Consider the following 56676-nt stretch of genomic DNA (forward strand, 5'->3'; position numbering starts at 1 on the left):
TGAACCCGTCGAGACCGGCAGTCACGATCCGATCGAGGATATCGACTTCATCGAGGAGGAGATGGATCTCTGGCTGGCGGGCATCGTCGACCGCAACTGGGAGTCCATCGAACGCAAATCCCGCTCGCCGGGGTTCGATATCGACGAGGCGCTGGCCGACATGCTGACCGGATTCGGTGCGACTGAGGCCGAGGTCGCGGCAAGCCTGCGCGAGGTCGAATACCCCGAGAACCCGGCGGACTGGACCGACGAGCACCGCGAAGCCCTCGCACGAGACGTCCGCAAGCGAACCAAGCCGATCATCGTCGCGGCGAACAAGATCGATATCGCGCCCGAGGAGAACGTCGAGAAGCTACTCGACCTCGACAAGCCGGTGATCCCCACGACGGCGGAGGGCGAACTCGCCCTGCGCAACGCCGCCGACGCGGGCCTCGTCGACTACGACCCCGGCGACGCCGAGTTCGAGATCGGCGAGAGCGTCAGCGAGCAACAACGCGAGGCGCTCGACGGCCTCCGCGGCGCGATGGACCGCTGGGACGGCACCGGAATCCAGGGTGCGCTCGACTACGCGGTCTACGACCTGCTCGACCGGATCACGGCCTATCCCGTGCAGGACGCCAGCAAGTGGACCGACGCGAAGGGGAACGTGCTCCCGGACGCCTTCTTGCTCCGGCGTGGCTCGACACCGGTCGATCTGGCCTACGCCGTCCACTCCGATATCGGCGACGGCTACCTCCACGCCGTCAACGCGAAGACCAGCCGCGAGATCAGCGAGAACTACGAACTGGAGGAGGGCGACGTCATCAAAATCGTCAGCACGGCGTCCTGACCGGCCGGGCGTCTCCCCAATCTCTGTCAGACCAGCGGCTGCCACCACACCGCCGCGACGAGGACGGCGAGAAAGACGTAACTGCCCCTGACGAGCAACATCGTGGCGATTTCGGGGTCGCCGCGCCGGGCGAATCCGGCGACGACGCCGAAGGCGAGGGCGGCCAGCACGGAACTCGGCGGAAACGGGCCGAGCGCGGCCAGCGCAAGCACCAGGAGGAGCGCGACCAGCATCAGCCCGTAGGCGAGCGACATCGCGCGGTCGGGGCCGAGCGACACCGCAACCGTACGTTTCTCGATCGACAGGTCGTACTCGTAGTCCTGCATGTCGTCGATCACCTTGACGCCCGAGAGGAGGACGAGAAAGACGGCGGCGAAGGCGAGCGTGACGGGAGCAACGGTCGTGGCCTGCACGTAGAACCCGCCAAGCAGGGCGAACGCGATTCCGGCGGGATAGCCGGTCGTCGTGGTGAACGGATTGGTATCTAGCTGGGGTGCGTGGTGGTAGCCGATCAGCCAGCACGGCAGGGTCACCAGCGCGGCGGCGGCGTCGACGAGCAGGGCCAGCGCGATTGTGCAGGCGAAAAAGAGGATCGTCGCTCCGGCGAGTGCGGCACGACAGCCACCGACAGTGAGGGGGTGGTCGTCGTCCTCGCCGCGGATGTGGAAGTCCACGTAGCCGTCCTTGACGTGAGCGGTGTAGACGGCGGCAAAGACCGCGACAGCGTGGATCCCCGCAAGGGACGGGTCGAACGACCCGGCGAGGACGCCGCCAAAGAGCGCGGCGGCAATCGGTGGGAGCATGAATACGGGGTGTACCTGGGAGAGCAGGGCGCGTACGGATGCGTCGTGTCCCGCCCCGTGGCGTGCGAGCGACATACACCACGGTATGGACGGTACTTACATATAGTCAGGGTCCGGCGCGACACCGGTTTCAGCCCAACTGTGTCGCGAGACGACGGGCAAGCAGTGTCGTGAGCGCGCCGGCGAAGACTGCGAACGACAGTACTGGATATGACAATGCGATTATCAGCGCGAACACGCCAGCGGTCAACAGAGCGGCGACGAACGGATCTGCAGACGGGGACTGACGTGCGGTGTGAAGCGATGGTGTTTGGCTCATACACGTATTGCTACGGCCTGTACCGCCATAAGTATAATCTGAAATACATTTCTGTAACCGCGTTTACTTAAATCGATTTCAGGAACGAGCGGGGTCGGCAGGCTATGCAGAAATATCCGGGCGCTCGGTATCGATGATTTCGAGGTCCTCGTCGAGTACGACGGTCATCGTGTCGTCGTCGACGATCAGATCGACCGCCACGCGCGGGGGTCGTGCGATCGGACGGTGACGGGGTCGTCGCTGACACACCACTCCAGTCGCCAGTACGGAGTCGCGGCGAGGTCGATTCCGTGCTCGTCGTAGAAGGCGACGACTGGGGACTGATCGAGCAGTCCCAGTCCGAGGGCCGAACACAGCGAGTGCTGGCAGTAGTCACAGACGTGCTCGACCCGGACCGACGCGCTCAGACAGCAATCGCCCTCGCGTTCGATAGTCGTCTGCATTCGACCGTTGCACTCGGGACAGACGCCGTCTTTGGCCAGACAGTGAAGATGGCGGACACGCTGGTCGAACGCTCGCAAGACCTCCTCGTCGGTGCGGTCGATCAGTCCGCCCGGCGGAAAGGAGTACTTGCCGTGTTCGTGTTCACACTCGGGACACCGGATGCGCAGTTGCTCGTCGGCGTAGACTGCCCTGAGTTCCGCTCCACACTGCGTGCACGGATCCACGGTGTCGATGGTCGTCTGCGGGTGTCCGGTGAACGACCCTGCCAGGACCGCCTGGATGACTTTCTCCCCGAGTGGCGGAGTTCGTAGCCGTCGTCGGCGTGGCGAACGAAGTGGTCAGTAAGCTTCTTGAGGTGGTAGTTGAACTGTGCGCTATCGTCGACGCCGACCGCGCCGTAGAGATCCGAGAACGCAACGGGTCCACCGTCTTCCGCCCACATTGCGCGGAGGATATCGATGCGGAGTTCGTTCCCGAGCAGGGCAAAGGCGTCGGACGGATCGATTGCTTCTGGAAGTCCACCGAACTCTCGGTCGGCTATGGCCTCGCTCATACGGCCTTGTTCGTCCGCATACGGTATAATTAGTAGGATCAATCGATTTTTGTAAATACGATTAGAAGTTGGCGGCGTCGGCAAAGAGAGCCGACCGTCTGGTTACTCGACTCGCGCGGTCACGTCCCGAATGATCTCCAGCGCCTCTTTTAGCTCTTCCATGCTCGTCGCATAGGAGAGGCGGGCGTAGCCGTCGCCGTGGACGCCGAACGCATCGCCCGGTACGGCGACGACGCCGCTATCGATCAGTTCGTCGACCCAACCATCGGGCACTTTCGGCATGACGTAGAACGCGCCGCTGGGCTTGGGAACCGCAAGCCCGGCATCGTCAAGCCCGTCAAGCACGACGTCACGGCGCTCCTCGAACGCCGCGACCATCTCCTCGACTGGCTCCCGCGGGCCGTTCAGTGCGGCTTCGGCGGCGTACTGGGCCGGGGCGCTCGCACACGCCTGCATATACTGGTGGACGCGGAGCATCCGTTCGACGCGGCGGTTGGATCCCGTGACCCAGCCGAGTCGCCAGCCAGTCATCGAGTAGGTCTTCGAGCATGCGCCGACGACGACGACGTTGTCGCTCTCCGCGTATTCGATCGGCGAGTGGTGCTCCCCTCGAAGACGATATGCTCGTACACCTCGTCGGAGATACAGAGTACGTCGTGTTCGTCGGCGATCCGGGCGAACTCGCGGATGTCGGCCTCGTCCTGTACTGCGCCAGTCGGGTTCGCGGGGCTGTTGATGACGAAGGCGGCAGTCTCCTCGGTGATGGCCTCCTCGACCGTCGCCGGGTCGAGTGTGAGGTCCTCGCGCAGTGGGACGGGCTTGGGCACGCCGTCGGCCAGTCGCGTCAGGGCATCGTAGGAGACGAAGCCCGGATCGGGGAAGATCACTTCCTCCCCGGATCGACGTGGGCTTCCACCGCGAGATGGAGCGCCTCGCTGCCACCGGCGGTGGCGATGACGTTGCCCGGTTCGACGGTGATCCCGTGATCACGGTCGTACGCGGTGCTGATAGCCTCGCGGAGGCTCTCGGTTCCTTTGTTCGAGGTGTAACCGTCAGCTTTGCCCGATTGGATCGCGTCGACGGCGGCCGACCGGGCGTGCTCCGGCGTCGGGAAGTCCGGCTGGCCGAGACCGAGGTTGATGGCGTCCTCGCCCGCGGCCTCGAACACTTCGCGGATCCCGCTAATCGATATTCCTTCGACCCGTGCTGCGAACTCAGTCATACAAATGTGGGGGCCGATCCGGGTTAACTGTTGATGTTCAGAGTCCGCAACGAGAACGTATCGCGAGCCACGGGAGGATGTCGATATTCTGTGACGAAGCGACGAGGTTACTGTATCGACGCTTCCTCCCGCGGCGGATCCGATTGTATCGATCGATCGATACCTTCGACTAGCAAGCTGATTGCCTGTTTGTGTTCTTCCTTTGATTGATGAATGTGAAACGGGCCTGTCTGTTGTGCATCGTAGGCAGCGAACGCACCAGCAGGTAGCCTCTCCTCGCGTTCTAGATATCCTCGTACCTCAACCAGCAACGCGTGGAGGTGAATTAGCTCTTGGCTTCGCACAACATCAGCTACAATCCCCTCACAAATATACTATTTTACAATATATGATATGTGTTAGATCGCGTTGCATGATGCACCATGTCACCCGGTAAGTATGTGATGGAGATTTTATAATTTATCGCGAGTCACTCACTGGAACATCTTGATCCGCTGGGCCTGTGAGCTCTCCTGTGTGTCGGCCTCTTGCATCCGCTGGGCGAGTTGTTCTTTCTGCTCACGGATCGAGTCCGCCTGCTCGACGAGTCCCTCGACTTCGACATCGATCCCTGCCAGTGGCTCGATTCCGCGCGTGATCAGAATCCGCGCCGCCTCGGGGTCGGGGAACTGCGGATCGCTCTCGACGACCAGCACGGTGGAGGCGAGGCCGGTCTGTGCCGCCCGATTGAGCAGGCCGCCTGCGGGTCCGGCGACTGCACCGTTCTCGTCCGGGAGGTCGATCCCGTGATCGTCCAACCTATCGGCCGCCGCCTCGCCGGTCGCGACGCCGAACAGGCCGGGTGGCTCGTCGTCCTTTTCGGCCGGGAAGCCGCTCAGATAGAGCGGATCGACGTCCTCGGATTCGATCAAGCCCGTGAGACACGTCGCAAACTCCGAAGTCGCATCGGCCGGTATCGGGACGTCGCTCCGGAGCGCCAGCAGGTCGCGCTCCTCGTCCACATACAGGCGAACCGGCGGCCGCACTGTACGGTCTCCTCCTCGTAGACGCCGATCGGTGCGATCCCTTCGCAGTGGATGCTCGCGTAGTAGGACATATCGAACTCCTCGATCAGGTGATCGGTCGCAATCTTCCCGACGAGGCCGATACCCGGCATCCCCTCGACGAGCGTCGGCGCGTCCAGTTCGATTTCCTCGTGCCGTTGGATGTGTCCCATGTGTTGTGTGTTCATGCGCCAAGATAGTAAATCCGGCCCCAGTCGGAGACTCCGGTTCCGTGGCGGGGCGGCACTCCGAAACCGACAAACGCTCCCCGGGCGAAAGCGGCGGTAATGAAACCGCTGGAGCGATATCGGCCGCTGATCGACGACTTCGAGGCGTTTATCGACGCCTGCGAGCGCCCGTTGCCGTCGGCAGTTCGGGTCAACACGATCAAGACGACGCCCGAACAGGTGATGGCCGCGTTCGACGAGGCAGGGATCGGCTACGAACGGGCCGACTGGGCGGAGGGTATCTTCCGCCTGGAGACTACCTCGCCGGGAACCACGTGGCCCTCGGTCCACGGCTGGATCCACGGCCAGGAGGAGGTATCGTCCCTGCCCGCGATGGTACTCGACCCGCAACCCGGCGAGCGCGTCTGGGACGCCGCCGCCGCACCGGGAAGCAAGGCGACGCAACTCTCGGCACTGATGGAGGACCGCGGACTCGTCGTGGCGAACGACAACAACCTGGGTCGGCTTTCGGCGCTCCGATTCAACGCCGAACGACTCGGGGTGACGAACATGGCCGTAACGAATCAGGACGCCAGAAACTTCTCGCTGAAGCCCTTCGGCGAGGGGAGCGAGGACGACCGGCGCGTCGACGCGTTCGACCGCGCGCTCGTCGACGCACCCTGCTCCTGTGAGGGAACGATCCGGAAGAACCCGGATACCTTCGACGAGTGGTCGCTGGGCCACGTCAAAAGCGTCGCCGGCATCCAGCAGGGGATCCTCCGGCGCGCGATTCAGGCGACGACCCCCGGCGGGCGGGTCGTCTACTCGACCTGTACGTTCGCGCCCGAGGAGAACGAGCGCGTCCTCGATCAGGTCCTCGACAAGGAGGACTGTCGGATCGTCGAGCAGGACATCCCGCTGGAGTACGCCCCCGGTGTCACCGAGTTCGAGGGCGAGCAGTTCGATCCGGACGTCGCGAAGGCCGCCCGGATCTACCCGCATCACAACGACACTGGCGGGTTCTTCTGTGCGACGCTGGAGGTGGGCCGATGAGCGAGAACGTCGGCGACCGCTTCGACCGACTCCCGGCGACGGCAGACGAACGGGAGGTCAAGGGACGGGCCACCCGCGAGGAGGTCATCGACTGGTGGCAGACTCGCTTTGACCTTCCAGCCGGGACCTTCGAGGCGTACACCTTCTGGGAGAAAGGGGCCGGAAAGATCTGGATCTTTGCCGACGACATTCCGTCGCCCACCCGCATCGAAGGGCTCGGGATGACGTTTCTACGGACCCGACAGGAACACTGGAAACCGACGACAGACGCCGCACAGCGGTTCGGACGCGCGGCGACCAAGAACGTCATCGAACTCTCGGAGGAGGCGGCACACGCGTTTCTCACCGGCGAGGATCAGGAACTCGACTGGGACGGTGACTGGGGATATCTGATCGCGGCCCACCAGGTCGCGGACGAACGCGAACCGCTCGGTGTGGGCCTGTACGTCCACGACGAGTTCCGCTCGATGATGCCGAAAGGCCGGCAGCGCGAACTCCAGAACAGTCGGTGAATGCGAGGAGTCGGTTTATAATAGTTCGAGCAGTCGGTCGATCTCATCGCGCGTGTTGAACGCGTGGACGGACACCCGAATTGCCTCGGGATAGGGCAGGTCACGAACGCGGATGTCCTTTTCTGCCAGACGCTCGACGTCGTGTTCGGGGTCGTCTGTGGCGACCGTCACGAAGCCGGATTCGAACGCTCGGGGGCTCAGTAAGCGCTCGTCCGGCAGTCCCGTTTTGAGGCGGTCGGTGAGCGTCTCGATGCGTGACTCGATGGCGTCGACCCCTAACTCGTTGTGGAGCGCAATCGCCTCTTCGAGTCCGGCGTACAGCGCGGGACTCGTGGTCCCGACCTCGAAGCGCCCTGCGCCCGTGTGGTATTCGTAATCGTGAGCCGTTGCCTCGGTAACGCTCCGGTAGCCGATCGCTGAGGGGAGCATGTCGCGTTCCGCGCCGGAGCGGACGTAGAGAAAGCCGGCCCCGAAAGGACCGAGCAACCACTTGTGTGCGGCACCGACGACGAAGTCCGCACCCCACCCCTCGACGTCGACCACGGTCTGGCCCGGCGACTGGACGGCGTCGACCAGCACTGCCGCACCGGCGTCGTGAGCGATGTCGACTATCTCTCCGACCGGCAGGCGGGTGCCGTGAGTCCACGTAATCGAACTGAGAACGAACAGCGTCGCGTCTTCTGCGGCGGTTTTGACCGCCTCGATATCCAGTCGGCCGGCCTCGGTTTCGAGCACTCTGACGTCGACACCGTGCCTGCGTTCGAGTTTCCGCCACGGCAGGATGCCCGACGGATGTTCGAGATCGGTCCGGACGACGACGTCGTCTTCGTCCCAGTCGAGCGCGCCCGCGACGCGGTTGATCCCGTCGGTCGTGCTCTGGGTGAGCGCTATCTCTTCGGGGGTCGCGCCAAGCAGGTCGGCGACGGCCGACTTCGTCGACTCGTGTCGCTCGCCCATCGGGCCGTACATCCCCTTCGAGACCGGCGTCTCGTACTCGTGGGATTCCAGTGCCGACTCGACGGCATCGACGACGCGGCGTGGGCTGGGCCCCCGCGCCAGTGTTGAAGTAGATGCCGCGTTCGAGAGCGGGGATGTCCGCCCGGAGTGTGTCGTAGTCCATGGTCCGATAATTCGGGGCCGCCGTCTAATGGTTACCGCTCGGATCTCTCCGACCGTCCGAATCCGTATCGAGCGGGCCGGTCTAATCGTCCGCCTGCACTTCGACTGGCTGGGGGTCGGCCTCTGCGACGGCTTCGCTCTCGAGCCATGTTTCGGCGTCCAGCGCGGCCATACTTCCGGTCCCTGCCGCCGTGATCGCCTGCCGGTACTCGGGGTCCATCACGTCGCCCGCGCCGAAGACGCCCTCGACGCCGGTGTCGGTAGTCATCCCGCCCGTCGTCTCGACGTAGCCGTCCGCATCGAGGTCGACCGGCGTATCCGCGAGGAAGTCGGTGTTCGGGACGTGACCGACGCCGTAGAAGATGCCGCCGACGTCTACGCGCTCGGCCTGGACGTCCCCGAGCGCGTGCAGGGGTTCCCCAGCGGCGGCGCGTTCGCGGACGCCGTCGCCGAGTTTCTCCGTGGGGTGACCGTCGGGGTGGCTCACGAGCGTCGCCGCCGTGACACCATCGTCCTGCGAGCCATGGATCGCCAGTAGTTCGGCGTTCCAGCGGAACTCGATCTTCTCGTTCTCACGGGCGCGCTGGGCCATGATGTCGGAGGCACGTAGCTCCCCGCGCCGGTGGACGACGGTGACGGTGTCGGCGAACTTCGCGAGGAAGAGCGCCTCCTCCATCGCGCTGTCGCCCCCACCGATCACGAGCACGTCGTCGCCCCGGTGGAAGGCACCGTCACAGGTCGCACACGTCGAGAGGCCGTAGCCCATCAGTTCGTCCTCGTTTTCGGCACCGACCCAGCGGGCGCTCGCACCGGTCGCGACGACCAGCGAGCGCGTTCGGAGCACGTCGCCGTTCGAGAGTCCCAGTTCGATCGGTCGGTCCTCGACACTGGCGGTCTCGACGGTGCCGTGCTCGAACTCCGCGCCGAAGCGCTCGGCCTGCTCTTTGCCGTTCTGGATCAGTTCCATCCCGCCGACGCCCTCGGGGAAGCCGAGATAGTTCTCGACGTCAGTCGTGAGCGTCAGTTGGCCGCCCGGCTCTGGCCCTTCCAGGACGAGCGGATCGAGGTCGGCACGAGCGGTGTACACCGCCGCCGAGAGTCCGGCGACACCTGAGCCGACGATAACGACGTCCTGAACCTCGCTCATTCGTCGGTGTAGCCTTCGACCAGATCGAAGAGTCGTTCTTCGGGGATCATTCCGACCTGCTGGTCGACCTGCTCACCGTCTGCGAACAGCACCGACGTCGGAACGCCGCGGACGCCGTAGGCGCTGGCAGCTGCTGCCGGGCGTCGACGTCTACCTTCGCGACCGTCGCGTCGGATTCTGCAGCGAGTTTCTTGATCGACGGCTCCATCATCTGACAGGGGCCACACCAGTCCGCGTAGAAGTCGACGAGAACGACGTCCTGCTCCGCAACGAGCTCGTCGAGGTGGCTCGTTCCCTCGATCTGAACCGGCTCACTCGGTGACGCAGTATCCGTTTCACTTCGTGTGTCTGTTGTCATCAACAATATGTACGGGTCACCGGGACATAAGTGTTTTGCAAATCTTGTACAATACTATAAGCGCCGGCGTGTGAAAAGATACCAGTGTACAGGCGACTCACTCGGTAGAGGCGTACGCCGCGGGCAGACGGCGATACGTCTCGGCCATCGTGGAGAGCGCCTCGACTGTCGTGTACTCGTCACAGCCGTGGACGGAGTCGGTTCCGACGCCGAACTCGACGGTCGGGATGCCAGCCTCACGGAACTGTTTCGCGTCGCCGCCGCCCGTCGCGCTCCGCCGATAGACCCGCCTGCCGAGCACTGTTTCGGCGACGTCTCCGACTGCCCCGACCAGCGGGGTGTCGGGTGCCTCGTAGCTTCCGACGCTCCAGGAGACGTCCGCAATCTGTACTCCCTCGTGGTCGCCGATCCAGTCCCGAATCTCGTCGAGGACGGTGGACGTCTCGACGCCCGCGGTAAGCCGTACGTCTAACTGTGCGCTCGCCGCACGCGGCACGCTGTTGACGTTCTCCCCGCCATCGATCGTCCCGAGATTCACGGTCGGATGCTCGAACAGGCGCTGCGCGGTCTGTCGCCCCATCGATTCAGCGTAATACTCGATCGATTCGGCGACGATCGGTTCGACGCCGGACGGGAGATCGAACTCGCGCTCCGAGAGTCCCCTCGAACCGACTCGATCGCACCCCAGAGTCGGTCGATAGCGTTCTCGCCGAGCATCGGGCGAGAGCCGTGGGCCGCTTCGCCGACCGCTTCGAGCGTGAGCCAGATGCTCCCGCGGTCGGCCACCGTGATCGACGGGACGCCGCCCGTAGCTGTCGGTTCGCCGATCACGCAGGCGTCCGCGTCTAGCCGATCGGCGTCGAGAAGAGCGGTTACGCCCGCGTCGCCTGCGACTTCCTCGTCACTGACGAACGCGAACGAAAGCGTCACCGGTGGCGGCGTCTCGGCGGTAGCATAGTGGCGTGCGACGGCGATCATCGCTCCGACGGATCCCTTCATATCGGTCGTCCCGCGGCCGTAAAGCCGGTCGTCCACACGTTCGCCGTGGGGGTCGAACGACCAGCCGTCCGGATCGTACGGCACCGTGTCGAGATGACCGCTGTACAGAAGCGTCGTCTCGCTCTGACCGGGTATCGTTGCGAGAAGGTTCGGTTTCCGGTCGTCGACTGCGAACCGCTCGGTCCGAATGCCGGCATCGGTGAACTCAGTCTCGATCCACTCGACGATGTCACGAGTGTTTCCCGGCGGATTGGTGGTGTCGTGGGCGACGAGTTCGAGCGTCGTCGCTACGAGTTCTGTTCGTGGGACCGATTCGGACGTGCCGGTCACGACGTGCTTTCGCTCGTCACAACCGGCTCATCGGCGGCGTGTTCGTACTTGTCCTCGAACTCCTGGATGAGCTGGCCCATCTTCGCGTACCAGTCGTTGAGCATCCGTTGCATGTTGTCAGCGATCTTCTCGGGATCGGTGGGGTAGTAGACGTGGTAGTAGCCACCGTCGTCGTAGTTTACTTGCTCTTTCTGGATGAAACCGCTCTTGAGTAGCCGCTGGATCGAGCGGTACGCCGTCGAGCGCTCGCGGTCGACGCGCTCGCCGATCTCGTCGATCGTCAGCGGTTCCTCGCTCTCTACTAGCTCTCTGTAACAGTCCTTGTCGAGCTGCTTGAGCCCGTGAATGCACTCTAGCAGGCCCTCACACGCCATATCCTGCTGAAGCTGTTCCGCCATCGAGTTAGGCATATCAGTAGGATGGGACCGGACGGACATAAGGTTTTGTGAATATTGTACAATCCCAATGAGCGACCCTGAACCGCTCAGTCGTGGGGGTGGAACCGCTTGACTGCACGGTCGACCGCATCCGTCTGACCGAGGAACGTGATCAGATCACCCTTGGCGAGTTCGTGATCGCCCGTCGGAACCTCCGTCTTTCCGTTCGCGTGGGTCAGGAGGCCGACGATACAGCCCTCCGGGATCTGCGCGTTGAGTTCCGCGATGGTCTTCCCGACCAGATCCTGGGCCGTGACCTCGATCTCCTGAACGTCGCCGGTCCGGCCGAGTTCGTTCATCCAGCCCGACAACGACGGTCGTTCGAGCACGTTTTCGAGCGACCAGGCCGTCGCCATCGAGAGGTCGATTGCCCGGACGCCGAGCGACTCGAAGGCGTCGACGTTGTCCGGCTGGTTGACCCTCGAGGCGACTTTTTCGACGTCAAACGTCGTCTTCGCAAGCTGACACGCGAGGAGGTTGACGTCGTCGTCGGGCGTCGTCGCGACGACCGTCTTCGCGCGGTTGGCGTCCGCTTTCCGGAGGACCGCCGAATCGGTGCCGTCGCCCTCGATAGTCCGGAAGCCTCTCTCGCGTGATCGCTCGGCAGCGTCGGGATCGTTGTCGATAACCAGTACGTTCTCTCCGTCCTGTTCGAGTCGTTCTGCGAGGGACAGGCCGACCCGTCCCGCGCCGATGATGATGGTGCGCATTGGTGATACGTCGAGGTAGTCCGCGATCTGTCGTGCTGGCCCGGCCTGCAGGATCACCGTCGCGAAGATGATCAGGAAGACTGTACCTGCCAGCAACTGGGCCGCCTCTCCCTGGCCGAGTACTTCAGTTCGAGGGCAAACAGCGTCGCAACGCTTGCCGGGATGATGCCACGCGGCCCGACCGCGCTCAGGAACATTCGCTCGTTGCGCGTGAACCGCTCGTTCGTCGTCGATAGGTAGATCACCGCGGGCCGCAACACCACCGTGATCGCCACGACGATGGCGATGCCCGCCACCCCAGCGCGAGTATGTCGCCGAAGTCGATCAGGGCGGCCAGTGCCACGAACACGAACGAGAGTACGACGACCGAGAGATCGTCGAGGAAGTCGATGACCTCCTCGTGGTGGGGGAGATCGACGTTGCCGAGGATGAACCCCGCCATCGCCGCAGCGGCGATTCCGGTCTCCTTGGCGACGACCTCGGCAGCGCCGTACGAGACGATGATTCCGGCGAGTACGATCAGCCTGGCGTGCAACGCGGCCGTATCCGGGCCGATATCACTCCGGGTGAGCAACACCCAGATCGCGCCTGCAACGAGCGCGCCACTCGTAAAGCCGACCAGGAGGCGTAGCCCGAAGTCGTAAAGGAAGAAGGACAGGCTACCGTCGCCAAGTACGAGCACCTCGAAGACGACGACAGCCAGGATTGCGGCCGTGACGTCGTTGATAACACCCTCCCCTTCGAGGAGCGCACCGACGTGGCCACGAACGGTGACGACGTTGAGAATCGGGCCGATCACCGTGGGGCCGGTGGCGATCAGCAGGGCACCGACGAGCAGGCCGACCTCGATGCTGGTGTCGAGAAACACGATGACGGCCGCGGCAGTGCCGAACCACGTGATCGCCGCACCGATAGTAATCAATCGCAACAGCGCATCCGGCGCTTCCCGGATTTTGTCCAGATGTAGATGATACCCTCCCTCAAAGAGGATAATCCCGACGCTAACACCGACCATCGTGGTGAGGCCGCCGCCGAACGTCTCGCGTGAGACGATCCCGAGGAATTCGGGGCCGATCAGGACGCCAGCCACGATCAGAAACAGGACACTTGGAAGTCGAAAGTGGTCTCCAAGCACACGGGACGCAACCCCAAGAGCGAGGACGAGAGCGACCACTGGGACGAGACTCATCGTCGTTCACCCGAGCAAACGGCTATCGACAGTCGCAGCGCGTCCGGGTTTCGAGGGAGCGGAGCCCACATCGCTAATGTGTCTGGGTAATCCAAGCCTATCAATCGTTCCCTCCCGGCGAGGCTGTTGCTGTTCGGCCGTTCTCCCTGATCGCCTGTGCACCGTAGTAGAAGATCACGACGGTGACAAACGCCGAGGAGCCGAGGAGCAGAACGAAACTCACGGTATCGAGGATCGGTATCGAGAGCCAGGAGGCGAGTTCGCCAAAGGCGACCGCGACGCTCGCCAGCAACAGCATGATGCCGAAGTAGATAGTCACGTCGCTCTCGTCGACGTAGGCGGTCGACGCCGATCCGATCCGAGCACCGAGGGCACTCCCCGCCAGTAGCGCCGTGACGACACCGAGGTTAACGACGCCGTCTAGTCCGTACGAGAAGGCACCGACGGCGCCCGACATCAGCGCACCGAAGAGGCTCGTCCCAACGGCCGCCGCCAGCGGGACGCCGATGAGGTAGTAGATTGCGGGCATCCGAATAAAGCCGCCGCCGACCCCGAGAAAGCCGGAGACGACGCCGACACCACCGCCAACGCCGGTGATCGTCCACATGGACGCTTTAGAGCCGTCAGTGAGTGTCACCATCGGCGGGATGTTGTAGGACTTGATCGTCTTGGCTATCTCGGGTATATCGTCGGGATCGGACTCCGCTTCGTCGTCGCCGTCGTCGTCCTGCTGGAGTGCACTCCGCACGAACAGCACGCCGATCGCGGCCAGCAACAGGATGTAGACGCTGCCCACGACCAGTTCCGCCTGTCCGAGCGCGTCCAGTGCCAGCACACCGTACTTGCCGATCTCGATCCCGACGGCGATACCCACGAACATCAGCGCTCCGAGTTTGTAGTCGACAGAGCCGACGTCGTGGTGTTTCATCGTCGCGATGACAGCCGTCCCGAAGACGAACGCCATCGAGCTACCGATCGCTACCGGCGCCGGATAGCCGAGGATCAGTAGTGCCGGCGTGACCAGAAACGAGCCGCCCATCCCGAAGAAACCGAAGAAGACCCCGACCATGAAGCCGAAGCCGACAAACAGGACCAGCAACTCGAGTCCGAGTCCGAGTACCTCCATAGGTTAGATTTGCTCTATAGTTTCGATTATCGCGGGAGCGAGTACGTCTTCGAGCGCTCCGTAGCCAGCATAGAACGCAACTGCCTCTGCCAGTACTACCCCGATGAGTATCGCCGCCTGCACGTATTCGGGAAGTGTGATCACGTCGATCATATCGTCCACCCCTGTGTTTCGCGTGTTCGGGTCATTCTCTTCAATACCCTCTACTCGGAGGGAGTGTATAACGCTTGTGGGATATCCATACAATATTACAGCCAGCTATCCGACGCCTAACCAACGCATATATTTTGATAACGTATGCAAATATACAGCATAGCCCACCAGCACACTGGAGCCTGTCAGTCGAAACCGCGCGCCATAGGCGCGAACCAACACCCGTGTGTCCTGTTACCACGGGCCGATTACCACACCCACGGGTCTCATTCGGCATCCCACAGGAACCACAATAATGGTTAAACCAAACAATATTATACCCGCCATCCGTATGACTGGGTATGAAAGCGGTACTTGCGACGGACCTCTCTGCGGCGAGCGAGGCGACGATCGAGAGCGAGACCTGTCTGAACTGTCTCGGCCGGATCGGCGTCGAGGAGATGCATCTCGTAACTGTCATCCCGGCGAACGTCCACGCGGGGATGCCCGGGATCGACTTTGAGAAACGGCGAAAGCGGGGCCTTGACCGCTATCGGAGCGTGATCGAGTCGGCCGGGTTCGACGTCGAAACCCACGTCGTGCGCGGGACGCCACACCGGCGGATCAACGGCGTCGCCGAGACCGTCGGCGCGGGCCTGACCATCGTCGGGTCGCGGGGGAAAAGCCCGCTCGAAAACCGCGTGATCGGCTCGACGGCCCGGAACCTCGCCCGCACGACCGTCGTCCCGCTGGTCGTCAACCGGATCGAACGCGCCGCGGACGACCCCGAAGTGCTCCGCGAACACCTCTTCCAGCGCATGCTGTTCGCGACGGACTTCTCCGCCAACGCCGAGCGCGCCTTCGAGTCGTTCTCGTACCTTCGCCACGCTACTCAGGAGGCGACGCTCGTCCACGTCGGGACGCCGAAAGACCCCGGACTCAGCGAGGGCGAGGATCCGGAAGCCGAACTCGCGGCGCTCGCCGAGCGCCTTGAAGACTGGGGAATCGAAACCCGAACCGACCTCAGACAGGGCGACCCCGCCGACGAGATTCTCGCCGCCGAAGACGAGTATCGGCCGACGACGACGCTGCTTGGTTCGCGTGGCCATAGCCGCTTGCGCCGACTCCTGCTCGGGAGCGTCTCCGAGGACATCGTCGCTCGTGCGGACGGAAACGTGATGCTCGTTCCGCCGGACCGCACCGCCTGATCGGGACGTTTTTTCCGGAGTACAGCCGTAACGAGCGGTTTCTCCGTCCGGACCGACGACCCGCCCCAGGCGGTTATACTGGGACCCGTCGTAGCTCCGAACACAATGCTCGATTTCGATACCCAGGTAGCGATCGTAACGGGAGCAGGACGGGGAATCGGTGAAGCGACTGCTATGTTGCTCGCCGAGCAGGGCGCGAGCGTCGTAGTCACGGACGTCATCGACGAGCGCGAGACGGTCGGCGAGGCAATCGAGGAGAACGGAGGCACTGCGCTCGTGCGCGAACTGGACGTTACAGACTACGAGCAGGCAGAGGCTGTCGTTGAGGACACCCTCGACGAGTTCGGCCGGGTCGACGTGCTCGTTAACAACGCGGGGATCTTCCCGACGGCCGGGCTCGACGAGATGACGCCCGCAGACTGGCAGCAGGTGATCGATATCAACCTCACGGGGACGTTCAACTGTACGAAAGCAGTCTTGCCGGTGATGCGCGATCAGGAGTACGGCCGGATCGTCAACGTCTCGTCGGCGGCCGGCGGCCGCGTTGGCTGGTCCGGCGACCTCTCACACTATGCCGCCAGCAAAGGGGGTGTCGTGGGCTTTACCAGAAGCGCTGCGATCGATCTGGGCCCGGACGGGATCACGATGAACGCCATCGTGCCCGGCATGATCGATACCGGTGCCGCAGAGCGCGTCTCGGCCGACGAGGAGATCGAAGCCGCCGTGAACATGACGCCGGTCGGCCGACAGGGCGACCCGGAAGAACTGGCGAGTGCGATCACCTACCTCGCGTCGGAGCCGGCGGCGTTCATTACGGGCGCATCGCTGGTCGTCGACGGGGATCACCCTGGTCTGAGCGGTCGAACGGGACCAGCCCATCGGCCGTTGTCAGAATTGTGTAATTCGGACAAGACTTAAGCCACAGACGGTTGAACAACCAGTAGATCGATGACAGACTCAAACGAGCTATCCACGTACAAACTGACCGGCACACGAATGAGCCCAAAGCGGATCGAAGTAGACACCGGCGACGCCGAGTTCGTCGTCGGGAAGGACGTCAACCCCGTCGAGTACTTCCTCGGTTCGATCATCGGCTGTCTGAACTCGACCGGGACGATGGTCGCCCGGGACATGGATATCGACATCGAGGAGATGACCGTCGAACTCGAAGGCGGCGTCGACTACTCAACCTATCGCGGCGAGGAATCCGACGCCCGCCCCGGCCTGCAAGATCTCGACGTCACGGTCTCTGTCGTCTCGGATGCCGATCAGGCGACGCTCGACGAGTGGATGGCCGCGATCGAGGAGCGCTGTCCCATCACCGACAACGTCGTCAACGAGACGCCGATAGACGTCGCCGTCGAATCAGCCTGATCGGGGGCTCGAAACCGCTGTGGCTCCTCTTCTCGCCGTCTACCAGCGCCGACGATACCGAACCGACGACTGTGTCCCGCGGGGAGAACGACCAGAGGCAGCGCCGCGAGCGCATCGTCACTGCCCGCCGTCTGCAGGCTCAGTCACCGGCCCCAGTAGCCGACTGCTGTCGGTGATGGCGGCGCAAGACACCGACTTTGTTGGCCACGGTTGCTGCCAGATCCCGAAACGCCGCCGCAGTCTCGCCGGTGTCCTGACGAACGATCGGTTCACCGGTATCTGAACCGGCCCGGATCGCCGGATCGAGCGGGAGCGAGCCGAGATATGGGACGTCGACCGCGTCGGCGAGTTCCCGACCGCCGTCGTCGCCGAAGATGTCGTGGGTGTCTCCGCAGTTCGGACAGGCGAATCCGCTCATGTTCTCGACCACGCCCAACACGTTGGCCTCGTACTCGGCGAACATCTCGACGCCGCGACGGGTATCGTCGACAGCAACCGACTGGGGCGTCGTAACGACGACCGTTCCCGTGATGGGGAGATGCTGGAGCACGGTCAGTTGTACGTCGCCCGTCCCCGGCGGAAGGTCGACGACGAGATAGTCGAGCGATCCCCACGAGACGTCGGTAAAGAGGTCGGTAAGCGTGTTCTGGGCGACCGGACCGCGCCAGACCACCGGATCGTCGTCGTCGATCATCAGGCCGACGCTCATCAGTTCGAGTCCGTGGGCAGTCGGCGGTTCGATCCGGTCTTCACCGTCGACGGTCGTCGCCGTGGGATCCGTGTCGACGCCGAGCATCCGCGGGACGTTCGGCCCGTACACGTCCGCATCGAACAGTCCGACGTTCGCACCGCGGTCGGACAGTCCGGCCGCGATGTTGACCGCGACGGTACTCTTGCCGACGCCGCCCTTTCCGGATGCGACGGCGATCACGTTTCTGACGCCCGGCAAGACCGACGACTCCGCCTCGTCGAAGAGGGGGACGTTGGCCGAGAGCGCTGCGTCGAGCCCTGCCTCGTCGACGACCGCTCGAATGCTGTCCGCGATGGCGGACTCGTCCGGCGCGTGCGGTGCGCCGAGTGCCAGTTCGATGGACGCGGTTTCGTCCTCGATGGAGAGGTTTCTGAGGAGTCCAGCGCTGACGATGTCTGTGTCGAGCGCCGGATCTTCGACGGTTCGGAGGCGATCACGCAGGTCGGCTTCGGAGATATCAGTGGATGTCATTGAACTGTTGGATTACGAGGGTGTTTCGGATGTCTGTCGGTCGGTCTGGACGCCCTCCTGGGCGTCCCACGCGGTGAACGTCCGGGCGAGACGAGTGATCGCGGCGAAGACGCCTTCGGCCGAGTCACGGGTCGCGACGGCCTCCTCGAACTGATCGAGCCACCCCAGTCGTGAGAGCGTCTGCTGCTGGAGTTCACGGACGGCGTCGAGGCTGGCGTCGTCGCGCTCATGCCCGTCCTCGACGAGCGTCGCTTCGCGCTCACAGAGCGCTCGCATGAACTCGAAGTAGGCGGAGAGGTGGTCCGGAATGTCGCCGCCACGCTCGGGCTGGAAGTCGACGGCTGCGTACAACTGCGCCATCTCGGCGGCCGGGTCGCCGAGGAGTTCACCCGCCTCGCCGGCGGTATGATGGCGTGAGTCGGACTCGAACTCCTCGCTCGGGTCGGTCGCGTGGGCCGACGCGAACGGGGGAACGTAGTGACTCCCCGGCACGACGAACAGGTTGTCGTAGCCGATGGCTAGCGAGTCGGCGTCGTGGTCGTTCCCGCGCAGGTCGGCCGTCTCGATGTCGACCGGGAACACGTCGGCGACGGCCGCGAACGTCTCCTGTTCGAGCGCGGTCGCGGTCGTCTCCGTCTCGCCGTCGAACGTCGCGGCCAGCAGGCCGTACAGGCGAGCGCGTGCCGTCGCCATGGCGGGAGCGTCCGGGTCGTCAGCTACCGTCGAATCGTCGGCCGCCAGCGGTGACTCACTGCCGTCGTCGATATCGGTGCTTTCGGGCATCCGAATCACCGCTGCTCCACTTCGACAAAGGCGTCGTACTGCGCGTTGCTCCCGCCCACGAGATCCGAGAGCCCGGTATCACCGAGTTCCTCGTCTAACGGCTGGAGATGGTTGATCGCGAAGCCGGCGTCACGGCCTTTCGCGTATCCGGCCTCCTCGACCATCGGTTCGTCGAACTGGTAGGAGCTGTGACCGTCGGCCTCTGCCGGCGACCGCGTTTCGCCGTCGACCGTTTCGGCCGTCGCCCCGTCACCGGTCCGACCCCAGCCCCACATCGCACCGACAACGCCGGGCCGAATACCGCCCGTGACCATTGCCATTCCTTCGACAGTCTTGCGGCCGGCGTCGATGACGATATCGTCGCCGTTCTCGATGCCGCGCTCGTCGGCGTCCTGCGAGTTGATCCACAGCGGGTTCTCGGGACGCGTCTCGCGCAGCCACGGACTGTTCTGTGTCCGGTGCATTCCCTGTGTTCGCGGCTTCCAGTTGATCAACTGTAGCGGTCGATCGCTCTCCTCGTCGCCGCTGACGGCGGCCTGCACGTCACCGTTGTAGTGTTTCACGTCGTCGACTTTCGGTAGCGGATCGAAGCGATCGCCGGTGAAGGAGTGTTTCCCCGTCGCCACGGCGTCGCTGTAGAAGTTCACCCGCGAACCGAGTTTGTACCGCATGTGCTCGCCGTCGTAGGCGTTCGTGTCGTCACGACGGCCGGCGTAGTCGTAGTCGTGGCCGTATTCCTCGAACGCACTGGCGTAGTCCTCGGTCGGTTCCTCGAACCGACCGCCGCGGTTCAACACGGTGACGACCTTCGCCCACTCCTCGTCGGTGACCGCCTGCTGCCAGCGCCCGAGGTCGAACGCCTCACCGAGGCCCTTCTCGTGGCTCTCACGGAACACCCGTCGTTCGTCCGGGGTGGCGTCCGAAACCGGGTCGCGGGAGTAGCCGATGTTGGCCGCCAGTTTGAGGTAGAAGTCCTCGGCCTGATGGAGCGGCCACAGGTCGCCGTCGGCGTCCGGGATCGATTCCTCGCCGACGCCGGGCAGGTCAAGCTTCTTCCACATGTCGATGAGCACGTCCTCGAACGGCCGGGCGTCCGGGACGACCGAGATTGCGGGCTGGCTGATCTTCTCGTCGGCCAGTCGCTTGTTCGGGTAGGTTCCGAAGTTCTCCCAGCGTTCGAGATACGTCGGCTCCGGCAGGATGTAATCGGCGTGCTTGCTGGTCTCGCCGATCACCGTATCCGAGGCGACGACCAGCGGGATGGTGTCGGTGTCCTGCAGGATCGGCGGGATCTGGTCGCCGCCGGCGACGGCCATCACGTGGTTGTTCGAGTACGGCCGGATGAACAGCGCGTTGATGCCGTATGGGTACTCGTCGGCCGCACTGCCGTAGATTTCCTGGGTGGCCTGTGCCGGTGCCGCGGGGAACCAGGGCCGTTTAGCAGGGTAGCCGTCGTCACGGTCGAACAGCGTGGTGTCCTCGTAGTTGATACCGCCACGGGTCAGGGGGATACCCCACGGCGAGTAGCCGTCCGGCACCTGGCCCAGCTGGTACCGGCCGGACATCGTGTCGTAGCCGGCGTAGGGGGTGATCTGCCCGCCCTTCCAGTCGTAGTTGCCGATGAGATGCTGGAGCGTTGCGATGGCCCGCGTGTTGTGGAAGCCGTTCGTATGTTTCGCCGGGCCGCGGTAGGCCATAATGGCCGCCCGCTTCCCGTGGCTGGTGAACTCGTCAGCGACCTCCGCGACCCGTTCGGTCGACACGCCGGCCATCTCGGCGTACTCTTCGAGGGTGTGCTCGTAGACGCGGTCGCGGTACTGGCTCCAGACGCTCTCGACACTGGCACCGTTCACTGTCACATCCGCATCGAGCACGGCGGTCTCGACTTCGCTGGCGGGCCTGGCTTCGCCGGACTCGGCGTCGACGACCACGAAGTCGTCGGCAGTCTCGGCATCGGCTGCCACGAGGCCGAGGTCGGCGGCACTCGCCTTTGGGGCACCTTCCTCGTCGACGAGGATAAGATGGGTCGCGTCGCTCCAGGTCGGTTCGTTGTCGGACTGTGCGGCGCCCTCAGAGGGGTTTTGGAGGTAGGTCAGATCGTGGCGGTCGTGTTCGAGGATCCATCGGGCCATCCCGAGTGCCAGAGCGCCGTCGGCACCTGGCTCGACGGGAACCCAGGTATCGGCCTTCTCGGCTGTCTTCGAGAGCCGCGGATCGACCACGTCCATCCGTGTGCCGGCTTCGATGGCGTTCGTCAGTTTCGGGGCGAGCCACGTCGGTCCCTTGTTGGCGACCAGCGGGTTCGTCCCCCACACCAGAATATACTCGGCCTCTTCGATGTCGGGGTACTGGCGTTTCTTCTTGCTGTTGTACGACCGGACGTTGCCCATCACACTGGAGAACCCACAGGTCCCCGCGTGGTGGAAACTGTTGACCGAACCAAGACCCTGCTTCCAGAGTCGCTTGCGGATAAAGTTGCGCCGGAAGCCGCCCACATCGATGATCTGGTTGGCTTTCGGCCCGAGGTCGGGGTGGTCGGTGTCGATGAGGCTGTGGTCCCACTTCTCGTCGAAGTCGGCTTTCGCCATCTCGTCGTTCTTGACGGCCTCCCAGTCGCTCATGACCTCGTCTTGAGGGGCGTGTGACCACATCTCTCGTACTCCGGGGTGGCCGAGGTCGTCGTCGCCCTCGACGATCTCCTCGACGGCCTGCTCCCACGAGATCGTCTTCCACTCTCCGGAACCGCGCGGGCCGACGCGTTTCATCGGCTCGCGGACGCGGTAGCTGTCGAAGGCCGTCTGGATGCCGGCCTGTCCTTTCAGGCAGATCCGCCCGCCGGACAGCGACCACCGGTCTTCGTCGACATCGCCGCTCCCCTCGACGTCGCCCATCGCCACGTCCTCGGGGTCGCTTCCGTAGGGAACCTGCGAGAACGGCTGCGTGTTGAGGAACGAGTACGGGTTCCCGGCAAGCTTCCGGACCAGTGAACTGTACTCGCCGGTGCCGCTCCCGTCCGCGAGTTGCACCTTGATCGGACAGAACGTGTTACACTGGCCGCAGGTCGTATGGATCACGTCGCTCGCACCGTACTCGCCGTACTCGTCGCCGACGTAGTGGTGCTCGTCGTCCGTCCACAGGTCATCTATATCTACGTTCACCGCAGCGTTGCTGGCTGCTGCGACGAGGCCGATACTCCCGGCTGCCTTGAAGAAGTCACGCCGTGAAACCTGGGCGCGGTCTTCCGAATCGTTGGTACTCATTCGTGGTCACCTCCAGAAAGCGGCGTCAGCGGAAGCAGCTCCGCACCGAGCGTGAAGAGCAGGAAGCCGACGCCGATAATGCCGATGCTCGTTCCCCACTCGACGAGTGTGGGGAAGTACGATCCGTGTGGTAAGCCCTCCATCACGGGGATAATCTGTGCCGGGATAACGATGTTGAACCGTACCGCCACGATTCCGATGACGGAGCTCAACCCTGCGAGCACCATCACTGACGGGGTTCGACGCCAGGATCGGTTGCTGAGCAGGACCATGGGGAACACCCAGCAGCGCCGACCATGAACCACCAGAACGACCACGACATCTCGCCGAACAGGACGACGAGCCATGTCTCCACCTCGTGTGGATGAAGACTCGCGAATGCGATCAGTGCCTCGATGGCCGTGAGGGCGGCGTCGATAATGATGAAGCCCATCAACAGCTTTGCGAGTTGGTCGAGCAGGTCGGGATCGACGGCTTCGCCGTCGAACAGTCGCGTTCGGAGCACGTAGATAATCATCACCAGCGCCGTCCCGCTCAACAGCGCCGAGATGATGAAGATCACGGGGAAGAGTCCGCTGTTCCAGTACGGACGGGCCTTCGAGACTGCAAACAGCACACCCGTTCCGCCGTGCACCATGAAGATGGCGAGCGGGATGCCGACGATGCCGGCGCGCTTGAGCCATCGCTGGTCGAAGGCTTTCGAGGCCTCGCTCGTGTCGACTCGCCCGAGCGCGAGCAGTCTATACAGCACACCCCGAGCCCCGCCGAACCTGGTCGCGAGTCGGGCGAGATCGACCCGCATCGAGAAGTAGAGCTCCGTGACGAGAATCCCGATGTACGCCACGTAGGCGTGGACCTCCCACGAGAGCGCCGACGTGAGTTGGCGCCAGAAGAACGGGAAGTACATCCGGTCCATCCGCCCGAGATCGATCCAGACAAAGAGCAACGCTACGGCCATGCTGATGATGGCCACGAACAGCGCGTCCCGATCGATCCGGTGCATCATGCCGATCTCGAAGACGTTCGCCAGCGTGCTCACGAGAAACGCGCCCGCGGAGAGACCGACAAAGTAGATGTAGAACGCGACCCACGCGCCCCACGGTACGATACTCGTGAGGTTCGTGCTCGCCATTCCCTGTGTGATACGCAGATACGTCGCGTAGGCACCACCAGTAAGCAGGACGCCGATAAAGACGTACCAGGCGATTCGTAGTCGGCTGTCTTCAGAAGCCTGGAGCGAAATCGAAGTTTGAACTTTCTGTTGCCATCGTGCTATTTGAGGTAGTAGACGTTGGGGTCGGTCCCCTCCTCTTCTTTCAGTTGGAACGCCCGTGACGAGTCGGCCATTTCCGCGACATCGCTGTCGGGGTTGTCCAGGTCGCCCATATTGCGGGCGTCCCCGATACAGGTCTCGACGCAGGCCGGCTCTTCGCCGCGCTCCAGCCGGTGCGTACAGAAACTGCACTTGCGGATGTTACCGATCGGTGATTCGCCCTCTTCACGTGCTCCTCTGTCGACGCCGTACTCCGGGCTCGTCAGTTCGCCCGCTTCATCGACCTCGTCGTCGTAGTTCTCGCCGAAGTCAAAGTACCGCGCGCCGTACGGACAGGCGATATTGCAGTATCGACAGCCAATACACCGGTCGTAATCGATGTTGACGACGCCGTCGTCCATCTTGTACGTCGCCGAGACCGGACATACCTGAACACAGGGTGGGTTATCACACTGCATGCACGGACGAGGCACGTTTGTCCGCGTCACGTTCGGGAACTCGCCGTGTTCCTCTTCCATCACGACGTTGTACGAGACGCCCGGAGGAGTCCGGTTTTCGGCCTTGCAGGCGACGGTACACGAGTCACAACCGACGCACTTCTGCAGGTCGATCACCATGCCCCACTTCTCGTCGCCCTCGCCGATTCCCCCGTCCGACTCGTCGCCGTTGACCTGCGCTGATTGCTTCGAGACGGTGTCCATCGACCCAACGGAACAGCTCAGCGATTCAGCGGTTTCCGTCGAAATAGTCTGATCGCCTGCGTCGACCGCGGGGTTCGGTGTCTCATGATACGCCGTGCCGAACTCCTGGGCTGCGGCCTCGTCGTACTTGTCCCAGTACTCGTCGCCGGTGAGTTCACCGCGTGCGACGGCCTGTGCGTCCTCGGCCATTGCGATCCCGAGGTCGGTGTCGGCGTCGACGTCCGCGAGTTCCTCGCGTGGGTCGACACGCTCGTTTTCCACCATCTGGTTCAGATCTGTTTTCTCCACGTTCGGGATCCCCGGGAGCGTCTCTCCCTCGTCTACGCCACTCATTGCCACCACCCGTGGCCGGCTGCCACACTATCAGCAGTCCGGGTCAATATCGACCGGTTAGTTTTGGGGTTCATACACGTAGAGGTACGCAGACACCGATGGAAAGAACAGTACCAATACAGATTGACCCGGGTAGTGACTGATTATACACCCCATATCGGGGATGCCAATACTGTTTGGGTTGGGAGTGTCAGACGTCGAATCGGGGCGTGTCGCGCTGCGGGCCAGAGACCACAGATATTTATTCAGGAGGCCGGCACACCCTTTATAATGAACGTGTCACCAAGAGATACCCGGACAATCAACGGGCTACGTCCGAGCGATAGTCGGACACGGAGACACAGATGAACTGGATCATCCTCCTATCGATCGGACTGCGCCTGTTCGGTGTCGGCTACTCGGTTCTGCTGCTCTCTCGTAGCCGCGACCGTCGATTTGGCTTTCTGACGCTTCTACTGTCTTTCATGACGCTTCGGCAGATCCTCACGGTACAGACCGCCAGTACCGGTCTCGAAGAACTCCCGGGCCTCATCGTGAGCGTCCTCGCTATCCTGACAGTGTACTACCTCGCGGAATACGTCGAGGGCGAGGAAGCCATCAAAACACAGCTACAGACGGCCAACGACCGCCTGCGTGGCTATCGGAAAGCTATCGAACATGCTGGGCACGCGATCTTTCTTACCGATCCGGACGGCACCATCGAGTACGCGAATCCGGCCGTCGAATCGGTTACGGGGTACGAACCGGACGAAGTGCTCGGAGAGAACCCGCGGCTCTGGCAGTCCGGAACACACGACGAGGAGTTCTACGCGGACCTGTGGGAGCAGATCGAATCCGGCTCCGTCTGGGAGGGTGAACTCACCAACCGACGGAAGTCGGGGAGCTCTGCTGGGTCGATACAACGATCGCCCCCATCACCGACGACGGAGAGGTGGAGCGCTACGTCGCGGTCGAGCGCGATGTTACCGAACGAAAGGAACGCGAGATCCGTATTGAAGACCAGAACGAGCGCCTGACCCTACTGAACAACACGAACGGGGTCCTCCGCGACGTCAACCGCGAACTGGTGGCCGCGTCGACCCGCGACGAGATCGAACGGGCGGTGTGCGAGCAGTTCGTTCGCGCCGACCTCTTCGATGCCGCGTGGATCGGCAACCGGGGGCTCGTCGACGGGACGATCAGTCCACGGGCGTGGGCCGGCACCGACGTGGATACACTCGACGACCACATCGAGAGGCTGTGTGCGTCGACGCCAACGCCGGTCGAGACCGCACTCGACAGTCAGGAACCGGTTTTCACCACCACCGAGAGCGACCTGCTGGAAACGACAGCAAAGACCCAGAGCGTCGTGGTGCCGCTCGCCTATCGCGGCGCGGAGTACGGTGTCCTCGTCGTAGAGACCAGTGATACGGAGGCGTTCGACCTGATCAAGCACGATATCTTCGCGGAACTCGGCCGGACGGTCGCGGACGCGATCAGCGCCGTCGAAAGCAAGCAGACACTCGCCTCCGACAGCGTGACCGAACTCGAGTTCCAGTTGAACGCTATCGACGATCCGCTCGCGACGCTGGCAGCCGAACTGACTGTACGGTTGCCGTAGAACAGATCGTGGGTGATGGCGACGGCGACCGTATCCAGTATGTCACTGTCACTGGCACCACACCGGAAACCGTCACCGCCTATGCGGCCGAGGCCGATCACATTAGCTCGGTCCAGCACGTATACACGCACGACGACTGTGCGCTGTTCCGACTGATGATCGATGATCGGTCCATCGTCGCAACGCTGGCCCAGTATGGTGCCAGCGTCGAGTCGTTTTCTATCTCCGGTACAGATGGTGGCCAGCTAGTCGCACAGGTCAGCAGTTCGAACGACATCCGAACTGTCGTCGACGCACTCCAGACGACATACGACGATCTGACACTGGTCGCACAGCGCGAGCGCGAGCGAGACGTTCAGACTGAAGCGGCGTTCCGGAAACAGCTAGCCTCGACCCTGACAGATCGGCAACGAGAAGCGGCCCAGACTGCGTACTTTTCCGGCTTCTTCGACTGGCCCCGTGAACACAGCGGCGAGGAGGTCGCATCGATGATGGACATCTCACAGACGACGTTCACACAGCATCTCCGGGCCGCCGAGAAGAAACTCTTCTCCGAGTTGTTCGACGAGACGATGCCGAATCGGTTGGATCGACCGCTCTGACCGAGCGTTCACGTCGGTTCCGCTGCCGATTTATACTGTCAGTCCGACAGGTAACGTGTCAATGGCCCTCGTAGAAAACCTCGTGTTGGTATTTGTCGCCGGGTTCATCACCGCGCTGGCGACGGGTCTCGGCGCTATCCCGTTTTTCTTCTTCGACGATATTAGCGACCGATACAACGTCGTTCTCTGGGGCCTGGCCTCCGGGATCATGGTGTCGGCGTCGCTGTTCGGACTCATCGAAGAGGGACTCAGGGAGGGGACCCCACTGGAAATCATCGCAGGGATGGGCGTCGGCGTCCTGCTCGTCATCGTCGCACACGACGTGCTCGTGGACGCGGAAATCGATCCCCAGGAGTACGAGGAAGCGGACTTCAAAAAGCTCGTGCTCATCCTCGGGATCTTGACGGTCCACAGTTTCCCCGAGGGCGTTGCTGTCGGCGTCTCCTTTGCCGACCTCGGCCTCGAAGGCGGCCTGCAGATCCTCGGCTTTACCGTCCCGCTGCTGGCGGTCTTCATGACCATCGCCATCTCGATTCACAACATCCCGGAGGGGACGGCCATCTCCATCCCGCTCCGATCGATGGGCATCTCGGAGTGGAAGATGGTCTGGTGGGCGGTCTTTTCCAGTCTGCCACAGCCGATCGGGGCCGTCATCGCGTTCGCGTTCGTCCGCTACGCGCGGCAGTTCCTCCCCTTCGGCTTTGGCTTCGCCGCCGGTGCGATGATCTATCTCGTTCTGACGGAGTTCATTCCGGAGGCGCTGGATCTGGGATCGGAGTTTCAGTACGGCGGAAAAGTCGAACTCGGAACCGGTATCGTCATCGGGGTCCTCGTGATGATCCCCCTCGCGTTCATTTAATCTGCACCGGTCGCGACTCCGTCGGTGTCGGCGCTCTGACTGCGCCAGACACCCTGCAGGTACGCGCCGACGAACATGCCGGCGAGCGCCCAGAGGATCGTCACGTTGCCGACGCCGAGGCTGGCGTAGGCCGCGCCGGGACAGATCCCCGAGAGGCCCCAGCCGACGCCGAATATCGAGCCGCCGATCAGGACGTTCCGATCGAACGACTTCAGCCGCCGACCGTAGCTGTCGCCGGTCAGCGGTGCGCTGTCGAGCAGTCGCGGGATGATCGCAAAGCCGAGTCCGGTGACGATAGCGGCCCCGAACATCACGAAGATCAGGCCGAAGTCCTCGAACTGGAGGAAGTTCAACACGACCTCCGGTTGGGCCATATGACTGAAACCGAGGCCGAAGCCGAAGATCAGGCCACCGACGTAGATCAGCGGCATGAACAGCGGGTGGCGGGCACTACTCACGGCTCGTCACCTCGCCGTTCGCAATTCCGAGACCCTCTCTGTGGTCGGCTCTCGCGTCTCCCGACTCGTCACCTCGCCGTTCGCAATTCCGAGACCCGCGCTTCGCTTGGGTCTCGCTCACTACGGGCTCACCCCCAGCGCCATCACTAGCTGAGCGGTCCCGATCGCAACGAGCATGAACGTCGCCACGCCGATGATCGACGTTTTCGAGGCCGAACCGACGCCACAGACGCCGTGACCGGAGGTACAGCCCTTCCCGATGCGGGTGCCGACCCCGACGAAGATACCGCCGAGGAACAGCCGCCACGGCTGGACGTCGGTGAGCCAGACCGTCACACCGCCGATCTCTCGGAGCGTGCCGGTCGTCCCCGGCGTGTACAACGAACTCGTGACGAGTCCGGACTGGAACGTGAGCGCGTAGACTGCCGCCCCGGAGATGATCCCGAGGGTGAAGACGATCCGCCAGTCCCGCGAGCGCCGATACTGCTGGAATCGGGATTGATCCGAGACGTACGACAGCGTTGATTCGAGGAAGGTGCTCGCGCCGGCGCTGATCCCGGTCCCGAGGTAGATGACGAGCGCGCCGAGGCCAACGAACAGGCCACCGACGGCGTAGCGACTGATCCCCTCCGGGAACGGTGTTTCGAGCAGTGCCGGAGCGACGAGTTCGGTTACCATCCCCGATCAGTCATCCGCCAGCGATTCCTGGCAGCGGCGCAGTTGTTCGGGCCGAGTTCTAGCTCGAAGGCTTCCTCGTCGTTGGCCTCCTGCTGGCCGAGGTTGGTGGCGATGATGTCCTCGTAGTTAGAGGGGCGGGGCGGCATGTCCGAAAGGATCAGCTCGATGAACTCGTCTTCGTCCATCGTCAGCGCGTCCATCTCGTCGACGAGTTGGCCGATCGGCGCGGTGTAGGTGCCGTCCTCGGTTGGCTCCGCCGCATCGCTGAAGTGCGCGCCACCGATGTGCGTCTCGTCGGGCAGCGTGAGAACACGCTCCTGAAGCGACTCGTAGAGCTGGCTCGCGGCTTCGGGTGCGCCCTCGTCGCCCTCTTCGAGGTCCGGCCGCGCGACGCTCTCGATGAACAGGCCGTCGCCGGTCGCGAGCAGCGAGTCGTCGATCAGGTACGAAGTCATTCCGGAGGTGTGGCCGGGCGTGTAGACCGTCTCGATGGTCACGTCGCCGACCTCGAACTCGTCACCGTCCGCGGCGAGAGTCATGTCGTCGGCGTAGGTGATGCCCCGCTCGACTGCTGACTCGGGGATGACGCCCTCGACGCCTTCGTCAGCCAGATTCCTGACGCCCGAGATGTGGTCCGCGTGCACGTGCGTGTCGATGGCGTACTGAAGTTCGACGCCCAACTCCTCGGCGTCCTCCAGATACCGGTCGGTGAACTCGCGAAGCGGGTCGATCACGGCGGCTTCGCCGTTGTCGTAGACGAAGTAGCCGAGACAGCCACTGGAGGGGCGCTGATACTGCAGGAGCGTCCCCGCACCGTCGTAGTCGGTGACTTCGACGGCCTCGTAGACGCGCGCCCAGCCGTTCATTCCGTTGTTGAGGTGGTCGACGTCGTATCCGAGTTCTTTCAGCGATCCCGCGACGTACTCGCTTGCGCCGCCCTTGGCACACAGAACGGTCAGCTCGCGGTCGTCCGGAATCTGATCGAGCACGTCCTCGGGAATCTCGTCGTCGAGGAAGTGGAAGTACGGGATGTTGATCGATTCGACGTTCTCGCCGTCGATCCGCCATTCCTCGTACTCGCTCGTCATACGCGCGTCGAGGAGGGTGACTGACTCGCCCGCGTCGATCTGTGCTTTCAACTCAGTGGGGTCGACCGATTCGACTTCGACGTCCGGCGTTGGAAAGTCCATGTCGTCCATGTTGTACACCGTAGAATATTGGGTGGTTCCTCATAAGGGTTTGCATAGTAGTGCAGTTACTATACAATATGAGAATCTGCGGTTTTTGCTCAAGAGGACTTCTACGCTAGGATACGCCATCTCACTCCATAATTCCATAGCCTTGGAATAGCGGCTGTTCATATCGCATACAATTACCGGAGCTTTTATATCCATCTGTCTGATATTGTGTAATAGCTCCAATACAGAGCAGATCAACTATGAGTTCACAATACGATATCGCCGAGACGCTCGACGTGAAAGGAGAGTCCTGCCCGATGCCGGTCGTCAAGACCAAACAGGCCATCGACGGCCTCGCCGAGGGGAGGTCCTCGAGGTCCTCGCGACGGACTCCGGTAGCATGAGCGACATCGAGGGCTGGGCAGAGGGAACGCCGGGTGTCGAACTGCTCGAACAGGTCGAGGCCGACGACGTGTACAAACACTACGTGAAACAGACTGCATGAGTACCGACAGCACCACACCGTCCGGTGACGAGACGACACCCGATCCCGCGGAGATGGAAGCCCTTCGCGAGCGCGTCGGCGAGCTGAGGAGTCTCTGGCCGACCTCGACGAGGGCGACGATACGAAGCAGATGACAATCGTCTCCACCAAAGGGACGCTGGACATGGCGTACCCGCCGCTGATTCTGGCGAGTACGGCCGCAGCCTTCGGCTGGGACGTCGTCGTCTTCCATACGTTCTGGGGACTCGACATCCTCCACGAGGAGAAATCGGAAGACCTCAAACTGAGCGCGGTCGGCAACCCGAGCATGCCGATGCCGAACGCAGTCGCCGCCCTCCCCGGGATGGACGCGATGGCGACGCGTATGATGCGCAACAAGATCGACGAGAACGGCACCGCGACGATCAAAGAGTTGATCGATCTCTCGCTCGAACAGGGCGTCGATCTGCAGGCCTGTCAGATGACGATCGAGCTGATGGATTACGACGATGACGACTTCTACGACGGCGTGACCACTGGCGTTGGCGCTGCAACCGCGCTTCAGCACATGTCCGAATCGGACGTGCAGCTCATGATCTAGCGGTGTCCGGCAAGCCCCCGAGCATCCGCATCATCGAAGCCGTGGCTGATCGCGAGGGAACCCGGCCGAGCGATCTATCACCCCCACTCGCCACCGCGATTGATCCGGACGCCCTGAACCAACTGTTCGAGAACACCCGCACCGACGAATCGTCGCGACATTGCTCGGTGTCGTTCGTGTACTGCGGCCACGAAGTGAGTCTCTATTCTGACGGACGGGTCGCAATCGAGTAACGATTACTCCGCGTGGCGAACGATGTGAATATCGTAGTGCGGGTCCTCCGAAATCGGATTGCCGACGCTGGTCAGCGGCGTCGAGACACGGCCGGCGTTTTCGCTACCGATGAAGATGATAGAGGCTTCTAGTTCTGCCGCTACCTGGCGGATCGTTCGCGTGATATCGGTCGTGATCGTCGCGCGGTAATCCGTCTCTGCGGTCTCCTCGCAGCGGAAGGTGGCGTCGGGAGCGACGTCCTCCTGTTGATGACGGATACGCGTACAGATCATCTCCGCGTCGAACGCTTCATCAGGCGCTAGCCAGCCACGGTCTCGTGCGAACTCGGGGTCCGGAGGGATGACCGCGAGCGCGACGACTTCCTCGTCGGTGAACTCGCCGAACTCTCGGGCGCGTTCCAGCGCGGCCGTGGAGAGGTCGGACCCATCGAACGGAACCAGCAGTACCATAGCGGGATGCTATGTGGCTCATCAGTTAACGGTTCCGGGTGTTGTGAACGCGCTCCCGTCGACAGTAGTCGCAGAATACTTCGTTCAGTACAGCTGAGCCTCGGGAACGGTCGATTACTGCTCGCGAACCGTCCCGCCGCTTAGCCCCTCCCACTCGACGCGGTAGCCGAGACGCGAGAGGGCGGTGCTCGCGTCGTCGATGCCCGCCTCGGTGATCCGTTCCTCGGCATCAGCGAAGTCCATCCCGGCGTCAAGTCGGGTCGCCAGTGCGTCGAGCACCGCCGGACGCACCAGCGTCCGTCCGATACGTTCGTGCTCGGGGAACGATTGCTCCTCGATAGCGCTCACGCTCACGCCGTGGCGGTCGGCCAGTTCGTCGAGCGTGAGGGCGTCAGCCTCGGGAACGAGTTCGTCGGGCAGGTCGGCCGCGCTGGCCGATTCGAGGTCCGTCTCGTACCGGCGTAGAGCGTCGCGGACGTCCTTGATCCGTACCGTTCCGGAGTAGGGAATCGCCCGGTGGTCGCGGGCCTCGATCTCCTCGCCCGCGCCGAGACTCTCGTCGACGGCGACCAGCAGTTCGACGTCCTCGACGCTATCGAGTTTCGAGAGTTTGGTCTCGACGTACTCCGGCGTCCAAAAGCCCATGATCTCGAAGAAGATGCGGAAGTCTGCGAAGCGGTAGTCGAAGGCGAAGTCGGGGATCATCACGCTCGCCCCGGCGGCCAGTGGCTCCGGCTCCCGGACGAGCTCCCAGTCCAGATCCAGCGCCTCGAACCGGGCGGCGAAGTCGGCCTCGACGCCGCTGTCGTAGCGGTCCTCAACGAGTGGTTCGACGCCCGGCACGCGCACTGGATCGTCGTCCGAGAGGCGGAGTTCGCGCTCGGTGCCGCGGTCGTCGATAGTCGCCGAGAGATGCCACTCGTCGGTCTTCGCGACGCTCCGGAGCAATCGTGCGAACTGGGTGCCGTACCGCCGCGTCGCTCGAAAGAGCCCGGTCGGGCCGGTGACGACCAACTCTCGTCCCTCGCCCGTCTTTCGCACCTCGTAAAGCAGGCCGAGTCGCTTCACTGCAGAGACGAGGCCCTTCGGATCTGACGACCGGACCCGGATCTCCGTCGCATCGAACAGCGCGGTCTGGGCGAGCGAGAGGTTGTACTGTGTGATCAGCCCATCGGGGTCCCAGCGGGCGTCGAACGACGTGAGCACCTGCCTGTCGTCGAGGTCGGCAAACAGCGAGGTTTCGAGGTCGTCAGTCGGAACTGCGAGACCGGTCGACGCTTGCTCGATAGCCTCCGCACGCTCTTCCGGCCGGACGACGCCCACGGATTCTGCGGTCTCGAAGGCGCTCCGTCGCGCCCGCTCCGGGTCCACTGGCGCTTGCGTCTCGAAGGTCGCATCGTGCTCTAGCAGTTTGGCGACCCCCGAACGAGTTTGAAATCCTCCGCATCGCGTTCCAGTGTAGTGAGTGCATCCTCGAGTTCGCCGGCCGTGTGACCGACGTGGCCCTGATAGGTGCCGAGTAGTTTCGCCGCCAGCGGGCGGTGCTCCCGTCTGGCAAACTGTGGATGGTAGCCCCCACCGGCCCGGGAGACGCGGAGCAGTTCCTTCGTCAGCACGATGCGGGCTACGGTGGGTGGCGATAAAAACCCATTCGAGACGGCGTTCTCTCGCGTCGATCACTGACCGTACCGGACCAGAAACTCCATCGCTCGCTCGTTGAACGCGGTGGTTTGCTCGCGCTGGGGCCAGTGCCCACACTCCGGGCGGATTTCGAGGCTGGCTTCGGGGATCCGGTCCGCCGCTCGGCGCGACCACCTGACCGGGAAGATGGGGTCCTCGGTGCCGTGGACGAGCAGAGTCGGGACCTCCAGATCCTCAAGCCGATCCGAGAAGTCGGTCCGGAAACCGCCCCGTTCGACTTCACATGCTCGCCAGCGCCGGTATGCCCGCCCCGCATCCGGCCGCTGCAGGAGGCGGTAGAACTCGTCGACGACCGACCGGGACAGCGTATCCGGGTCGTGGACAATCCCCGAAAGGGCGAGTTTTGCAAGCCGACGGTTTCGTTTGAGGAGCGAGATCGATAGCTCGTTCAGTTTCGGAAGCCGCGACAGGACGTACGTAAGATAGCCGTTGGGGAGCTGTCGACCGAGTCCGTGACTGTCGACGAGAACGAGACTCTTGACGCGAGACTGGTTATGTAACGCGTATCGGAGCGCAATCCCGCCCCCATCGAGACGCCGACGAGACTGATCGAGGAAAGGTTCAGGGCGTCGAGGAAGTCCCCGAGAACCTCGGTATGATATGCTGTCGTGTACTCCGCGTCCGGACGGCTACTGCTACCGTAGCCCGGCAGGTCGAGTGCGATAACTCGTTGATCGTCGGCGAACGGGGCAATCGAGCCGCCCCACGAGAGCGTGGCGGCATCGATGATGCCGCCGTGAAGTAACACGACCGGAGTTGCGCCGCTACCGGCCGTAACGTAGTGGAGGTGCCGCCCGCCAACGTCGATCCACATATCGAGCGGTTCGAGTGCGTCAGTGTGCTCCGTAGCCATCATGTTAACTAACCACATGTGATCGGAAATAGCTAACCGCCCAGGCGGGGCTGAACCGTCACCGCCGGCGGTTCGACACGCCCTCTTCGGCGGTGTCACGGGCAACGACTTCGTACAGGAGGGCGCGGTCGGTCTCCTCGCTCGGACGGAGGATCCGGCCGAGTCGCTGCGTGAACTCGCGTTCGCTCCCGCTCCCCGAGAGGACGACCGCGACGCTGGCGTCGGGGACGTCGATTCCCTCGTCCAGCACGTTCGACGTGACGACGCGTGTGTACTCGCCCGCGCGGAACCGATCGAGAATCTCCCGGCGCTCACTCGTCGAGGTTCGGTGCGTGATCGGCGGGATCAGGAACCGGTCGGCGATCCGATAGGCGAAGTCGTTGTGGGCGGTGAAGACGATGGTGCGCTCGCCGCGATGGCGGTCGAGGATGTCGGCGAGGGCGTCGACCTTGGCATCGCTACTCATCATGATCTCGCGGGCACGTTGCTTCGCGAGGAGCGCGTCTCTGGCCTCGGGGTCGCGTCCCGACCGCTTGACGAGTTCCTGATAATCGCTTCCGCTGCGTAACTGGATGTTCGAGCGCGCGAGGTAGTCGGTGAACGTTCCCTGTTGCTCGTCGTACTCCGCGCGCTCCTCGTCAGTGAGGGAGACAGAGCGGCGCTTGACCTCGTAGGCGGAGAGATGTTCGCCAGCCAGATCGTCCGGTACCAGCGAGTAAACGACCTCTCCGACCAGTTCCTCGACGACCTCGTGGGCGTCGTCCGGTCGCTCGAAGGTCGCCGTGAGACCGAGTCGAGCGGGTGCGGCGAGCAACCGGGCGATCTGTCGGAACCCCTCGCCGCCCAGGTGGTGGACCTCGTCGAACACCACCAGGCCGAACCGGTCCCCGAGCGCGGCGGCCCGGAGATACGCCGAGTCGTAGGTAGCAATCGTCAGCGGGCCGACCTGCTGGACGCCGCCGCCGAGCTGTCCGAGGTCGATATCGTTGCCGAACTCCTCGTCCAGTTCGGCACGCCACTGTTCGAGCAGGTCGATGGTCGGAACGACGACGAGCGTCGGCGTCGACAGCGCCGCGATGGCGGCGACGCCGATGACGGTCTTGCCGCTCCCGGTCGGGAGTTCGAGGACGCCACGGCGGTCGGCGGCCTGCCAGGCGTCGAGCGCGTCGCGCTGGTACTCGCGGAGCTGATAGCTCGATGTGAGCGACGGCACGGACTGGAGATCCAGCACGTCGTCCACGACCTCCTCGCTTCGCTTGTCGAGGGCGTCACGGAGGGTCGCGTACCGATGGGCTGGTGCACGATAGCTCTCCGAGCGCGGATCGAACTCGACGTCCGGCAGGTCGCCGACGTCCTCGCCGGTGAGCCGAAGCGTCCCGTCCTCGAAACTGAGCCTCGTCGTCACGTCACTGCGTAGGGGCGGGGAACGGAAAAACGGTTCCGGAGACACCCCTTGCCGCGAGCGGTTTCCTGAACGCTTATACTTGCCGGACGGCTTGTACCGGGCATGACCGAAGACGAGGGAGCCGAGGCCGAAGCGCCGGACCCGGATGCGGACATCGATATGGAGATCCGCGAGGACTTGGTCGCACAGGTCGCAGAACGCGATCCGGAGCTGGCCAGGAAGTGAAATCACTGGCCGAGATCGCAATCGAACTCAACGGCGCGGTCGCCGACCTCGAAGAGACCCTCGAGGCGGTACGGGACGATCTGCGGAGACCGAATCCGAACTCGAAACGGTGCAGTCGGAGCTCGAAGAACGGGACGCGAAAATCGAGACGCTTGAGGAGAAACTCCAGAAGAAACAGGCGGAGTTCCAGAACTACAAGAAACGTCAGGAACGGGAGAAAGAGCGGATCAAAGAGCGAGCGGCCGAAGACGTCGTCGAGCGACTCGTCGAGGTCCGGGACAACCTGCTCCGGGCGGTCGACCAGGACCACGACGACGTCGAGAGTATCCGCGAGGGCGTCGAGATGACGCTCAAGAGCTTCGATCGGATCCTCGAAGACGAGAACGTCGCGCCGGTCGAACCGGAAGCGGGTGCGGAGGTCGACCCCAACAAACACGAGGTGATGATGCGCGTCGACAGCGACGAACCGGAGGGGACAGTCGCGGATCTGTACCGTCCCGGCTACGAGATCGCGGACAAACTGCTCCAGTCGGCCCAGGTCACCGTCAGCACGGGTGTAGCCCCGGTCGAGGAAAGCGAGGACGACGAGGAGGAGGCCGACGCGGACACCGAGGCCGGCGAAGAGGTCCCTGAAGAGAGCGAAGGTGAGGACGAGGCCATCGAAGACGTCGAGGTTGACGCGGACAGCGGAGAGGAGGACGACGAAGAGGTCGAAGCGACCGTAGACGAAGATGAAGACGCTGAAGCCGTCGAGGCGGTCGCGGACGAAAGTGAGGCCGAACCTGAAACTGAGGAGTCCAGCGAGGATGCTGCCGAAGTCGACGACAGGGAGGACGAGGAGGCCGAGGATGCCGAAGCCGAACCCGACGAGGAAAAGGCTGATAACGACCAAGTCGAAGAAGACGATACTGAAGCCGAGGACACTGACGAAGCGGAGGAGGAAGGAGACGGCGACGAGAAACCGGAAGACGAACACGAACGGGACGCGGACGTCGCGGCGAACGAGGAGTAGTTCGGGACCCTCGAACCAAACGTGTTTGATCGAGAGAATACCACGGTCTCTGATTAAAAGCACCGCTACACGGCGACCGAAATAAGTTGCGTAGCGACCGCTTCCCCGGATTTTAATTCGTGCGTTTGTCGCTGTGTAGAAAGGTTTATACGGAACAGTCTACAATCCTCTTGCAAGATGGCCAGTAACAAGATTCTCGGTATCGACCTTGGTACGACGAACAGCGCGTTCGCTGTTATGGAAGGTGGTGACCCCGAGATCATCGTAAACGGCGAAGGGGAGCGGACGACGCCCTCTGCCGTCTCCTTTACCGAAGACGGCGAGCGGCTCGTCGGCAAACCGGCGAAGAACCAGGCGATCCAGAATCCGGACCGGACGATCGAGTCGATCAAGCGCCACATGGGCGACGAGGACTATACCGTCCAGATCGACGACGAAGAGTATACGCCCGAGCAGGTCTCGGCGATGATCCTCCAGAAGATCAAACACGATGCCGAGGAGTATCTCGGCGAGGAACTGGAGAAGGCAGTCATCACGGTCCCTGCCTATTTCAGTGATCGACAGCGCCAGGCGACGAAAGACGCCGGCGAGATCGCCGGCTTCGAAGTCGAGCGGATCGTCAACGAACCGACCGCCGCGTCGATGGCCTACGGGATCGACGAAGACCAGGACCAGACGGTCCTCGTCTACGACCTCGGTGGCGGGACGTTCGACGTTTCGATTCTCGACCTCGGAGGCGGTGTCTACGAGGTCGTCGCCACGAACGGGGACAACGACCTCGGTGGCGACGACTGGGACCACGCGATCATCGACTGGCTCGCGGAGAACTTCGAGAACGAACACGGCGTCGATCTTACCGACGACCGACAGGCCCTCCAGCGACTGAAAGACGCCGCCGAGGAAGCCAAGATCGAACTCTCCTCGCGCAAAGAGACGGAGATCAATCTGCCCTTCGTCACCGCGACCGACGACGGTCCGATCCACCTCGAAGAGAGCCTGACGCGTGCGAAATTCGAGTCGCTCACGGCCGACCTGATCGAGCGGACTGTCGCACCGACCGAACAGGCGCTCGAAGACGCCGGCAAATCCAAAGACGACATCGACGAAGTGCTGATGGTCGGTGGCTCGACGCGGATGCCACAGGTCCAGGAGAAAGTCGAGGAGATGACCGGCAAGGAGCCGAAAAAGAACGTCAACCCGGACGAAGCCGTCGCACTCGGTGCGGCGATCCAGGGTGGCGTGCTCGGCGGCGAGGTCGACGACATCGTGCTGCTCGACGTGACGCCGCTCTCGCTCGGTATCGAGGTCAAAGGCGGCCTCTTCGAGCGACTCATCGAGAAGAACACGACCATCCCGACCGAGGAGTCGAAGATCTTCACCACGGCCGCGGCCAACCAGACCTCCGTGCAGGTCCGGGTCTTCCAGGGCGAGCGAGAGATTGCTAACGAAAACGAGATGCTCGGCGAGTTCCACCTCACCGGCATCCCGCCGGCACCGGCCGGAACGCCCCAGATCGAGGTCGGCTTCAGCATCGACGAGAACGGCATCGTCAACGTGCAGGCCGAGGACAAAGGCTCCGGCAACGCCGAGGAGATCACCATCGAAGGCGGCGCTGGCCTCTCCGACGACCAGATCGAGGAGATGCAGCAGGAAGCCCAACAGCACGCCGAAGAAGATCAGGAACGTCGCGAGCGCATCGAAGCGCGCAACGCTGCCGAGGAGTCCATCCAGCGAGCGGACACGCTGCTCGAGGAGAACGAGGAGGAACTCGACGAGGCCCTGATCGAGGATATCGAGGCCGAAATCGAAAACGTCGAAGCGACGCTCGAAGACGAGGACGCCGGCAAAGAGGAGTACGAGGAGGCCACCGAGAGCCTCAGCGACGCGCTCCAGGAGATAGGCAAACAGATGTACCAGCAGGAAGCCCAGGCCGGCGCAGCAGGCGCAGGCGGCATGGGCGGTGCGGCGGCGGGCGGCCCCGGCGGCGCTGCAGGGCCCGGTCCTGACGCCGAGGGAGACGAGTTCGTCGACGCCGACTTCGAAGACGTGGACGAGACCGACGAGGAGTAACACGACGAATCGCTCTCGTCAGCTCGGGAGGCGAACGAAGTGAACTCTCCCGGTGTCTCCGCAAACACAGTGAGCAGAGGCCAGACACTCCATCGGAGTGCCTGTGTCTGAAAACGTGAGCGAAGCGAACTTTTTAGTTATACGACGAAGACCACTACCAGCGATTTAGAATCGTCCGCTCGACGATGACCGAAAGGCGAACAGAGACACTCATAGCCACGACTACGAACGGGCGGAGACAACCGAACGGCAGGAGAGTACTATCGACTCACGAAGAGTCGGTTGTCCGGCTACCCGAACGATTCGACTTCCGCCTCGGAGAAGTCACCGCCGCCGGCCTCGACGGCGTCACGGGCGTCCTCGACGAACGTCTGAAAGCCGAAGACGTAGATCTGACCATCGTCGACGACCTCCCTGACGGCGTCGGTAAGGCCCTGTTTGTTCTCGACGATCCGAACGGTTGCACCGGAGTCGACAAGCGCGTCCAGGCGCTGTTCGTGGGCGGGTGCATCGTCCTGATAGACGATTGTAGCTTCGGAGCCCTCCGCGACGGCCGCCTCGGCGACGCCGACTGCCGGCCCGACGCCGGGGCCGCCAGCGAGGACGGCAACGTCGCCCTCGTCGTAGGCGACGTTGCCGAACGGGCCTTCGATCGTCACGGTGTCGCCGGATTCGCGGTCGGCCAGCCAGGGAGAGATCGCCCTCGGGATCGACGCCGACGGTGATCTCGAAGGTCTCCTCGATGTCGGGCGACGAGAGGGTGTAGTAGCGGGCGATCTCCTCGCCGTCGACCGTTGCATGCAATCTGACGAACTGGCCGGGTTTCGCATCGAAATCGGCGGGCGTTTCTGCTCTGGGTAATCGTGCCCGGTCCGACAGTCGCCACCGCGCGAACCGTTACCTCGGTCTCGTCCATGCAGTAGAGTAGGCTGCTGGCTCCCTAAGGGGTTGCGTTCGTAACCCGCTCGATCCAGGCAGAGTCCGAAGACTCTCGTTCCGTTATACCGCCAAAATGAACGGGAAGAAACTCGCTTCGGGGTTTTATACAAACTTTCAGGTAGGTATTTCAGAAGGCTTTTGACGTGTCGAAGATAACCCGCTGACCAATACATGCCATCAGATCTAAACTGGGCGATCGGCGGCGAAGCCGGTGACGGGATCGACTCTACCGGAAAGATCTTCGCTCAGGCGCTGTCGCGTGCGGGACGGCACGTCTTTACCTCCAAAGACTTCGCATCCCGCATTCGCGGTGGGTACACCGCCTACAAGATCCGAACGTCGACCGAGAAGGTCCAGAGTGTCGTCGATCGGTTGGATCTGTTGGTAGCGCTGACACAGCGCACAATCGATGAGAACCTGGACGAACTCCACGAGGATAGCGTCATCATCTACGACGGCGAGCGCTCGTGGGACGCGGAGATCCCGGAAGCGATCACCGGTGTGAGCGTTCCGCTCAAAACGCTGGCCGAGGAGGCAGGCGGCGCAATCATGGCGAACACCGTGGCGCTCGGGGCCGCCTGCGAAATCGCCTCGTTCCCGATCCAAAACCTCGATGAGTCCCTCGAAAAGCGGTTCGGGGACAAGGGATCGAAGATCGTCGAAAACAACAAGGACGCCGCCCGACTCGGTCGGGATCACGTCAAGGAGAACTACGGCGAGTTCGACTACGAACTGGAGACGACCGACAACGACTACGTCCTGCTCAACGGCGACCAGGCGATCGGCATGGGTGCAATCGCGGCTGGCTGTCGGTTCTACGCTGGCTATCCGATCACGCCCGCGACCGACGTGATGCAGTACCTGATCGGCCGGATCGAGCAGTACGGCGGTCACGTCATCCAGGCCGAGGACGAACTCTCGGCCATCAACATGGCGCTCGGCGCGGCACGCGCCGGTGCCCGCTCGATGACGGCGACCTCCGGTCCGGGGATCGACCTAATGTCCGAGACGTTCGGGCTTGCGGCGACCAGCGAGACGCCGCTGGTCATCTGTGACGTGATGCGGTCGGGCCCCTCGACGGGGATGCCGACCAAACAGGAGCAGGGTGACCTCAACATGACTCTGTACGGCGGGCACGGCGAAGTGCCACGGTTTGTCGTCGCCCCGACGACGATTTCCGAGTGTTTCCACCGGACTATCGAGGCGTTCAACCTCGCAGAGAAGTACCAGCTACCGGTGTATCTGGTCTCGGACCTCGCGCTTGCGGTCACCGAGGAGACGTTCGACCCGTCCGAGTTCGACATGGACGAGGTCGAGATCGACCGCGGAAAGGTCGTCGACGAGGACGAAATCGACGACTGGCTCGACTCGAAGGGTCGGTTCCGGACCCATGCCGACGCCGAGGACGGGATCAGTCCGCGTGCGTTCCCCGGCACGGCCGAGGGCGCACACATGTCGACCGGCCTCGAACACGACGAACTCGGTCGCCGAACCGAGAGCACGGACATGCGCGTCACGCAGGTCGACAAGCGCCAGCGAAAAGTCGAGACGGCCCGCGAACGCGAGGCGTTCGACTACCGCGAGTTCGGCGACGCGGACGCCGACTCGCTCGTCATTTCGTGGGGATCGAACGAGGGTGCCCTCGTCGAAGCTCTCGACATCCTCGACGACAGGGGGATCGACGTCCGGGTGCTCTCTGTACCGTACCTCTTCCCGCGACCCGATCTCACGCCCGCCGTCGAGGACGCCGACGACGTCATCGTCGTCGAGTGTAACAAGACCGGCCAGTTCGCCGATCTGATCGAGCACGACGTCCTCTCCAGAGTGAAACGGATCAACAAATACACTGGCGTACGATTCAAGGCCAACAAACTCGCGGAAGAGATCGAGGCTGCAATCGCCGCCGACACGGAGGTAACAGCATGAGTTCCGACGTTCGATTCACAGACTTCAAATCCGACAAACAGCCGACCTGGTGCCCCGGATGCGGGGACTTCGGCACGATGAACGGCATGATGAAAGCGCTGGCCAACACCGGCAACGACCCGGACAACACGTTCATCGTGGCCGGGATCGGCTGTTCCGGCAAAATCGGGACGTACATGCACAGCTACGCGCTCCATGGCGTCCACGGTCGCGCACTCCCGGTCGGGACCGGCGTCAAACTCGCCAACCCCGACCTCGAAGTGATGGTCGCAGGAGGAGACGGCGACGGCTACTCCATCGGTGCCGGACACTTCGTCCACGCCGTTCGTCGGAACGTCGACATGAGCTATATCGTGATGGACAACCGCATCTACGGGCTGACCAAAGGACAGGCCTCGCCGACCAGCCGCGAGGACTTCGAGACGTCGACGACCCCCGAGGGACCGAAACAGCCGCCAGTCAATCCGCTCGCGCTGGCGATGGCGTCGGGCGCCACCTTCATCGCCCAGTCCTTTAGCTCCGACGCACTCCGACACGCCGAAATCGTTCAGAAGGCCGTCGAGCACGACGGCTTCGGCTTCGTCAACGTCTTCAGCCCCTGCGTGACGTTCAACGACGTGGACACCTACGACTACTTCCGTGGCTCGCTGGTCGACGTCGCCGAGGACGACGACTACGATCCGACGGACCGTGAACAAGCGAAAGAGGCCGTAATGGACGGCGACAAGGAGTATATGGGCGTCCTCTATCAGGACGAAGACTCGGTGCCGTATCACGAGCGCCACGCCGTCGAGGCGAACAAATCGGAGATTCCGGACGGCGCACCCGACGATGCGATGGACCTCGTCCGCGAGTTCTACTGACGACTACCGCCGCCCCGATCCCAGTTCTTTGCGATAGCGACGTTCCCTGACCGTCTCCCCGAACAGCTCCGTTTCTCGCTCCCCGACAGCCTCGTAGCCCTGGGCACGGTAGAACGACTGGCCGACCTCGTTGTCCGCGAGCACGAGCAGTTGGACGGCGTCGTATCCGCGGGTCGACCAGCGCGTCTCGAACGTGTCGAGCAGCGCCGTCCCGATCCCCTCCCCCAGCGGTCCGGCGTGACGTATATCGAACCGAGATCGACGACAGAGTTGTCGGCCGCAGCGCCGCTCGCGTACCCGACTACGGTGTCGTCCTGCTCGGCGATCAGGTAGGTCACGGCGTCGTCCTCGATGCGCTCGCGAGTGAGCGTCGGACTGTACCACTCCGCCAGCGCCGCCTCGATGGTCGTTTCTGCGAGCACGTCCTGGTACGCGCTTACCCATCCCGCCTCGGCGACGCGGGTGATGCTCTGGACATCCCCGAGAACCGCATCACGGACCATCAGGTCCTCCATACCGGCAGATCAGGCTCCACTGGCAAAACCCAGGGCGGTCACGAACGTTCAAACGGTCCCACACCATAGCCGAGCGTATGGACGGGACGACGTTTCGGGACCGGCTCGAACGAGAGCACGCGGAGCGACTGGACGAACTGGGCTCGCCCGACCTCCTGCTCGCGCTGAGCGGCGGCGACGTCGACGAGCAATCGCTACTCGAAGCGGCGGCCAACAGCGAGTACTCCGCACGTCGAACGTTCGACGAGTGGGCGGCCGACGAACCCGACGACGAGGCTCGGGAGGTGTTCGAGTCGACGGCCGAGCAGGAGCGACGGCACTACGAGCAGGTGGCCGCGGAGCTACCGGCGTCGTTCGAACCGGCCGATGGCGGCCCGCTACACGCCTATCTCCGCGGTCAGAAGGCGACGATCCAGCGCGTCGCCGCGGGGATGGTCGGCCGGTCGGTCGTTAGCCTCCGGACCCACGCACGGCTGATCGAGTTCTTCGACGCCGAGCGCGAGCAGTTGTTCCGCGACCTGCGGACCGAGACCGAGGAGACGCTCGAACAGGGACTGTCGCTGCTCGAAACTCGCTGTACCGGCGACGACTGCGAGCACGCCGAGATGGTCGCGGAGTACGTGATCCGCGTCGCACACGACGACTACACCGACTCTATCTCGGCACTCGAGTCCGACGGCTTGGCGAGCGACCGGTCGGATATGCATCGCTGACGCACGCGCGGAGACGGTTCATAATGATGAACGTCTAACTATGGTGTATGCGACCTGGTCTCACACGACGGCGGGCCCTCGCGGCAGGAGCCCTGATTGCGGTCTCCGGTTGCCTGGACCAGGATTCAGGGACGGGTAATGGGGACAGCGATCCGAACAACGGCGACGAGGAACCGCCGGACGATCCACCGACGGCAGAAGCACCGATCAGTATGGGCCATTCGGCCGAAGAGCTACTGGATCAAGTGGTCAGCGGCGGCGTCCCGAGAGACGGGATCCCGTCGATCGACGATCCCGTATACACCGAGGCTGGTGGCGGAGACGCGCCCGACGACGACGAGATAGTCTTCGGCGTCGAAATCGATGGCGATGCACGGGCCTACCCCCGACAGGTCCTGGTCTACCACGAGATAGTCAACACCGAGGCCGGCGGCGAGCAGATCAGTGTTACCTACTGTCCCCTCACCGGCACGGCACAGGGGTTCTATCGCGGGGATACCGAGTTCGGCGTCTCCGGACGACTGGTCAACAGCAATCTGATCATATACGACCGCGAGTCGGATAGTTGGTGGCCGCAGGTGCCGGCCGTTGCGATCGACGGCGTTCACACCGGCCACTCCCTGCAGGAGTTCCCCGTGACATGGACGACGTGGGGGCAGTGGCGCGAACAGTATCCCGAGACGCAGGTACTCACCGAAGACACTGGACACGTCCGGGACTACGGGGCCGATCCGTACAACGGGGGTACAACCCCCGAACCGGCTACTACGAGGACGGTTCGCCCCTGTTCGCGCCGCTCGTCGACGACGACCGGCATCAGGCAAAGGCCGTGTTCATCTGTGCACGGACGCCGGACGGCCCCCTCGCGATCAAAAAGTCCGTCCTGCGAGAGGAATCTGTAGTGGAACCGGTCGTCGATGGCCAGGGCTATCTTGCGGTCTACGATCCACGCCTGGACACCGGCTACGTCTACGCGAACCCGGACGGGCGCTCGGTCGAGTATGCTGACGGTGAACTACAGGTAGACGGAACCACGTACGCGCCGGACGAACTCCCGCTGGACCGGGTCCTCCGCCTCGACGCGATGTGGTTCGCATGGTCGGCTATCTATCCCGATACGGAGGTGTACGACCAGTGATCGGCAGAAGACTTTCGCGGACCGCTACTGCGATGCGGGCGGCGCTCACCCGGCCGGGCCCGCTCCTTCTCGCTGTTGCCGTGGGTGTCGCGTATCTGCTCGGCTACCTGTATGCGATTGGTGATCTGGTCGTCAGGGAGGGCGTCGGCGTGGGCGTGGCTATGCCAGTCGCGGACCCGCTGACGCACATGCTCGGTCGGACCGGGCCAGTGTCGTTCGAGGCGATCGCTATCGTCGATCTCGAACCCCTCCGACTGCTGTTCTCGCCGCTGAACACGCTTCTGGGCGTCGGTCTCGCAGTGCTAGTCGGTATCAATATCGCGATGAGTTACCTCGCCGTCACGCAGCCGCGATCCTGTGGTCTCGGGGCGACTTCCGGCGTTCTGGCGTCGGTTCCCGCACTGCTCTCGGGGAGTGCCTGCTGTGCGCCAGTCGTGTTACTCGTCCTCGGGATTCAGGCCAGCGGTCTGTTGCTGACCGCACTGACGTGGTTGTTGCCGGTCGGTATCGTCCTCCTCATCGGTTCGCTCGTCTATCTCGGGGGCGAATCGATCCGACACCGGCGTGAACTCAGGCGCTTTCCGCCCGCCGTAATCGAAGGCTGATCGCATTGCCGGAGTCCGTCCGCTCGAACGAAATATGGCCATCTGAGAGGTCGACCGCCCAGTCGACGAGCCAGAGACCCAGCCCCGTACTGTGGTAGATGTCGGTGACGTCCTCCCACGAGCAAACTCGTGGGCTTCCCCTCCGCTGACGCGTGATTCAGTCGTCTGAAACACCGGGGGCAACGTTCCCAGTCTCGCTACTGGTACTCTGGTTCGCGGGTGCCTCTTTGGTCGAAAGACCAGAGTGTTTCACCGTCCACTCATAGTCGTCCCACTCAAGGCATGGTACCTGACTGTGATGTCCATCCGCCGTCGTGTTCTCTCGGGCGGCCGCGGGCCGAGCCATCGACCCACTTGGTTGAAGCTCTATACTCTCACCAGCGTGTTTCCGCAGGAAATTCGCCGATCCTGCAACATCCGAATGACCCTCACGTCCACACGAGTGGCATTGAAGTAAATCACCACGCCGATGCACATCCTCACTCTCACACGCTGGGCACTGAGACGACGTACCAGCCTCTGACTTCTCGGTGACGGGTATGCCGTACTCGAACTCCAGCACTTCGCCGAGTCGTCGTCGGAAGCGTCCGTGAGCCCAGAACAGGTCCGTCTTCTCGTTAATAGTGGCGGACCAGTGTTTCTCCCTCACATCGCTTAACGCGCCGACGATGAGTTCTGTAACACCAGCTCGGCGAGCCACTCGCCGAGATCTCGAATCAACGCGTCCATGGCGTGGTTGCGTTGTTCACCGCGCTTGTGGTAGACACGCCGAATCTGTTTGCTTGACCAGTCGCCGTCTCCAAGTAGTGATTGTAACTCGGCGATTTGTTTGGTGTGAGTGTGGAACGTGTGGAATGCGGGCCTCCCGTGGTACAGACGGTGGTCCCCTTGACTGGTCGTGACGGCGGCGAGGTTGTTCGCACCGATGTCCACCGCTGCCACTACCTCTTCGCCGCTGCCAGTAGTGGCCAGTGATGGTTCAATAGAGTCTCGTCGGCGTGGAGAGTTGTCCTCGTCGCCGACGGTTCGATATGCAGTGAACGTTTCGGTGTCTCTGTCGTACACGATCTCTGGCGACCCTGCTTGCCCGTCCAACGGGGTTGTCCTGCAACCTCCAAGCGCAACCGTTCGTGGTATCCAAGCCCGTATTTCTCTTTCAGTTCTTTTCCCACGGGTATTCCGAGTCGGCTGCGGTCGCCGAGTTCAAGGGTGTACTGGTCGTTGCGGATGACGGTTCGCGGCGTGCGGTTGCCGTTTTCTTTCCAGTAACCGGGTGGATTGGGCCTGTCCGTGACCTTGTTGTTAGTAGGGTCTCGGTATTTTGAGAGGACGGCGAAGTACGCTTTCCACGGCTCCCAGTTCTTCTGGACGAGTTGCTGGGGCGTGCTGGAACTGAGCCGCTGGATATACTGTTGGCGGTATTGCTCTTGGGTGACCGCGTGTTTCACCGTGGACTTCAATTCGCTGACTGGGACACGGGAATCCGCGTCGTTTTGCGTATTGAAGAGTGTTTGTCGGCGGTCGTAGTTGACCTGGTTGTTACAGGCTGCTGACGCGTCGAGGAGTTCGAGGAGGAGCAGCTCGTCGCGGTGCGAGAGCGGTCTCACCTCGAACGTATCACAACGCGTCATCTATCGCTTACTATGTAGTAAACGGATATGAAGGTTCCGGTTATCTACGAGGAAACGAATAACACGGCTTGAACCGTACGTATCCGCAATGACTGACCAAGGACGGAAGAGCAGCGGTGAGTTTGAATCCAAAGTCACGGATGAGGACGTACTTGCAGTGTTAGAGGACGCTGAGACTCCCGTGTTAACGGCGGGTCTTGTGGCTGAGGAGTTGCCTGTGACATCGAAAGCTGTGTATTATCGGTTACGGAAGTTGCATGACAAGGGGTGTGTTGGAAAGCTGAACGTTGGCGCTCGGGCTGTCGTATGGTGGGTTGTCGACGAGTCGGAGTAACGTGGGAATCACGGCCTGAGTAAGTCACGTGGTTTGTGTAACTTTGCCTACCGCTTGGACCCACGACTAAAGCCCTGTCTCTTACCCATAAGTTCACGGAGTCACAAACAGACGTTTCAGACGCTTTCGACCCCAATCTGCAATCGGAAGATCGAGGTGAGGAGTGATCCGGGCGATGATCTCGGCGGTGGGGGTGCTGAATGTGGTAAACGAGATTAGCAAAATCGTTCCATAGGAGTGTTACATCTGTAGATATCGAGGTTTCGATCGGGTTTATTGACCTCGGCAGCGACTCGATTTGTGGGTAAGAGACAGGGCTAAAGCCGTGGGGTTCCGCTGATACTGTGTCACTTGACGAACCCACACCTTCGCTGACGCATCTTTCCGAGCGCGATCCGTCTTACGCCGGATCGAACACCGTGGAGCAAAGCTCCACGAACCCGCCGAGGCTTACGCCTCGTCGAACACCGGAAATCGAAGATTTCCGAGCACGATCCGCCTTACGCCGGATCGAACACCGCCGGACAAACCGCGTCCGGCGAGTTTGACTTCGGCTAGGCCTCGTCAAACAGCGCAAACGCTCTGCGTTTGCTGGCCTGACGAGGCTCAGGCCTCGTCAAACACCGGAAATCGAAGATTTCCGAGCACGATCCGTCTTACGCCGGATCGAATACCGTGGAGCGAAGCTCCACGAACCCGACGAGGCTCAGGCCTCGTCAAACACCGGAAATCGAAGATTTCCGAGCACGATCCGTCTTACGCCGGATCGAATACCGTGGAGCGAAGCTCCACGAACCCGACGAGGCTCAGGCCTCGTCAAACACCGTCTCCCCTTCGACCTTCTTCTCCTCGACGACGTCCATGTCGAGCGTGACACCGATGCCGGGTTCTTCCGGAATCTCGATGTAGCCGTCCTCGATGACGTCTTCCTCGACGAGGTCCTCCCACCAGCCGAGTTCGTAGGAGTGGTACTCGACGGCCAGCGAGTTGGGGATCGATGCACCGACGTGTGCGCTCGCCATCGTCGCGACCGGCGAGGAGACGTTGTGCATCGCGACCGGGATGTAGTACTGGTTGGCGACGTCCGCGACCTTGCGCGTCTCGCGCATGCCGCCGACTTTCGGCATATCGGGGGCGATCATGTCGACGGCCTGGTTCTCGATCAGGCGTCGCTCCTCGGTGGCGCGGTAGCGGTTCTCGCCGACGGCGATCGGCGTCACGGTGGACTTGGTGACCTCCTCTTGCACTTCGAGGTTCTCCGGCGGGACGGGGTCTTCGAGCCACCAGACGTCGTACTCCTCGATGGCGTCGGCGAGCCGTTTCGCCGAGCCACCCGAGAACGTCCAGTGGCAGTCGAAGGCCACGTCGGCCTTGTCCTTGACGCGCTCGGTGACTTTCTCGACGATCTCGGCCTTGTGGCGGATCTCGCCGGGGCGAAGGTGTCGGTTCGCGCGGTCTTTCTCCAACCCACTCGGGACGTCGAGATCGAACTTCAGGGCGTCGTAGCCGAGTTCGTCGACGACGCGTTCGGCCTCGTCGGCGCAGGCTTCGGGGTCGGCTTCCGATTCGGTGTGGCAGTCACAGTAGACCCGCATCTCGTCGCGGTACTTGCCCCCAGTAGCTGGTACGCCGGTACGTCGAGGATCTTGCCGGCGAGGTCGTGCAGCGCGACCTCGATCCCGGCGATAGCGGTGACGGTAATCCCCTCGACCGAGCCTTCGCCGGACATCTTCTGGATCAGGTGTTCGTAGAGCCGATCGATGTCCAGCGGGTTCTCGCCGACGACGAAGGGTTTCATCCGCTCGATAAGCTCTGGAACGCCCGCGCCCCAGTAGGCTTCGCCGGTGCCGACGATTCCGGCGTCGGTGTAGATCCGGACCAGTGTCCACGGGAAGTTCCCGTCGATCATCGTTGTCTGAACATCGGTGATCTCGACGTCGCGCCCGCCGCCGCGCGTATTCGTCACACCCATCGTCTCCGAGGAGAGTTCCCGCATGGTATACTCCGCGTTCGGATCGTGCAGATCCGCGTAGTTGACTCCCATGCCATCCTCTTTACTAAGCAAACAGTAAAACCTTGAGATATGCCCGTGAGACGGCATGAACAGATGGTCTGTCAACACACCTCACTCCGCCTTCCGGCGGCTGTAGGCCCCACAGTCGTTCCCTGTATCGAACGCGCTTTACGTTTCGACGCGCTGGTTTCGACCATGGATTACGAAGACAGTCTGGATCGGGCCATCGCCGAGACGCCCGATATTAGCGGTAGCGACGAGCGGCTCTCCACCCCCGATGCGACGGCCCAGAAAGACGGTGCGTTCACCCGATTTACGAACCTCTCAGAGATCGCAGATACCCTCTCTCGCGACCCCGAGCATCTTCACCGGTTCGTCCAGCGCGAACTCGGAACCAGCGGGACCTTCGAGGAGGGCCGCGGCCGATATAACGGTAGCTTCTCGGGCGGAGACTTCGACGCCGCAGTTGCGAAATACACCGACGAGTACGTCTCCTGTACGGAATGTGGCCTGCCGGACACGCGACTCGTCCGCGAGGACCGCACCCCGATGCTTCGCTGTGACGCCTGTGGCGCGTTCCGCCCGGTCGCAAAGCGCTCCAACAAAACCCAGAACGTCTCGACGGCCGCCGTCGAGGAGGGCAAGACCTACGAGGTCAAGATCACTGGAACAGGCCGCAAAGGCGACGGTGTCGCCGAGAAAGGCAAGTACACCATCTTCGTCCCCGGCGCGGAGGAAGGCGATGTGGTCGAAGTGTACATCAAGAACATCAGCGGGACGCTCGCGTTCTCGCGACTGGCGAACTGACGGCTCTCTCGGTTCTATGGCGTCGCTTTTTGAGCGATTTTAAGAGATGATTTCACGGGCGTGTGACCCGCGAAATCGGTGGGGAACTGTCGGCATACGGAGCGTGGCCGTCTCGTGTGACGGAACTGCGAACGACCACACGATATACTGCCGGCGTATCCTACTAAACCTTGCGACCTTTCAGAACACAGACCCCGTCATATAGCGGTCTCTGGGCGGTTACCTATCGGTTACCCGGATAGGATCAAGCCGGTCGAGCGCCACGTGCTCGTCGATCAGCGCTCCCGCTCGGTTGTAGGCGCTCCCAGCCGAACCGTCCCGGTCCGGACGGTCCGTCCCCGCCGCCTCGAAGACCGATTCGAGGAACGCCTCTCGTGCGTTCCCGTTCTCGAAGAGTCCGTGAAGGTAGGTGCCCAGGACCTGCTCGATGGCCGCGCCGCTCCCGGCGAAGGGCCGGTCCGTGCTTTCCGTTAGCGCCGTCTCCCCCATGTGGATCTCGTAGCCCGAGACCCGCCCGGTCGCCCCGTCGAGCGGGCCGACGCCAGCGATATCTTTGCTGACCTGTACGAGTCGCTTTTCGGGTGAGAACGCGGTTTCGACCGGCAAAAGCCCGACCGCTTCGACGGTCGTCTGTTCGCCGGTGCCCTCGACAGCGGCGTTCGTAATCCGCTCGCCGAGTAGCTGATAGCCGCCACAGAGGCCGACGATTGGACCGTCGAACTGCCTGATCTCCTCGTCGAATCCCGCCTCGCGAAGCGCAAGCAAATCGTCGACGGTGTTCTTTGTACCGGGTAATACCAGTGCGTCGGCGTCCCGGACGGAGGCATCGAGAGACCAATACGACACCCTGACACCCGGTTCGCGTGCCAGTGGCTCCAGATCGGTAAAGTTCGAGATCCGCGGAAGCCGGGGGACAGCGACCGTCACTGCCCCATCGTCGGGAACGCCATCGTCCGCGCCGCGGACAGATCGCTCGCCGGGAGCGGGTAAAGAGACGCTGTCCTCCGCGGGCAGGCCTGGATCGTCGTAGGGAACCACGCCGAGCACGGGCACGCCTGTCCGCTCTTCGAACTCCGCGATTCCGGGGTCGAGGATCGATCGATCGCCGCGGAACTTCGTGATGACGGCCCCACCCACCTGCTCGCGGAGGTCGTCGGGCATGAGTGTCAGCGTCCCGACGAGGCTGGCGAACGCGCCGCCGCGTTCGATATCGGCGACGAGCAGGATGGTCGCATCGGTGAAGCGGGCCGTCTCGACGTTCGCGAGATCCCTGTGGTGGAGATTGATCTCGCCCATCCCGCCGGCCCCCTCCGCGACCACGATGTCGGCGTCCGCAGCGAGTCGACGGTGAGCGTCGACTGCCGAGTCGCGCGCTCGCTCCCAGTGCTCGTCGTAGTACTCGCCCGCCGCGTAGTGGCCGACCGCCTCGCCGTCGAGCACGATCTGGCTCTCGCCGTCGCCGCGGGGTTTCAACAGGACCGGATTGACGTCGGTCGTCGGCGGGCGACGCGCCGCCCGGCACTGGACGTACTGGGAGACGCCGATTTCGCCGCTTCCCGCGCTACCGTCTTCGATGGACTCCGGGTGTGGGACGACGCGAGCGTTGTTGCTCATGTTCTGGGCTTTGAACGGCGCGACATCGACCCCGCGGTCCGACAGCAGGCGGCAGATCCCCGCTGCTACCGTGCTCTTGCCGACGTGGCTCGCGGTTCCCGCGACGAGTAGCGTCGGCGTTTCGGCGGGCGGATCGTTGCCGGTGGCAGTCATCGGCTCAGTACTCGGTGCCCTTCCGTGCTGGCTGGCCGGCGTCGATTGGGTGTTTCCCCTTCCGGACCTCGGTCACGAGATCCGCGTGGTCGAGCAGATACGTCGGCTCTTCGTGACTACCCGTAAACACGAGTTCTAGGTCATCAGGTGCGTCCTCCACGAGGGCGAGCACCTGCTCTGGCTCTACTGCCCGCGGTCGGCGGCGTACAGCACTTCGTCGAGGATCAGCATGTGCAGGTCCTCGCCGTCGATTCCCGCGGCGACGAGTTCCTCGGCGCGCTCGAAAGCGGCCTGTGCGCGTTGTTCGTGGTCCGGGTCGTCGCCCGCCGCGCCGAAGCCGTGCCAGCCGTAGTGACCGGCGTTCTCGTACGTAAAGCCCGGGACGTGCTCGATAGCGTTGTACTCGCCCCGGACGTCCTCGACGGTGTCGGTGCCGCCTTTCATGAACTGGAGCATGTGGACGCGGTAGCCGTGCCCCGCCGCGCGCAGCCCCATTCCCATCGCGGCAGTGGTCTTGCCTTTCCCATCGCCCCACCACACCTGCAGGAGGCCGAACTCCTCGGGATCGCTCGGCTCGATCGGTTGAGCGGTCGGTCTCCGCCCGCCGACCGCGTCCTCAGTTGCCGCACTATCCGCCTTGTCGTCGGTTTGTGTGTTCTCTGTCATGGGTCGAGTGCGTCGAGAAACGCGTCGAATGCGCCGCTCTCGGGATGAACATGTGCGTACGTCCCAAGCGTTCGATACTCCGTCAGCCCGTCCATCTCGTCGTGGATGCCCTCGCCGCGGACGACGTCGAACGCGAACCGGGCGTCGGCGGCGACGTCGGCGCTGGAGTAGTGGAACTCGTGGCCGCGAAGCCGTTCGCCAGCCTCCGCAGTCAGCGCGTCGCCGCGGGCCGCCAGTTCGACGTGGTCGAGCGCCCGATACCGGTCGTGCATCGTCACGTCGGCCGGCAGGACGCCAGCCATCTCGTGGCGCTCGCCGTCGGTCGTCGTCAGCGACTCGGACAGTGCTATCAGGCCGCCACACTCGCCGAGGATCGGAAGCCCCTCCATGGCCCGCTCGGCGAGCGTCGACAGCGCCTGGCTCTCCGCGAGCGCCTCGGCGTGCAGTTCAGGATAGCCGCCGGGGAGGTAGACGCCGTCGCAGGGCGGCAGGTCGTCGCCAGCAGTCGGCGAGAAGGGCACCACCTCGCTCCGCTCGCGGAGGCGTTCGAGCGTCGCTGGATAGGCAAAGGCGAAGGCCATCCCTCGCGCAACGGCGACCGTAGCGTCGGTGGACTCGCGGCTGTCAGCCTTCACCGATGCTCCTCGCTCGGGGCACGGCGGCGTCTGCGCGATATCGAGTAGGCGATCCGTCCGTAGAGTCTCCGCAGCGGCGTCGAGCGCCTCGGTCGGGAGGGCCGCCTCCTCGCCCAGTTGCAGGCCGAGATGTCGGTCGGGGATTGCCAGATCCTCGTTCGGCGGGATCCGACCGAGATACTCGATGGACTCCGGGAGGGCGTCGCGGATCCCCGCCTCGTGTCGCCCCCGTGAGCGCGCTGGGCGATGATTCCTGCGACCTGCATATCGCGACCGGCCTGCTCGGCGTACTGCCGGAAGCCAAAGGCCGTCGCAGCGACGCTTTCCATGCCCGCCTGGGCGTCGACTACCAGCACGACGGGCAGGTCGAGCGCCTCGGCGACCATCGCCGTCGAGGAGCAATCACCGTCGTACAGCCCCATCACGCCCTCGACGACGCAGGTCGTGGGCGCATCACCCTCCCGCTGTCGGTCGGTAGTAGTTCCGCTGAAGCCCGTCTTCGCCCTGAAGCCAGCGGTCGAGCGTCCGGGAGGGACGACCGGCGACCGCCTCGTGATGGCTCGGATCGATGAAGTCCGGGCCGGCCTTGGCTGGCTGTACTGTCTCGCCGGCCCGCTCCAGCGCCCGGATCGTGGCGAGCGTCGCGACGGTCTTGCCGACGCCGGAGGCCGTCCCGCCGAGGACGAACCCCTTCATTCATGATCACCTCGCACGAGTAGTACTGAGAGATCCGAGAAGGCTGAGTCTTCCGGCCGGTCGCCGCCTGCGAGGTCGCCGAGCATCGTCTCAGTGGCCCGCTCCTCGTCGTGGGTGAGGTGCTCGAAGACCGTCGCTGACAGTTGGCTCCGGGCGGCGCGCGCTCCCGGCGCGGCGTCGCCGAGTAGGTATGCCGCGATGTCCTCTGGCATGCAGTCGTACGGTCGGGGCAGGACGAGCAGGTGGCGGTCACCCACTGCGCTGGCAATCCGAGCGAGTTCCGACTCGATCGGTCCGCGCCTGTGCAGCGTGACGAACGTCGTCTCCTCGAAGGGGACGACGGCCCTGCTCGCGGCGACCTGGATGCAGGAGATGCCCGGGATCACCCTGAGAGGCCGGTCGACGACGTTCCGGACCGAATCGAGAAACTGATGGCCCGAGACGTTCGGATCGCCCATCAGGACGGCGACGCCGCGCTCGCCCTCTCTGACCCGCTCGCCGAACCGTTCCAGCGTTGCTGCCTCGTCGTCGTAGCCACAGGTAAGCACATCCCCGCCAATGACCGCCTCGACGTAGCCGACGACGCTCTCGAACCCGACGATCACGTCGGCACGCGCCAGTTCCTGTCGGGCGATTTCTGTCAGATACCGCGGGCTCCCCGGCCCGATGCCGACCGCGCTCACCCGCTGTGCCGTCCCGGCCGAAGCGTCGTCAGTTGCCATCGAATAACAAGTGGACTTGCATTAGTTAAATATTTATTGCACCGCCGGCAGGCTCCTGGTGATGCAAATACGCGTATCAATCGTCGTTGCATTGCTGGTGATCGGCCTCGTGGCTCCTGCTGGCGCTGTCGGAGCGCCGATTAGCCAGGATGCGGCGTCGGCCGACACGGACTGTACGTTTCCGGTGACCGTCGAAGACGACTCCGGAACCGAAGTGACTCTGGAAGAACAACCGGAACGGATCGTGACACTCCGGCCGAGCGCCGCACAGACGCTCTGGGAGATCGGCGGTAAAGAGCAGGTGGTCGGCGTTACCAAGTTCGCCGAAAACCTGAACGACACCGACGAGATCGAGTCGATCTCCAAGGAAGAGGCGGCCGTCAGCACCGAGACAGTCGTCGGCCTCGAACCGGACATCGTGTTTGCGCCGGGCTCGGGCGACGACGAGACCGTCGACCAACTCCGCGAACTCGGCGTGACCGTGTATCGCTTCGACTCTGCAGCATCGCTCGATGACGTCTACAGTAGCGTCGAGACCATCGGTCGGCTCTCGGGCAACTGTGAGGGTGCCGCGGAGACGACCGACTGGATGGACGAAGAACTCGGCGTAGTCGCCGACGCCGTCGAGAACGAGGAATCGCCGGACGTACTCTACAGTTTCTTCGGTTACACTGCCGGGCAGGACACCTTCATCGACGAACTGATCGTGGCCGCCGGCGGGACCAACGTCGCCGCCGAGGAAGGGATCGAGGAGTATCAGCCGCTGAGTCAGGAGACCGTGGTCGATACGGATCCCGACTGGATCGTCCTGAACTCGAACTCGCCCGAGATTCCGGAGGGCGATGGCTACGAGCAGACGACGGCTGTTCAGGAAGACCAGGTGATAATCGTCGATATCAACCACCTCAATCGCCCCGCTCCCCGCGTCGTCCACGGCGTGACTGCGATGGCCGAAGCGTTCCACGGGGAGTCGTACGAGGAAGCCCTCGAGGCGGCCGAGGACGAAGAACAGACCGACGAAATCGAGGAAGGCGATGAAGAGAGTGTGGACGACGACAACGGCGAGGAGAGCGATGAGCCCGACCCGTCCGATACGGACGACGAACTCTCCGGCTTCGGAGTCGCTGTCGCCGCACTCGCGCTGTCGGCCCTCGCCCTCCTCGGGCGGGTGAAACCTGACCAATGAACGTCGTCTCGACATCCCCCTCGGGAACGGAGATCCTCTACGCGCTGGGCGTCGAACCGGTCGCAGTCTCCCATTCGTGTGATTACCCGCCAGCCGTCGACGACCTGCCGACCATCGACGTCTCGCGCGTCGACGCGGGCGCGAGCGTCGACCGGCACCGACAGGTCACAGCGTCGACTCAGGACGGCGGCGTCTACCGGATCGATTCCGAGGTGCTCCGCTCCGTCGACCCCGACCTCGTCCTCACGCAGGGCGTCTGTGGCGTCTGTGCAGTCGACCAATCGCTGATCGCCGAGACGCTGGCCGGCCTCGACATCGATCCGGACGTGCTGGCGCTCGACGCCAGTCGACTTGCCGATCTGTACGAATGTATCGAACGGGTCGGCGCGGCGGTGGGCAGAGAGACGCAGGCGGAGTCGCTCGTGGCCTCGCTCCGCGAGTGCGTCGCGGCGACCGAAGCGCGC

The 56676-nt window shown here is 63.2% G+C and carries 46 protein-coding genes and 17 pseudogenes (2 of these 63 running past the window's edge); 26 read left to right on the forward strand and 37 right to left on the reverse strand.

Annotation, left to right across the window (positions count from 1 at the left end):
* A protein-coding gene (locus ACFQH2_RS13235) for a redox-regulated ATPase YchF (protein WP_377054326.1) crosses the window boundary here: on the forward strand, nucleotides 1–829 show its 3' portion. 353 nt of this gene lie to the left of the window's left edge; only the last 829 of its 1182 coding nucleotides appear in the window; the start codon falls outside the window, past its left edge; it ends in the stop codon at nucleotides 827–829.
* Between the two features lie 26 nt (nucleotides 830–855).
* Here the strand turns inward: ACFQH2_RS13235 and ACFQH2_RS13240 are convergent, their stop codons facing one another.
* The 6 genes and pseudogenes from ACFQH2_RS13240 to ACFQH2_RS13265 all read right to left on the reverse strand — a co-directional run bounded on the left by ACFQH2_RS13240 (nucleotide 856) and on the right by ACFQH2_RS13265 (nucleotide 5386).
* The gene (locus tag ACFQH2_RS13240) at nucleotides 856–1707 is read right to left on the reverse strand and encodes a UbiA family prenyltransferase (RefSeq protein WP_377054328.1); all 852 of its coding nucleotides are present in this window, start codon (nucleotides 1705–1707) and stop codon (nucleotides 856–858) included.
* A gap of 55 nt (nucleotides 1708–1762) precedes the next feature.
* A complete protein-coding gene (locus ACFQH2_RS13245) occupies nucleotides 1763–1951 on the reverse strand; it encodes a hypothetical protein (protein WP_377054330.1) in 189 nt (62 codons plus the stop codon).
* Between the two features lie 102 nt (nucleotides 1952–2053).
* Nucleotides 2054–2948 (reverse strand): annotated as a pseudogene (locus tag ACFQH2_RS13250) (ArsR family transcriptional regulator).
* A 102-nt stretch (nucleotides 2949–3050) separates the two neighbouring features.
* Nucleotides 3051–4170 (reverse strand): annotated as a pseudogene (locus ACFQH2_RS13255) (pyridoxal phosphate-dependent aminotransferase).
* A 107-nt stretch (nucleotides 4171–4277) separates the two neighbouring features.
* Nucleotides 4278–4514 (reverse strand): UPF0058 family protein, encoded by a 237-nt coding sequence (locus ACFQH2_RS13260; RefSeq protein ID WP_377054336.1) that lies wholly within the window; start codon nucleotides 4512–4514, stop codon nucleotides 4278–4280.
* A 129-nt stretch (nucleotides 4515–4643) separates the two neighbouring features.
* Nucleotides 4644–5386, reverse strand: a pseudogene (locus ACFQH2_RS13265) (proteasome assembly chaperone family protein).
* Nucleotides 5387–5500: 114 nt separating this feature from the next.
* Here ACFQH2_RS13265 and ACFQH2_RS13270 point away from each other — a divergent pair.
* On the forward strand, nucleotides 5501–6433 hold the full coding sequence (locus ACFQH2_RS13270; RefSeq protein ID WP_377054340.1) for an RsmB/NOP family class I SAM-dependent RNA methyltransferase: 933 nt from the start codon (nucleotides 5501–5503) through the stop codon (nucleotides 6431–6433).
* Nucleotides 6430–6945 (forward strand): DUF7122 family protein, encoded by a 516-nt coding sequence (locus tag ACFQH2_RS13275; protein WP_377054342.1) that lies wholly within the window; start codon nucleotides 6430–6432, stop codon nucleotides 6943–6945. Before ACFQH2_RS13270 ends, ACFQH2_RS13275 begins: the two co-directional genes overlap by 4 nt.
* A 15-nt stretch (nucleotides 6946–6960) precedes the next feature.
* Here the strand turns inward: ACFQH2_RS13275 and ACFQH2_RS13280 are convergent.
* The 8 genes and pseudogenes from ACFQH2_RS13280 to ACFQH2_RS13315 form a co-directional block, all read right to left on the reverse strand.
* A pseudogene (locus tag ACFQH2_RS13280) lies at nucleotides 6961–8065 on the reverse strand (aminotransferase class V-fold PLP-dependent enzyme).
* 81 nt (nucleotides 8066–8146) lie between these two features.
* Complete coding sequence (locus ACFQH2_RS13285) at nucleotides 8147–9211, reverse strand: NAD(P)/FAD-dependent oxidoreductase (RefSeq protein WP_377054346.1); 1065 nt, start codon at nucleotides 9209–9211, stop codon at nucleotides 8147–8149.
* Nucleotides 9208–9569, reverse strand: a pseudogene (gene trxA / locus ACFQH2_RS13290) (thioredoxin). Before trxA ends, ACFQH2_RS13285 begins: the two are co-directional and overlap by 4 nt.
* A gap of 97 nt (nucleotides 9570–9666) precedes the next feature.
* Nucleotides 9667–10898, reverse strand: a pseudogene (locus tag ACFQH2_RS13295) (M20 family metallopeptidase).
* Nucleotides 10895–11308 (reverse strand): helix-turn-helix domain-containing protein, encoded by a 414-nt coding sequence (locus ACFQH2_RS13300; protein WP_377054352.1) that lies wholly within the window; start codon nucleotides 11306–11308, stop codon nucleotides 10895–10897. Before ACFQH2_RS13300 ends, ACFQH2_RS13295 begins: the two are co-directional and overlap by 4 nt.
* Nucleotides 11309–11382: 74 nt before the next feature.
* Nucleotides 11383–13234 (reverse strand): annotated as a pseudogene (locus ACFQH2_RS13305) (cation:proton antiporter).
* Nucleotides 13235–13334: 100 nt separating this feature from the next.
* Nucleotides 13335–14360, reverse strand: coding sequence for a sulfite exporter TauE/SafE family protein (locus tag ACFQH2_RS13310; RefSeq protein ID WP_377054356.1), 1026 nt, complete (start codon nucleotides 14358–14360; stop codon nucleotides 13335–13337).
* 3 nt (nucleotides 14361–14363) lie between these two features.
* Nucleotides 14364–14513: a DUF7512 family protein gene (locus tag ACFQH2_RS13315; RefSeq protein ID WP_377054358.1), complete on the reverse strand. Its 150-nt coding sequence runs from the start codon at nucleotides 14511–14513 to the stop codon at nucleotides 14364–14366.
* Nucleotides 14514–14854: 341 nt separating this feature from the next.
* Here ACFQH2_RS13315 and ACFQH2_RS13320 point away from each other — a divergent pair, with 341 nt between their 5' ends.
* From ACFQH2_RS13320 to ACFQH2_RS13330, 3 genes are all read left to right on the forward strand, one after another.
* Nucleotides 14855–15700: a universal stress protein gene (locus tag ACFQH2_RS13320; protein WP_377054360.1), complete on the forward strand. Its 846-nt coding sequence runs from the start codon at nucleotides 14855–14857 to the stop codon at nucleotides 15698–15700.
* Nucleotides 15701–15805: 105 nt separating this feature from the next.
* Nucleotides 15806–16618 (forward strand): SDR family NAD(P)-dependent oxidoreductase, encoded by an 813-nt coding sequence (locus ACFQH2_RS13325; RefSeq protein ID WP_377076825.1) that lies wholly within the window; start codon nucleotides 15806–15808, stop codon nucleotides 16616–16618.
* 30 nt (nucleotides 16619–16648) lie between these two features.
* On the forward strand, nucleotides 16649–17074 hold the full coding sequence (locus ACFQH2_RS13330) for an OsmC family protein (RefSeq protein WP_377054364.1): 426 nt from the start codon (nucleotides 16649–16651) through the stop codon (nucleotides 17072–17074).
* A 139-nt stretch (nucleotides 17075–17213) separates the two neighbouring features.
* Here ACFQH2_RS13330 and ACFQH2_RS13335 read toward each other — a convergent pair whose 3' ends face one another.
* From ACFQH2_RS13335 to ACFQH2_RS13360, 6 genes are all read right to left on the reverse strand, one after another.
* Nucleotides 17214–18296 carry an Mrp/NBP35 family ATP-binding protein gene (locus ACFQH2_RS13335; RefSeq protein WP_377054366.1) on the reverse strand — a complete coding sequence of 361 codons (1083 nt, stop codon included), beginning with the start codon at nucleotides 18294–18296 and terminating at the stop codon, nucleotides 17214–17216.
* Nucleotides 18297–18308: 12 nt separating this feature from the next.
* Nucleotides 18309–19079 (reverse strand): TorD/DmsD family molecular chaperone, encoded by a 771-nt coding sequence (locus ACFQH2_RS13340; RefSeq protein ID WP_417579698.1) that lies wholly within the window; start codon nucleotides 19077–19079, stop codon nucleotides 18309–18311.
* 5 nt (nucleotides 19080–19084) lie between these two features.
* Nucleotides 19085–22339, reverse strand: a complete 3255-nt coding sequence (locus ACFQH2_RS13345; RefSeq protein WP_377054368.1) for a molybdopterin-dependent oxidoreductase — start codon at nucleotides 22337–22339, stop codon at nucleotides 19085–19087.
* Nucleotides 22336–22566 carry a hypothetical protein gene (locus tag ACFQH2_RS13350; RefSeq protein WP_377076826.1) on the reverse strand — a complete coding sequence of 77 codons (231 nt, stop codon included), beginning with the start codon at nucleotides 22564–22566 and terminating at the stop codon, nucleotides 22336–22338. Before ACFQH2_RS13350 ends, ACFQH2_RS13345 begins: the two co-directional genes overlap by 4 nt.
* The gene (nrfD, locus tag ACFQH2_RS13355) at nucleotides 22566–23471 is read right to left on the reverse strand and encodes an NrfD/PsrC family molybdoenzyme membrane anchor subunit (protein ID WP_377076827.1); all 906 of its coding nucleotides are present in this window, start codon (nucleotides 23469–23471) and stop codon (nucleotides 22566–22568) included. The genes ACFQH2_RS13350 and nrfD overlap by 1 nt, the downstream gene beginning before the upstream one ends.
* A 140-nt stretch (nucleotides 23472–23611) precedes the next feature.
* Nucleotides 23612–24646 (reverse strand): 4Fe-4S dicluster domain-containing protein, encoded by a 1035-nt coding sequence (locus ACFQH2_RS13360; RefSeq protein WP_377054372.1) that lies wholly within the window; start codon nucleotides 24644–24646, stop codon nucleotides 23612–23614.
* 464 nt (nucleotides 24647–25110) lie between these two features.
* Here ACFQH2_RS13360 and ACFQH2_RS13365 point away from each other — a divergent pair.
* The 4 genes and pseudogenes from ACFQH2_RS13365 to ACFQH2_RS13380 all read left to right on the forward strand — a co-directional run.
* A pseudogene (locus ACFQH2_RS13365) lies at nucleotides 25111–25571 on the forward strand (PAS domain-containing protein); the annotation flags it as partial.
* A 6-nt stretch (nucleotides 25572–25577) separates the two neighbouring features.
* Nucleotides 25578–26246 carry a GAF domain-containing protein gene (locus ACFQH2_RS13370; protein ID WP_377076999.1) on the forward strand — a complete coding sequence of 223 codons (669 nt, stop codon included), beginning with the start codon at nucleotides 25578–25580 and terminating at the stop codon, nucleotides 26244–26246.
* An 8-nt stretch (nucleotides 26247–26254) separates the two neighbouring features.
* Entirely contained in the window at nucleotides 26255–26848 is a 594-nt protein-coding gene (locus tag ACFQH2_RS13375; protein ID WP_377076828.1) for a bacterio-opsin activator domain-containing protein, read from the forward strand.
* A 61-nt stretch (nucleotides 26849–26909) separates the two neighbouring features.
* Nucleotides 26910–27707 carry a ZIP family metal transporter gene (locus ACFQH2_RS13380; protein WP_377054376.1) on the forward strand — a complete coding sequence of 266 codons (798 nt, stop codon included), beginning with the start codon at nucleotides 26910–26912 and terminating at the stop codon, nucleotides 27705–27707.
* Here ACFQH2_RS13380 and ACFQH2_RS13385 read toward each other — a convergent pair.
* The 3 genes and pseudogenes from ACFQH2_RS13385 to ACFQH2_RS13395 all read right to left on the reverse strand — a co-directional run bounded on the left by ACFQH2_RS13385 (nucleotide 27704) and on the right by ACFQH2_RS13395 (nucleotide 30042).
* A complete protein-coding gene (locus ACFQH2_RS13385) occupies nucleotides 27704–28165 on the reverse strand; it encodes a YeeE/YedE family protein (RefSeq protein WP_377054378.1) in 462 nt (153 codons plus the stop codon). The genes ACFQH2_RS13380 and ACFQH2_RS13385 overlap by 4 nt on opposite strands.
* 120 nt (nucleotides 28166–28285) lie before the next feature.
* Complete coding sequence (locus tag ACFQH2_RS13390) at nucleotides 28286–28843, reverse strand: YeeE/YedE family protein (RefSeq protein ID WP_377054380.1); 558 nt, start codon at nucleotides 28841–28843, stop codon at nucleotides 28286–28288.
* A gap of 6 nt (nucleotides 28844–28849) precedes the next feature.
* Nucleotides 28850–30042 (reverse strand): annotated as a pseudogene (locus ACFQH2_RS13395) (MBL fold metallo-hydrolase).
* Between the two features lie 239 nt (nucleotides 30043–30281).
* Between ACFQH2_RS13395 and ACFQH2_RS13400 the strand changes: the two are divergent.
* The 3 genes and pseudogenes from ACFQH2_RS13400 to ACFQH2_RS13410 all read left to right on the forward strand — a co-directional run bounded on the left by ACFQH2_RS13400 (nucleotide 30282) and on the right by ACFQH2_RS13410 (nucleotide 31339).
* A pseudogene (locus ACFQH2_RS13400) lies at nucleotides 30282–30526 on the forward strand (sulfurtransferase TusA family protein).
* Nucleotides 30523–31106 (forward strand): annotated as a pseudogene (locus tag ACFQH2_RS13405) (DsrE/DsrF/DrsH-like family protein). The pseudogenes ACFQH2_RS13400 and ACFQH2_RS13405 overlap by 4 nt, the downstream one beginning before the upstream one ends.
* 2 nt (nucleotides 31107–31108) lie before the next feature.
* Nucleotides 31109–31339, forward strand: a complete 231-nt coding sequence (locus tag ACFQH2_RS13410; protein WP_377054388.1) for a HalOD1 output domain-containing protein — start codon at nucleotides 31109–31111, stop codon at nucleotides 31337–31339.
* A gap of 3 nt (nucleotides 31340–31342) precedes the next feature.
* On the opposite strand, the gene ACFQH2_RS13415 is transcribed toward ACFQH2_RS13410, so the two are convergent.
* From ACFQH2_RS13415 to ACFQH2_RS13430, 4 genes and pseudogenes are all read right to left on the reverse strand, one after another.
* Complete coding sequence (locus ACFQH2_RS13415; RefSeq protein WP_377054390.1) at nucleotides 31343–31789, reverse strand: universal stress protein; 447 nt, start codon at nucleotides 31787–31789, stop codon at nucleotides 31343–31345.
* A 114-nt stretch (nucleotides 31790–31903) separates the two neighbouring features.
* A pseudogene (locus ACFQH2_RS13420) lies at nucleotides 31904–33405 on the reverse strand (DUF790 family protein).
* A 60-nt stretch (nucleotides 33406–33465) separates the two neighbouring features.
* Nucleotides 33466–34361, reverse strand: a pseudogene (locus tag ACFQH2_RS13425) (alpha/beta fold hydrolase).
* 40 nt (nucleotides 34362–34401) lie between these two features.
* Nucleotides 34402–35748 carry a DEAD/DEAH box helicase gene (locus ACFQH2_RS13430; RefSeq protein ID WP_377054395.1) on the reverse strand — a complete coding sequence of 449 codons (1347 nt, stop codon included), beginning with the start codon at nucleotides 35746–35748 and terminating at the stop codon, nucleotides 34402–34404.
* Between the two features lie 102 nt (nucleotides 35749–35850).
* Between ACFQH2_RS13430 and ACFQH2_RS13435 the strand changes: the two genes are divergently transcribed.
* The 3 genes from ACFQH2_RS13435 to dnaK all read left to right on the forward strand — a co-directional run bounded on the left by ACFQH2_RS13435 (nucleotide 35851) and on the right by dnaK (nucleotide 39055).
* Entirely contained in the window at nucleotides 35851–35973 is a 123-nt protein-coding gene (locus ACFQH2_RS13435; RefSeq protein WP_377076829.1) for a hypothetical protein, read from the forward strand.
* 1 nt (nucleotide 35974) lies between these two features.
* Nucleotides 35975–36985: a nucleotide exchange factor GrpE gene (locus ACFQH2_RS13440; protein ID WP_377077000.1), complete on the forward strand. Its 1011-nt coding sequence runs from the start codon at nucleotides 35975–35977 to the stop codon at nucleotides 36983–36985.
* A 177-nt stretch (nucleotides 36986–37162) separates the two neighbouring features.
* The gene (dnaK, locus tag ACFQH2_RS13445; RefSeq protein WP_377054399.1) at nucleotides 37163–39055 is read left to right on the forward strand and encodes a molecular chaperone DnaK; all 1893 of its coding nucleotides are present in this window, start codon (nucleotides 37163–37165) and stop codon (nucleotides 39053–39055) included.
* A gap of 290 nt (nucleotides 39056–39345) precedes the next feature.
* On the opposite strand, the pseudogene ACFQH2_RS13450 reads toward dnaK, so the two are convergent.
* Nucleotides 39346–39971, reverse strand: a pseudogene (locus ACFQH2_RS13450) (FAD-dependent oxidoreductase).
* Nucleotides 39972–40165: 194 nt separating this feature from the next.
* Here ACFQH2_RS13450 and ACFQH2_RS13455 point away from each other — a divergent pair.
* Nucleotides 40166–41920 (forward strand): 2-oxoacid:acceptor oxidoreductase subunit alpha, encoded by a 1755-nt coding sequence (locus tag ACFQH2_RS13455; protein WP_377054403.1) that lies wholly within the window; start codon nucleotides 40166–40168, stop codon nucleotides 41918–41920.
* Nucleotides 41917–42783 carry a 2-oxoacid:ferredoxin oxidoreductase subunit beta gene (locus tag ACFQH2_RS13460; RefSeq protein WP_377054405.1) on the forward strand — a complete coding sequence of 289 codons (867 nt, stop codon included), beginning with the start codon at nucleotides 41917–41919 and terminating at the stop codon, nucleotides 42781–42783. Before ACFQH2_RS13455 ends, ACFQH2_RS13460 begins: the two co-directional genes overlap by 4 nt.
* On the opposite strand, the gene ACFQH2_RS13465 is transcribed toward ACFQH2_RS13460, so the two are convergent.
* Nucleotides 42777–43298: a GNAT family N-acetyltransferase gene (locus ACFQH2_RS13465; protein ID WP_377076830.1), complete on the reverse strand. Its 522-nt coding sequence runs from the start codon at nucleotides 43296–43298 to the stop codon at nucleotides 42777–42779. The genes ACFQH2_RS13460 and ACFQH2_RS13465 overlap by 7 nt on opposite strands.
* Before the next feature lie 77 nt (nucleotides 43299–43375).
* On the opposite strand from ACFQH2_RS13465, the gene ACFQH2_RS13470 reads away from it, so the two are divergent.
* The 4 genes from ACFQH2_RS13470 to ACFQH2_RS13485 are packed head-to-tail and all read left to right on the forward strand — an operon-like array spanning nucleotide 43376 to nucleotide 45754.
* Nucleotides 43376–44011: a rubrerythrin family protein gene (locus ACFQH2_RS13470; protein ID WP_377054409.1), complete on the forward strand. Its 636-nt coding sequence runs from the start codon at nucleotides 43376–43378 to the stop codon at nucleotides 44009–44011.
* Nucleotides 44012–44058: 47 nt separating this feature from the next.
* Nucleotides 44059–44913, forward strand: coding sequence for a DUF3179 domain-containing protein (locus ACFQH2_RS13475; RefSeq protein WP_377076831.1), 855 nt, complete (start codon nucleotides 44059–44061; stop codon nucleotides 44911–44913).
* A complete protein-coding gene (locus ACFQH2_RS13480) occupies nucleotides 44796–45149 on the forward strand; it encodes a DUF3179 domain-containing (seleno)protein (protein WP_377077001.1) in 354 nt (117 codons plus the stop codon). Before ACFQH2_RS13475 ends, ACFQH2_RS13480 begins: the two co-directional genes overlap by 118 nt.
* A complete protein-coding gene (locus tag ACFQH2_RS13485) occupies nucleotides 45146–45754 on the forward strand; it encodes a hypothetical protein (RefSeq protein WP_377076832.1) in 609 nt (202 codons plus the stop codon). Before ACFQH2_RS13480 ends, ACFQH2_RS13485 begins: the two co-directional genes overlap by 4 nt.
* Nucleotides 45755–45911: 157 nt before the next feature.
* Here ACFQH2_RS13485 and ACFQH2_RS13490 read toward each other — a convergent pair whose 3' ends face one another.
* Genes ACFQH2_RS13490 through ACFQH2_RS13500 form a run of 3 tightly spaced genes read right to left on the reverse strand, consistent with a single transcriptional unit; the run spans nucleotide 45912 to nucleotide 47385 of the window.
* Complete coding sequence (locus ACFQH2_RS13490; protein ID WP_377076833.1) at nucleotides 45912–46454, reverse strand: zinc ribbon domain-containing protein; 543 nt, start codon at nucleotides 46452–46454, stop codon at nucleotides 45912–45914.
* Nucleotides 46409–46696 carry a transposase gene (locus ACFQH2_RS13495; RefSeq protein WP_377076834.1) on the reverse strand — a complete coding sequence of 96 codons (288 nt, stop codon included), beginning with the start codon at nucleotides 46694–46696 and terminating at the stop codon, nucleotides 46409–46411. Before ACFQH2_RS13495 ends, ACFQH2_RS13490 begins: the two co-directional genes overlap by 46 nt.
* Entirely contained in the window at nucleotides 46696–47385 is a 690-nt protein-coding gene (locus ACFQH2_RS13500) for a hypothetical protein (RefSeq protein WP_377076835.1), read from the reverse strand. The genes ACFQH2_RS13495 and ACFQH2_RS13500 overlap by 1 nt, the downstream gene beginning before the upstream one ends.
* Before the next feature lie 88 nt (nucleotides 47386–47473).
* Between ACFQH2_RS13500 and ACFQH2_RS13505 the strand changes: the two genes are divergently transcribed.
* A complete protein-coding gene (locus ACFQH2_RS13505) occupies nucleotides 47474–47719 on the forward strand; it encodes a response regulator of citrate/malate metabolism (RefSeq protein WP_377054417.1) in 246 nt (81 codons plus the stop codon).
* 806 nt (nucleotides 47720–48525) lie between these two features.
* Here the strand turns inward: ACFQH2_RS13505 and ACFQH2_RS13510 are convergent.
* Nucleotides 48526–49763 (reverse strand): annotated as a pseudogene (locus ACFQH2_RS13510) (mandelate racemase/muconate lactonizing enzyme family protein).
* 165 nt (nucleotides 49764–49928) lie between these two features.
* Here ACFQH2_RS13510 and ACFQH2_RS13515 point away from each other — a divergent pair.
* Entirely contained in the window at nucleotides 49929–50540 is a 612-nt protein-coding gene (locus ACFQH2_RS13515; RefSeq protein WP_377054421.1) for a translation initiation factor IF-2 subunit beta, read from the forward strand.
* A 219-nt stretch (nucleotides 50541–50759) separates the two neighbouring features.
* On the opposite strand, the gene ACFQH2_RS13520 is transcribed toward ACFQH2_RS13515, so the two are convergent.
* The 4 genes and pseudogenes from ACFQH2_RS13520 to cbiE all read right to left on the reverse strand — a co-directional run bounded on the left by ACFQH2_RS13520 (nucleotide 50760) and on the right by cbiE (nucleotide 55026).
* Entirely contained in the window at nucleotides 50760–52307 is a 1548-nt protein-coding gene (locus tag ACFQH2_RS13520; RefSeq protein WP_377054423.1) for a cobyric acid synthase, read from the reverse strand.
* 4 nt (nucleotides 52308–52311) lie between these two features.
* Nucleotides 52312–52973, reverse strand: a pseudogene (locus ACFQH2_RS13525) (cob(I)yrinic acid a,c-diamide adenosyltransferase).
* A pseudogene (locus tag ACFQH2_RS13530) lies at nucleotides 52970–54304 on the reverse strand (cobyrinic acid a,c-diamide synthase). Before ACFQH2_RS13530 ends, ACFQH2_RS13525 begins: the two co-directional pseudogenes overlap by 4 nt.
* Entirely contained in the window at nucleotides 54301–55026 is a 726-nt protein-coding gene (gene cbiE / locus ACFQH2_RS13535) for a precorrin-6y C5,15-methyltransferase (decarboxylating) subunit CbiE (RefSeq protein ID WP_377054429.1), read from the reverse strand. The pseudogene ACFQH2_RS13530 and the gene cbiE overlap by 4 nt, the downstream one beginning before the upstream one ends.
* A gap of 61 nt (nucleotides 55027–55087) precedes the next feature.
* Here cbiE and ACFQH2_RS13540 point away from each other — a divergent pair, with 61 nt between their 5' ends.
* Together ACFQH2_RS13540 and ACFQH2_RS13545 are read left to right on the forward strand one after the other, a co-directional pair.
* The gene (locus ACFQH2_RS13540) at nucleotides 55088–56212 is read left to right on the forward strand and encodes a PGF-CTERM-anchored ABC transporter substrate-binding protein (protein ID WP_377054431.1); all 1125 of its coding nucleotides are present in this window, start codon (nucleotides 55088–55090) and stop codon (nucleotides 56210–56212) included.
* Nucleotides 56209–56676: the 5' portion of an ABC transporter substrate-binding protein gene (locus ACFQH2_RS13545; protein ID WP_377054433.1), read on the forward strand. Its footprint extends 420 nt past the window's final position; the window shows 468 of its 888 coding nt (coding positions 1–468); its start codon is at nucleotides 56209–56211; the stop codon falls past the right edge of the window. The genes ACFQH2_RS13540 and ACFQH2_RS13545 overlap by 4 nt, the downstream gene beginning before the upstream one ends.

Origin of the sequence: Natronoarchaeum sp. GCM10025703, assembly GCF_042661985.1 — an archaeon.
Lineage (GTDB): Archaea > Halobacteriota > Halobacteria > Halobacteriales > Natronoarchaeaceae > Natranaeroarchaeum.

Coding starts and splice junctions, on each gene's coding strand:
- ACFQH2_RS13275 (WP_377054342.1), top strand. CDS start 6,430: ATGAGCGAGAACGTCGGCGACCGCTTCGACCGACTCCCGGCGACGGCA.
- ACFQH2_RS13350 (WP_377076826.1), bottom strand. CDS start 22,566: ATGGTGCTCGCAGGGTTGAGCTCCGTCATCGGAATCGTGGCGGTACGG.
- ACFQH2_RS13345 (WP_377054368.1), bottom strand. CDS start 22,339: ATGAGTACCAACGATTCGGAAGACCGCGCCCAGGTTTCACGGCGTGAC.
- ACFQH2_RS13270 (WP_377054340.1), top strand. CDS start 5,501: ATGAAACCGCTGGAGCGATATCGGCCGCTGATCGACGACTTCGAGGCG.
- ACFQH2_RS13390 (WP_377054380.1), bottom strand. CDS start 28,843: ATGGTAACCGAACTCGTCGCTCCGGCACTGCTCGAAACACCGTTCCCG.
- ACFQH2_RS13330 (WP_377054364.1), top strand. CDS start 16,649: ATGACAGACTCAAACGAGCTATCCACGTACAAACTGACCGGCACACGA.
- cbiE (WP_377054429.1), bottom strand. CDS start 55,026: ATGGCAACTGACGACGCTTCGGCCGGGACGGCACAGCGGGTGAGCGCG.
- ACFQH2_RS13380 (WP_377054376.1), top strand. CDS start 26,910: ATGGCCCTCGTAGAAAACCTCGTGTTGGTATTTGTCGCCGGGTTCATC.
- ACFQH2_RS13310 (WP_377054356.1), bottom strand. CDS start 14,360: ATGGAGGTACTCGGACTCGGACTCGAGTTGCTGGTCCTGTTTGTCGGC.
- ACFQH2_RS13460 (WP_377054405.1), top strand. CDS start 41,917: ATGAGTTCCGACGTTCGATTCACAGACTTCAAATCCGACAAACAGCCG.
- ACFQH2_RS13470 (WP_377054409.1), top strand. CDS start 43,376: ATGGACGGGACGACGTTTCGGGACCGGCTCGAACGAGAGCACGCGGAG.
- ACFQH2_RS13515 (WP_377054421.1), top strand. CDS start 49,929: ATGGATTACGAAGACAGTCTGGATCGGGCCATCGCCGAGACGCCCGAT.
- ACFQH2_RS13300 (WP_377054352.1), bottom strand. CDS start 11,308: ATGCCTAACTCGATGGCGGAACAGCTTCAGCAGGATATGGCGTGTGAG.
- ACFQH2_RS13500 (WP_377076835.1), bottom strand. CDS start 47,385: ATGACGCGTTGTGATACGTTCGAGGTGAGACCGCTCTCGCACCGCGAC.
- nrfD (WP_377076827.1), bottom strand. CDS start 23,471: ATGGCGAGCACGAACCTCACGAGTATCGTACCGTGGGGCGCGTGGGTC.
- ACFQH2_RS13335 (WP_377054366.1), bottom strand. CDS start 18,296: ATGACATCCACTGATATCTCCGAAGCCGACCTGCGTGATCGCCTCCGA.
- dnaK (WP_377054399.1), top strand. CDS start 37,163: ATGGCCAGTAACAAGATTCTCGGTATCGACCTTGGTACGACGAACAGC.
- ACFQH2_RS13325 (WP_377076825.1), top strand. CDS start 15,806: ATGCTCGATTTCGATACCCAGGTAGCGATCGTAACGGGAGCAGGACGG.
- ACFQH2_RS13455 (WP_377054403.1), top strand. CDS start 40,166: ATGCCATCAGATCTAAACTGGGCGATCGGCGGCGAAGCCGGTGACGGG.
- ACFQH2_RS13360 (WP_377054372.1), bottom strand. CDS start 24,646: ATGAGTGGCGTAGACGAGGGAGAGACGCTCCCGGGGATCCCGAACGTG.
- ACFQH2_RS13315 (WP_377054358.1), bottom strand. CDS start 14,513: ATGATCGACGTGATCACACTTCCCGAATACGTGCAGGCGGCGATACTC.
- ACFQH2_RS13340 (WP_417579698.1), bottom strand. CDS start 19,079: ATGCCCGAAAGCACCGATATCGACGACGGCAGTGAGTCACCGCTGGCG.
- ACFQH2_RS13245 (WP_377054330.1), bottom strand. CDS start 1,951: ATGAGCCAAACACCATCGCTTCACACCGCACGTCAGTCCCCGTCTGCA.
- ACFQH2_RS13540 (WP_377054431.1), top strand. CDS start 55,088: ATGCAAATACGCGTATCAATCGTCGTTGCATTGCTGGTGATCGGCCTC.
- ACFQH2_RS13285 (WP_377054346.1), bottom strand. CDS start 9,211: ATGAGCGAGGTTCAGGACGTCGTTATCGTCGGCTCAGGTGTCGCCGGA.
- ACFQH2_RS13435 (WP_377076829.1), top strand. CDS start 35,851: ATGACCGAAGACGAGGGAGCCGAGGCCGAAGCGCCGGACCCGGATGCG.
- ACFQH2_RS13520 (WP_377054423.1), bottom strand. CDS start 52,307: ATGACTGCCACCGGCAACGATCCGCCCGCCGAAACGCCGACGCTACTC.
- ACFQH2_RS13505 (WP_377054417.1), top strand. CDS start 47,474: ATGACTGACCAAGGACGGAAGAGCAGCGGTGAGTTTGAATCCAAAGTC.
- ACFQH2_RS13465 (WP_377076830.1), bottom strand. CDS start 43,298: ATGGAGGACCTGATGGTCCGTGATGCGGTTCTCGGGGATGTCCAGAGC.
- ACFQH2_RS13475 (WP_377076831.1), top strand. CDS start 44,059: ATGCGACCTGGTCTCACACGACGGCGGGCCCTCGCGGCAGGAGCCCTG.
- ACFQH2_RS13320 (WP_377054360.1), top strand. CDS start 14,855: ATGAAAGCGGTACTTGCGACGGACCTCTCTGCGGCGAGCGAGGCGACG.
- ACFQH2_RS13240 (WP_377054328.1), bottom strand. CDS start 1,707: ATGTCGCTCGCACGCCACGGGGCGGGACACGACGCATCCGTACGCGCC.
- ACFQH2_RS13415 (WP_377054390.1), bottom strand. CDS start 31,789: ATGGTACTGCTGGTTCCGTTCGATGGGTCCGACCTCTCCACGGCCGCG.